55 protein-coding genes (2 of these 55 cut by a window edge) are annotated in these 57,671 nt (G+C 46.5%); 44 read left to right on the forward strand and 11 right to left on the reverse strand.

What is annotated here, in order from left to right; genetic code table 11:
* From recN to ACFBZI_RS04125, 12 genes are all read left to right on the forward strand, one after another.
* On the forward strand, nt 1-1,357 hold the 3' portion of the coding sequence (recN, locus tag ACFBZI_RS04070; RefSeq protein WP_375715155.1) for a DNA repair protein RecN. Its footprint begins 428 nt before the window's first position; 1,357 of the gene's 1,785 nt are visible here — the last part of the coding sequence; its start codon lies off the left edge, out of view; it ends in the stop codon at nt 1,355-1,357.
* Nucleotides 1,354-1,911 carry a YqgE/AlgH family protein gene (locus tag ACFBZI_RS04075; protein WP_375715156.1) on the forward strand — a complete coding sequence of 186 codons (558 nt, stop codon included), beginning with the start codon at nt 1,354-1,356 and terminating at the stop codon, nt 1,909-1,911. Before recN ends, ACFBZI_RS04075 begins: the two co-directional genes overlap by 4 nt.
* Nucleotides 1,912-2,370, forward strand: a complete 459-nt coding sequence (ruvX, locus tag ACFBZI_RS04080) for a Holliday junction resolvase RuvX (RefSeq protein ID WP_375715157.1) — start codon at nt 1,912-1,914, stop codon at nt 2,368-2,370.
* 154 nt (nt 2,371-2,524) lie between these two features.
* A complete protein-coding gene (locus ACFBZI_RS04085) occupies nt 2,525-3,043 on the forward strand; it encodes a hypothetical protein (protein ID WP_375715158.1) in 519 nt (172 codons plus the stop codon).
* A complete protein-coding gene (gene tusA / locus ACFBZI_RS04090) occupies nt 3,040-3,279 on the forward strand; it encodes a sulfurtransferase TusA (RefSeq protein WP_375715159.1) in 240 nt (79 codons plus the stop codon). Before ACFBZI_RS04085 ends, tusA begins: the two co-directional genes overlap by 4 nt.
* Nucleotides 3,280-3,288: 9 nt before the next feature.
* Complete coding sequence (gene xerD, locus ACFBZI_RS04095; RefSeq protein WP_375715160.1) at nt 3,289-4,212, forward strand: site-specific tyrosine recombinase XerD; 924 nt, start codon at nt 3,289-3,291, stop codon at nt 4,210-4,212.
* An 82-nt stretch (nt 4,213-4,294) separates the two neighbouring features.
* Nucleotides 4,295-5,626 carry a beta-ketoacyl-ACP synthase II gene (gene fabF / locus ACFBZI_RS04100; RefSeq protein ID WP_375715161.1) on the forward strand — a complete coding sequence of 444 codons (1,332 nt, stop codon included), beginning with the start codon at nt 4,295-4,297 and terminating at the stop codon, nt 5,624-5,626.
* Entirely contained in the window at nt 5,583-5,738 is a 156-nt protein-coding gene (locus ACFBZI_RS04105) for a hypothetical protein (RefSeq protein ID WP_375715162.1), read from the forward strand. The genes fabF and ACFBZI_RS04105 overlap by 44 nt, the downstream gene beginning before the upstream one ends.
* A 195-nt stretch (nt 5,739-5,933) precedes the next feature.
* Nucleotides 5,934-7,121, forward strand: coding sequence for an MFS transporter (locus ACFBZI_RS04110; protein ID WP_375715163.1), 1,188 nt, complete (start codon nt 5,934-5,936; stop codon nt 7,119-7,121).
* Between the two features lie 137 nt (nt 7,122-7,258).
* Nucleotides 7,259-7,966 carry a YidX family protein gene (locus tag ACFBZI_RS04115; RefSeq protein WP_375715164.1) on the forward strand — a complete coding sequence of 236 codons (708 nt, stop codon included), beginning with the start codon at nt 7,259-7,261 and terminating at the stop codon, nt 7,964-7,966.
* 72 nt (nt 7,967-8,038) lie between these two features.
* Nucleotides 8,039-8,488, forward strand: a complete 450-nt coding sequence (locus tag ACFBZI_RS04120) for an NfeD family protein (RefSeq protein ID WP_375715165.1) — start codon at nt 8,039-8,041, stop codon at nt 8,486-8,488.
* 108 nt (nt 8,489-8,596) lie between these two features.
* Complete coding sequence (locus ACFBZI_RS04125; RefSeq protein ID WP_375715166.1) at nt 8,597-9,454, forward strand: SPFH domain-containing protein; 858 nt, start codon at nt 8,597-8,599, stop codon at nt 9,452-9,454.
* Nucleotides 9,455-9,606: 152 nt separating this feature from the next.
* Here the strand turns inward: ACFBZI_RS04125 and ACFBZI_RS04130 are convergent, their stop codons facing one another.
* Nucleotides 9,607-11,037, reverse strand: coding sequence for a phosphohexomutase domain-containing protein (locus ACFBZI_RS04130; protein ID WP_375715167.1), 1,431 nt, complete (start codon nt 11,035-11,037; stop codon nt 9,607-9,609).
* Between the two features lie 233 nt (nt 11,038-11,270).
* On the opposite strand from ACFBZI_RS04130, the gene cysK reads away from it, so the two are divergent.
* The 9 genes from cysK to yjgA all read left to right on the forward strand — a co-directional run bounded on the left by cysK (nt 11,271) and on the right by yjgA (nt 19,711).
* The gene (gene cysK, locus ACFBZI_RS04135; protein ID WP_375715168.1) at nt 11,271-12,200 is read left to right on the forward strand and encodes a cysteine synthase A; all 930 of its coding nucleotides are present in this window, start codon (nt 11,271-11,273) and stop codon (nt 12,198-12,200) included.
* A gap of 361 nt (nt 12,201-12,561) precedes the next feature.
* Nucleotides 12,562-13,401: a nucleoside triphosphate pyrophosphohydrolase gene (gene mazG, locus ACFBZI_RS04140; protein ID WP_375715169.1), complete on the forward strand. Its 840-nt coding sequence runs from the start codon at nt 12,562-12,564 to the stop codon at nt 13,399-13,401.
* A complete protein-coding gene (locus ACFBZI_RS04145; protein WP_375715170.1) occupies nt 13,388-13,768 on the forward strand; it encodes a ComEA family DNA-binding protein in 381 nt (126 codons plus the stop codon). The genes mazG and ACFBZI_RS04145 overlap by 14 nt, the downstream gene beginning before the upstream one ends.
* 149 nt (nt 13,769-13,917) lie before the next feature.
* Nucleotides 13,918-15,747, forward strand: a complete 1,830-nt coding sequence (gene pcnB, locus ACFBZI_RS04150; RefSeq protein WP_375715171.1) for a polynucleotide adenylyltransferase PcnB — start codon at nt 13,918-13,920, stop codon at nt 15,745-15,747.
* Nucleotides 15,747-16,250 carry a 2-amino-4-hydroxy-6-hydroxymethyldihydropteridine diphosphokinase gene (folK, locus tag ACFBZI_RS04155; protein ID WP_375716307.1) on the forward strand — a complete coding sequence of 168 codons (504 nt, stop codon included), beginning with the start codon at nt 15,747-15,749 and terminating at the stop codon, nt 16,248-16,250. The genes pcnB and folK overlap by 1 nt, the downstream gene beginning before the upstream one ends.
* A gap of 143 nt (nt 16,251-16,393) precedes the next feature.
* Nucleotides 16,394-17,221, forward strand: a complete 828-nt coding sequence (panB, locus tag ACFBZI_RS04160) for a 3-methyl-2-oxobutanoate hydroxymethyltransferase (RefSeq protein ID WP_375715172.1) — start codon at nt 16,394-16,396, stop codon at nt 17,219-17,221.
* Nucleotides 17,222-17,286: 65 nt separating this feature from the next.
* Nucleotides 17,287-18,138, forward strand: a complete 852-nt coding sequence (gene panC / locus ACFBZI_RS04165; RefSeq protein WP_375715173.1) for a pantoate--beta-alanine ligase — start codon at nt 17,287-17,289, stop codon at nt 18,136-18,138.
* A gap of 94 nt (nt 18,139-18,232) precedes the next feature.
* Nucleotides 18,233-19,126, forward strand: a complete 894-nt coding sequence (rapZ, locus tag ACFBZI_RS04170; RefSeq protein WP_375715174.1) for an RNase adapter RapZ — start codon at nt 18,233-18,235, stop codon at nt 19,124-19,126.
* Between the two features lie 81 nt (nt 19,127-19,207).
* A complete protein-coding gene (yjgA, locus tag ACFBZI_RS04175; protein ID WP_375715175.1) occupies nt 19,208-19,711 on the forward strand; it encodes a ribosome biogenesis factor YjgA in 504 nt (167 codons plus the stop codon).
* Nucleotides 19,712-20,169: 458 nt separating this feature from the next.
* Here the strand turns inward: yjgA and ACFBZI_RS04180 are convergent, their stop codons facing one another.
* Nucleotides 20,170-20,793 carry a thiol:disulfide interchange protein DsbA/DsbL gene (locus ACFBZI_RS04180; protein WP_375715176.1) on the reverse strand — a complete coding sequence of 208 codons (624 nt, stop codon included), beginning with the start codon at nt 20,791-20,793 and terminating at the stop codon, nt 20,170-20,172.
* A gap of 474 nt (nt 20,794-21,267) precedes the next feature.
* Here ACFBZI_RS04180 and ubiG point away from each other — a divergent pair, with 474 nt between their 5' ends.
* From ubiG to ACFBZI_RS04195, 3 genes are all read left to right on the forward strand, one after another.
* Nucleotides 21,268-22,035 (forward strand): bifunctional 2-polyprenyl-6-hydroxyphenol methylase/3-demethylubiquinol 3-O-methyltransferase UbiG, encoded by a 768-nt coding sequence (gene ubiG, locus ACFBZI_RS04185; RefSeq protein ID WP_375715177.1) that lies wholly within the window; start codon nt 21,268-21,270, stop codon nt 22,033-22,035.
* 2 nt (nt 22,036-22,037) lie between these two features.
* Nucleotides 22,038-22,736: an HAD family hydrolase gene (locus ACFBZI_RS04190; RefSeq protein ID WP_375715178.1), complete on the forward strand. Its 699-nt coding sequence runs from the start codon at nt 22,038-22,040 to the stop codon at nt 22,734-22,736.
* 63 nt (nt 22,737-22,799) lie between these two features.
* Nucleotides 22,800-23,573, forward strand: coding sequence for a YciK family oxidoreductase (locus tag ACFBZI_RS04195; RefSeq protein WP_375716308.1), 774 nt, complete (start codon nt 22,800-22,802; stop codon nt 23,571-23,573).
* A gap of 69 nt (nt 23,574-23,642) precedes the next feature.
* On the opposite strand, the gene ACFBZI_RS04200 is transcribed toward ACFBZI_RS04195, so the two are convergent.
* Nucleotides 23,643-24,128: a hypothetical protein gene (locus tag ACFBZI_RS04200; RefSeq protein WP_375715179.1), complete on the reverse strand. Its 486-nt coding sequence runs from the start codon at nt 24,126-24,128 to the stop codon at nt 23,643-23,645.
* A gap of 167 nt (nt 24,129-24,295) precedes the next feature.
* Between ACFBZI_RS04200 and ACFBZI_RS04205 the strand changes: the two genes are divergently transcribed.
* The 6 genes from ACFBZI_RS04205 (at nt 24,296) to ACFBZI_RS04225 (ending at nt 29,806) form a co-directional block, all read left to right on the forward strand.
* Nucleotides 24,296-24,766 carry a hypothetical protein gene (locus ACFBZI_RS04205; protein ID WP_375715180.1) on the forward strand — a complete coding sequence of 157 codons (471 nt, stop codon included), beginning with the start codon at nt 24,296-24,298 and terminating at the stop codon, nt 24,764-24,766.
* 51 nt (nt 24,767-24,817) lie between these two features.
* Complete coding sequence (gene paeA / locus ACFBZI_RS04210; RefSeq protein ID WP_375715181.1) at nt 24,818-26,137, forward strand: polyamine export protein PaeA; 1,320 nt, start codon at nt 24,818-24,820, stop codon at nt 26,135-26,137.
* A gap of 88 nt (nt 26,138-26,225) precedes the next feature.
* Nucleotides 26,226-27,305, forward strand: a complete 1,080-nt coding sequence (locus ACFBZI_RS04215; RefSeq protein WP_375715182.1) for a calcium:cation antiporter — start codon at nt 26,226-26,228, stop codon at nt 27,303-27,305.
* A 141-nt stretch (nt 27,306-27,446) separates the two neighbouring features.
* Nucleotides 27,447-27,548, forward strand: coding sequence for a LysR family transcriptional regulator (locus tag ACFBZI_RS12095; protein ID WP_446221233.1), 102 nt, complete (start codon nt 27,447-27,449; stop codon nt 27,546-27,548).
* Entirely contained in the window at nt 27,527-28,378 is an 852-nt protein-coding gene (locus tag ACFBZI_RS04220) for a LysR family transcriptional regulator (protein ID WP_446221234.1), read from the forward strand. The genes ACFBZI_RS12095 and ACFBZI_RS04220 overlap by 22 nt, the downstream gene beginning before the upstream one ends.
* Nucleotides 28,379-28,609: 231 nt before the next feature.
* Complete coding sequence (locus ACFBZI_RS04225; RefSeq protein WP_375715183.1) at nt 28,610-29,806, forward strand: amino acid aminotransferase; 1,197 nt, start codon at nt 28,610-28,612, stop codon at nt 29,804-29,806.
* 309 nt (nt 29,807-30,115) lie between these two features.
* Here ACFBZI_RS04225 and ACFBZI_RS04230 read toward each other — a convergent pair whose 3' ends face one another.
* Nucleotides 30,116-31,633, reverse strand: a complete 1,518-nt coding sequence (locus ACFBZI_RS04230) for a leucyl aminopeptidase (RefSeq protein WP_375715184.1) — start codon at nt 31,631-31,633, stop codon at nt 30,116-30,118.
* Nucleotides 31,634-31,866: 233 nt separating this feature from the next.
* Between ACFBZI_RS04230 and lptF the strand changes: the two genes are divergently transcribed.
* Nucleotides 31,867-33,060: an LPS export ABC transporter permease LptF gene (gene lptF / locus ACFBZI_RS04235; protein ID WP_375715185.1), complete on the forward strand. Its 1,194-nt coding sequence runs from the start codon at nt 31,867-31,869 to the stop codon at nt 33,058-33,060.
* A complete protein-coding gene (gene lptG / locus ACFBZI_RS04240; protein ID WP_375715186.1) occupies nt 33,057-34,175 on the forward strand; it encodes an LPS export ABC transporter permease LptG in 1,119 nt (372 codons plus the stop codon). Before lptF ends, lptG begins: the two co-directional genes overlap by 4 nt.
* A gap of 144 nt (nt 34,176-34,319) precedes the next feature.
* On the opposite strand, the gene ACFBZI_RS04245 is transcribed toward lptG, so the two are convergent.
* Nucleotides 34,320-35,489, reverse strand: coding sequence for a DUF1615 domain-containing protein (locus ACFBZI_RS04245; protein WP_375715187.1), 1,170 nt, complete (start codon nt 35,487-35,489; stop codon nt 34,320-34,322).
* Nucleotides 35,490-35,786: 297 nt separating this feature from the next.
* Complete coding sequence (locus tag ACFBZI_RS04250) at nt 35,787-36,749, reverse strand: acyl-CoA thioesterase (protein WP_375715188.1); 963 nt, start codon at nt 36,747-36,749, stop codon at nt 35,787-35,789.
* A gap of 133 nt (nt 36,750-36,882) precedes the next feature.
* Between ACFBZI_RS04250 and plsB the strand changes: the two genes are divergently transcribed.
* The 9 genes from plsB to galE all read left to right on the forward strand — a co-directional run bounded on the left by plsB (nt 36,883) and on the right by galE (nt 49,658).
* The gene (plsB, locus tag ACFBZI_RS04255; RefSeq protein ID WP_375715189.1) at nt 36,883-39,459 is read left to right on the forward strand and encodes a glycerol-3-phosphate 1-O-acyltransferase PlsB; all 2,577 of its coding nucleotides are present in this window, start codon (nt 36,883-36,885) and stop codon (nt 39,457-39,459) included.
* 268 nt (nt 39,460-39,727) lie between these two features.
* On the forward strand, nt 39,728-40,351 hold the full coding sequence (locus tag ACFBZI_RS04260; protein ID WP_375715190.1) for a CatB-related O-acetyltransferase: 624 nt from the start codon (nt 39,728-39,730) through the stop codon (nt 40,349-40,351).
* Nucleotides 40,344-42,689 (forward strand): glycosyltransferase, encoded by a 2,346-nt coding sequence (locus ACFBZI_RS04265; protein ID WP_375715191.1) that lies wholly within the window; start codon nt 40,344-40,346, stop codon nt 42,687-42,689. The genes ACFBZI_RS04260 and ACFBZI_RS04265 overlap by 8 nt, the downstream gene beginning before the upstream one ends.
* 56 nt (nt 42,690-42,745) lie before the next feature.
* Nucleotides 42,746-43,600, forward strand: a complete 855-nt coding sequence (kdsA, locus tag ACFBZI_RS04270; RefSeq protein ID WP_375715192.1) for a 3-deoxy-8-phosphooctulonate synthase — start codon at nt 42,746-42,748, stop codon at nt 43,598-43,600.
* Nucleotides 43,601-43,661: 61 nt separating this feature from the next.
* Nucleotides 43,662-44,597: a KpsF/GutQ family sugar-phosphate isomerase gene (locus ACFBZI_RS04275; RefSeq protein WP_375715193.1), complete on the forward strand. Its 936-nt coding sequence runs from the start codon at nt 43,662-43,664 to the stop codon at nt 44,595-44,597.
* Between the two features lie 256 nt (nt 44,598-44,853).
* Entirely contained in the window at nt 44,854-45,723 is an 870-nt protein-coding gene (locus ACFBZI_RS04280; RefSeq protein ID WP_375715194.1) for a UTP--glucose-1-phosphate uridylyltransferase, read from the forward strand.
* 11 nt (nt 45,724-45,734) lie between these two features.
* The gene (gene pgi / locus ACFBZI_RS04285) at nt 45,735-47,351 is read left to right on the forward strand and encodes a glucose-6-phosphate isomerase (RefSeq protein ID WP_375715195.1); all 1,617 of its coding nucleotides are present in this window, start codon (nt 45,735-45,737) and stop codon (nt 47,349-47,351) included.
* Nucleotides 47,305-48,630 carry a UDP-glucose 6-dehydrogenase gene (locus tag ACFBZI_RS04290; RefSeq protein WP_375715196.1) on the forward strand — a complete coding sequence of 442 codons (1,326 nt, stop codon included), beginning with the start codon at nt 47,305-47,307 and terminating at the stop codon, nt 48,628-48,630. The genes pgi and ACFBZI_RS04290 overlap by 47 nt, the downstream gene beginning before the upstream one ends.
* Nucleotides 48,631-48,632: 2 nt before the next feature.
* On the forward strand, nt 48,633-49,658 hold the full coding sequence (gene galE, locus ACFBZI_RS04295) for a UDP-glucose 4-epimerase GalE (RefSeq protein ID WP_375715197.1): 1,026 nt from the start codon (nt 48,633-48,635) through the stop codon (nt 49,656-49,658).
* A 110-nt stretch (nt 49,659-49,768) separates the two neighbouring features.
* Here the strand turns inward: galE and glmS are convergent, their stop codons facing one another.
* A complete protein-coding gene (glmS, locus tag ACFBZI_RS04300; RefSeq protein WP_375715198.1) occupies nt 49,769-51,607 on the reverse strand; it encodes a glutamine--fructose-6-phosphate transaminase (isomerizing) in 1,839 nt (612 codons plus the stop codon).
* Nucleotides 51,608-51,966: 359 nt separating this feature from the next.
* Between glmS and ACFBZI_RS04305 the strand changes: the two genes are divergently transcribed.
* Nucleotides 51,967-52,425, forward strand: a complete 459-nt coding sequence (locus ACFBZI_RS04305) for a hypothetical protein (protein ID WP_375715199.1) — start codon at nt 51,967-51,969, stop codon at nt 52,423-52,425.
* A 96-nt stretch (nt 52,426-52,521) separates the two neighbouring features.
* On the opposite strand, the gene ACFBZI_RS04310 is transcribed toward ACFBZI_RS04305, so the two are convergent.
* Entirely contained in the window at nt 52,522-53,868 is a 1,347-nt protein-coding gene (locus ACFBZI_RS04310) for an FAD-dependent oxidoreductase (protein WP_375715200.1), read from the reverse strand.
* A gap of 366 nt (nt 53,869-54,234) precedes the next feature.
* Here ACFBZI_RS04310 and hslO point away from each other — a divergent pair, with 366 nt between their 5' ends.
* Nucleotides 54,235-55,188, forward strand: coding sequence for an Hsp33 family molecular chaperone HslO (gene hslO, locus ACFBZI_RS04315; protein WP_375715201.1), 954 nt, complete (start codon nt 54,235-54,237; stop codon nt 55,186-55,188).
* 99 nt (nt 55,189-55,287) lie between these two features.
* Here the strand turns inward: hslO and ACFBZI_RS04320 are convergent, their stop codons facing one another.
* On the reverse strand, nt 55,288-55,902 hold the full coding sequence (locus ACFBZI_RS04320) for a phosphatidylglycerophosphatase A family protein (protein WP_375715202.1): 615 nt from the start codon (nt 55,900-55,902) through the stop codon (nt 55,288-55,290).
* 4 nt (nt 55,903-55,906) lie between these two features.
* The gene (locus ACFBZI_RS04325) at nt 55,907-56,341 is read right to left on the reverse strand and encodes a hypothetical protein (protein ID WP_375715203.1); all 435 of its coding nucleotides are present in this window, start codon (nt 56,339-56,341) and stop codon (nt 55,907-55,909) included.
* 245 nt (nt 56,342-56,586) lie between these two features.
* Between ACFBZI_RS04325 and ACFBZI_RS04330 the strand changes: the two genes are divergently transcribed.
* The gene (locus ACFBZI_RS04330) at nt 56,587-57,219 is read left to right on the forward strand and encodes an Abi family protein (RefSeq protein ID WP_375715204.1); all 633 of its coding nucleotides are present in this window, start codon (nt 56,587-56,589) and stop codon (nt 57,217-57,219) included.
* A 297-nt stretch (nt 57,220-57,516) separates the two neighbouring features.
* Here ACFBZI_RS04330 and thiL read toward each other — a convergent pair whose 3' ends face one another.
* Nucleotides 57,517-57,671: the 3' end of a thiamine-phosphate kinase gene (thiL, locus tag ACFBZI_RS04335; RefSeq protein ID WP_375715205.1), read on the reverse strand. It continues 784 nt past the right edge of the window; only the last 155 of its 939 coding nucleotides appear in the window; its start codon lies off the right edge, out of view; its stop codon occupies nt 57,517-57,519.

The following is a 57,671-nucleotide window of genomic DNA, read 5'->3' on the forward strand; positions in this document are numbered from 1 at the left end:
GGTGGATTGGCTGGATCGCATCGGTGAGCTTGATGATGCCAAGCAAGCAACCAAGCAAGCCTTTGCTCATTATCAAACGCTCAAAAAACAAGCCGATGAAGCACGCAGCCAGTCTGCTCAGCGAGCCGATCGCATGGCGTTATTGTCCGCCAAATTGACCGACATTGAGCCGCTGCTTTTGGTGAATTTTGAGGAAATTGAGGCAGAATATGACGAGCTGTCCAATCTTGAGGCACTGATGCACGAGGCACAGTCGGCGGCGGTGCTACTGGATAATGACGAAGATGTGCCATCGGTCAGCAGTCTGCTTGGGCGAGCGATGAAAATTTGTGATAATCAAGCCAGTGCCAGTAAGACCTTTGGTGAGTGCAGTCAGCTATTGGCATTGGCACAAGAGCAAATCAGCGATGCTGCCGCCAAACTTGCCGATTATGCCGAGCAGCAGCTGCCTGATGAAGCACGGCTTGATGAGCTAAACACTTTGCTTGGCTTGGCACATCGCTTATCTGGCAAATATCACACACCGATTAATGAGCTGATCAATGATGCAGCGTCGTGGCAGGCAGAGCTTGACAAACTGGGCAGCTTGCCTGATAACGACACGATGGATGCTAAGGTGGCACAGGCTTATCAAGACTATCTGACCGCTGCCGACACACTGGACAATGCTCGCATGGCCATCGCCCCTGATATTTGTGAAAAATTGGAAGCGCGGCTTTTGCCACTGGCTTTGCCAAATGCTCGCTGCGAATTTGCCTTTACACCAAAAGATGGCGAACATTATAACGCTCACGGTAAATACGACATTGCGTTATTATTCAGTGCCAATGTCGGCATGCCGCTGCAGCCTTTGCACAAGGTGGCATCTGGCGGTGAGCTGTCTCGCATGGCATTGGTCATGCAGGTGATGGCAGCTGGCGATGGTGGTAATGCTCGTCCGACCTTGGTGTTTGATGAAGTCGATGTCGGTATCAGCGGTGGCACGGCACAGGTGGTCGGTGAGCTGTTACGCACGCTGGGCAAGCATCAGCAGCTACTTGCCATCACGCACCAAGCACAAGTGGCAGCGGCAGCCCATCGCCACATTTTGGTATATAAAGAGCATGGTGAGCAGACGACCAGCGATATACAGGTCATCACTGGTGAGTCGTTGATTGATGAGTTGGCACGCATGTCAGGCGGTGTCAATATCACCGATGCCACTCGCGCCCATGTCAAAAGTCTGCTTGATGATATTCGCCATGCCGATGAGCTGACCGCCAATGACACCTTTGCCAAAGACACACCAACCGATGTGCTGGCAGATACACCAACAGACGCACCGACCCAAGCGACAACTGACGGAGCGGCAGTATGAAGTCGCAGGCCAATTTTACCCATCATTTTTTGTTGCCCAGCACGCAGATGGCTGACGACCGATTTACCGATGCTTTGATTTATCTGTGCCGACATAATGCCGATGGTGCTTGGGGATTTGTGGTCAATCGGCCGCTATCAAGCAGCGTGGGCGGTCTGCTTGCTGAGCTGGATTTGCCTGTTACCGCCAAAGCGATGCAGACTTTGGCGATGGACGGTGGGCCTGTGCGACCAGATGCAGGCTTTGTGCTGCATACAGGTCAGCCAGATTATAAATCGTCTTTTGTGATTTCAGAAAATGTCTGCCTAACAACCAGTAAGGACATTTTACAGCAGCTTGCCTTTGATGGCTTGTCACATTATTTGTTGTGCATGGGCTATTGTAATTGGGGGCGTGGTCAGCTGGACGCCGAGATACGAGCAGGGGATTGGCATGTTTGCCCAGCGGATTTGCCGACCTTATTTATGACGCCATTTGATGAGCGGCTAAAAGCCTGCTATGATAAGCTGGGCATCGACCTTGATAGATTGACCGACAGTTTTGGATATGCATAAATGACAACGACACTGATTCTTGCCTTGGATTATGGCGTCAAAAAAATGGGCATGGCACTGGGCAATAGCCTAACTTGTGATGCTCGCCCATTTGACATTTTGGCGATGGATAATGGGCAGCCAGATTGGGACAATTTACTGGGCATCATTGAGCAGTGGGGTATTCATCAGGTCTTGGTGGGCTTGCCGCTGAACATGGACGGCAGCGAGTCGATGCTGTCCAAGCGAGCCCATAAATTCGCTCGTAGGCTAGCACATCGCCTAGCCGAGCGGCGGCAGGCGGTGGCGGTGATGATTTATGATGAACGCCTAAGCTCCAAGCAAGCACGAGCCACTGCCCTAGAAAACGGCTGGATTACATCGATTCATGAACCGATTGATGACATTGCGGCGTGTTTGCTGATCGATAGCTATTATGGTCAGCCTGAATTTGCCATAGCGATTAACGCCCAGTCTTAAGTCTGTCAAATTGATTAATATTGACAATAATTTTAAGTTATATTTTAATTAATATTTATTGATATTTTAAAGGTTGTTGTTTTAAAACTGTATTTTTCAGCCGTATTTAGCCGTATTTTAAACCTGTTTTTAAGCAAATTTCTCAAGGACAATCATGTCGCACCATGCATTCATCGCCCAGCAATTTCACCAAGCTATCCGCCAAGCCAACTTTAGCGTGCGATTGGGGCTGTTGGCGATGGCGTGTTTTTGTGTGTTTGGTACTTTGGCGAGTCTGTCCGCCTTGCATGATAACGCTTGGGTGTATTATGCGTTTCATTATCTGCCGTATGTGCTGATTGCGATGACGATGCCAGCCAGCTTGTATCACAGTTTTTTGTTGATGCGTTATAAGGTGGTGGATTTGTCCATTTTGGGCGTGATACTTGCCACAGGGCTTGGACTGCTTGGCTTTGTGCTGGTTCGTTGGTTGATTTTTGGTACGGATATGGCGTTTTTTATGGGTTTATTTTTGGCGATGATTGCTTGGTTTGGTATGCCGTTTTTATTTCGAGTCAATTTACAAAAATTCGCCAATTTTTTGGACGATAAAGCCAAGCACGATAAGTCAGCCACGACTGAAGCCGCCGACAATCCTACTTTATTAGCACAATCAGCAAAGGAAAAATCATGACCGACATTCACCACACATTAGACACCCAAGGACTGATTTGCCCAGAGCCTGTGATGCTCTTACATAAGACTATGCGTCAAGCTCATGGCGGCGATGTGATTGAGATTTTGGCGACCGACCCTGCGACCACTCGAGACATTCCCAATTTTTGCCGTCATTTGGGGCATGAACTGCTGAATCAGCAGACGCTGGACGATGGCAGTTATCGTTATCTTATCCAAAAAAAATCATCATAAATCAATCACATGGCAAAATCCACCACGCCAAGAACCGACGCCGCTGTCATCTATGACGATGACCCTGATTATCTGAGCCAATTTCGTGCCGCCATGCTGTCTCGGGGGCTGTCTGTCGCCACCAGAAATGCTTACAGCCAAGATTTGCGTTGGTGTATTCGCTTGGCTGATACACCTGTCAATCAATGGACGGACAACGATGTCCAAAATCATCTGCTAAAGCTACAACAAGCAGGCAAGTCTGAGCGTTCGATGGCACGCAGTTTGGCAAGTTTGCGGCAGTTTTTTTTGTGGCAAATTGAAATGGGGCAGCGTGATGATAACCCTTGCCACACCATAAAAACACCCAAAATTGGCAAATCTCTACCAAAAACACTGAGCGAATCGCAAGTTGCTGCCTTGTTGTCCGCCCCTGATGTCGGCACGCTGCTGGGACTTCGAGATAAGGCAATGCTAGAAGTGTTGTACGCTTGCGGCTTGCGAGTGAGTGAGCTGACTGGCTTATCGCTTGAAAATCTCAATCTCAACGCAGGCTGGCTGTCGGTTACAGGCAAAGGCAATAAGATGCGGCTGATTCCGCTGGGCGAGTATGCTTTGGCGGCACTGCAAGACTATCTGCCGCTGCGTTCTGGCTTGCTGGCTGGACAAAAAGACTGCCAAGCGGTATTTTTGACCGAGCAAGGCGGCTATATGACACGCCACAATTTTTGGCATTTGATAAAAAAATACGCATTGATTGCTGGCATTTCGTCCGACATTTCACCGCACACACTGCGGCATGCTTTTGCCACGCATTTGGTCAATCACGGTGCTGATTTACGCAGTGTGCAGCTGCTTTTGGGGCATAGTGATTTATCCACCACGCAGATTTATACGCATGTCGCCACCGAACGCTTGGCACGCTTACACGCCCAACATCACCCACGGGGATAAAAAAATACAACCGTAAACTGTAATTTCGACACAAATCGTGTTAATATACCAAAAGTTTTATAAAATTGGACATTTGTACACTATGACACAGCCAGCCAAACAAGCCAAGCGTGCTTATTTTGAAAAAAGCGATCACGAGCGAGTGGTCATCACCGGCATGGGGGCGATTACGCCTGTGGGCAACAGCCTTGATGAGATTTGGGCGAACCTGACCCAGGGGGTGAGCGGCATCACACGCTTGCAGGGCTTTGATGATCAAGCGGTGGACATTGGCGAATTTCGTTCGCAGATTGCAGGCTTGGTTAAGGATTTTGATGCCAAGGCGTTTTTGAACCCCAAAGAAGCTCGCCGTTTTGACACTTTTATGCACTATGCACAAGTGGCATCGGCGATGGCGTTGCACCATGCTGGCTTGATTGATGACATTAAGGGCGACAGCTTGCCGATTAATGTTGATGGTGAGCGTTTTGGCGTGGTGATGGGTTCGGGCATCGGTGGCATTCAGACCATCGAGACCAGCCGTGATACGCTCAAGCAGCATGGTGCCAAAAAAGTCTCACCGTTTATTATCCCCGGGGCGATTGTCAATATGCCAGCAGGCTTGATTGCGATTCGCCATGGTCTAAAAGGGGCAAATTTGGCGACATCGACCGCCTGCACGACATCGACTCACGCCATCGGCTTGGGGGCTAGGCTGATTGCCTATGGCGACTGTGATGCGGTGCTGGTCGGTGGCAGCGAAAAAGCATCGACACCGCTTGGCTTGTCAGGCTTTGGGGCGATGCACGCTTTATCCACACGCAACGATGAGCCGACTCGTGCCAGCCGCCCATTTGACAAAGACCGAGACGGCTTTGTGCTGGGCGATGGGGCAGGGGCATTGGTGCTGGAGAGTTTGGCACATGCCAAGGCACGGGGAGCGACCATCTTGGCTGAGCTGGTCGGCTTTGGCATGAGTGACGATGCCAACCACATCACCAGTCCGTCTGTGGGCGGTGATGGGGCGATGCGTGCGATGGCGGCGGCATTGGCTGATGCAGGCGTGGACGCATCGGCAGTGGGCTATATTAACGCTCACGGCACCAGTACGCCACAGGGCGATGTCGCCGAAAGCCAAGCGATACAGCGACTGTTTGGCGATGAGATTTTGGTCAGCTCTACCAAATCAATGACAGGGCATCTTTTGGGAGCGGCAGGTGCGGTGGAAGCGATTTTTACCGTGCTGGCATTAAATCACCAAGTGCTACCGCCAACCATCAATCTGGACAATCCTGATGAAGCCTGCACGCTCGACTACATCGCCCACACCGCACGCACGGTCAGCGGTGTGGATTTTGCGTTGTCTAACAGCTTTGGCTTTGGTGGCACCAATGGCTCGCTACTGTTTAAAAGATGGCAGCCAGCAGGCGAGTGATTTATCAAGCCCCAAAGCGTGTTTTTGGGGCTTATTTTTGGTATGGATTTTGTGGATTTTTGGTGCAGAATTTGGCACAGATTTGGATAAGTCAGCCAATCTTTTGGGCTGATTTTGAAATCAGTTGAAATAAGTTAGGATAAATTGAAATAAGTTGGGCGAATTTTGGATAAACTGGGATAAATTGGGCAAATAACAGGCAGCAGGCGAGTCGGTTTATTTGACCGTATCATCGCATTGATATAAAATAACTTTAACAAAATTGTTTTATAAAAATCCCCTTATTAATAATTAATTTGGAATCGCCATGCTAACAAAATCCACCGCCTTGAGAGTTTCGCTGCCTGTATTGGTGATTGGTTTGATATTTGCCGCCGCCAATATGCGTTCGCCTCTGGTGATGATTGGTTCGATTGTGCCGATGCTTGAGCAGGATTTTGGGCTGACGGCGGCACAGATTGGCTATCTGGGGGCGATACCGATGCCGCTGTTTGCCTTTGGTTCACTGGTGGCGGCGACTTTGGCACGGCGGTTTGGTCTGGAAGTGATGGTGATTTTGATGACCGTGCTTTTGACCTTTGGGGTGCTGATGCGTAGCTGGTTTGGGGTGTCGGCATTGTTTGTTGGTACGCTGATTTTGTCGTTTGCCATCGGCATGCTAAATGCTTTGACCGCACCGTTTATCAAGCAATACGCCCCCAACCACATCTCGGTTGCCACAGGCGTGTTTAGCTTGAGTATGTCGGCGTTGGCAGGCATTGGGGCGTGGGTGGTGATTCCGCTGTCTTCGGGCTTTGGCTGGCAGTTGGCGATGAGCGGCTGGGCGGTGTTTGGTGCTGTGGCGACGCTGATTTGGTGTTATATTTACCTAAAATATCGCACGCCATCGCAGGCGGTCGTGGGCAGTGTGCCAGTGGCACTAAACCCTTGGAAACAAAAGGCAGCATGGCAGATGGCGGTGCTGCTTGGCTTGCAGTCGTTTTTGTTTTATACGATTGCCAGTTTTTTGCCGTCCATCGGCATGGGCTTTGGGGCGACGCTGGATCAGGCGACCCAAGTGGCGTTGGTCTTTCAGCTGATGGCACCGCTGGCCATTATGCTACTGACTTGGCTGATGCGTCGTGGCGTGGCAACCAAAATGCTGGCACTGATTGGCTGCTTGATGAATGCCGCTGGGGCTGTCGGCATGCTGCTGATGCCCACGCAGCTGATGCTGTGGTCGGCATTGATGGGCTTTGGCTGTGCCATGATTTTTACGCTAAGCCTGATGATGTTTTCGCTACGCACCAGCAGTGCCGAAGCAGCTCGAGATTTGTCCAGTATGGTGCAGGCGGTCAGTTATAGCATTGCGTTGTTTGGGCCGCTTGCCATCGGTCGGCTGTATCAGTGGCAGGGCGATTGGCAGTTGCCGCTGATGGTCTTGGCGGCATTGATGTTGGTCAATATCCCTTTTGGTATCTGGGCGGCAAGCGATGACAAGATTGACACAAATTGACACTAAGGCAAGATTAAGCCAATCTATTTACCAGCTGCCACGCTGGGTGTGTGGTTGCATATTTAGCCATTTAATCGTTCAATCATTGAGCTGCTTGACTGCTTGACTGTTTAATGATTTGTAAGGAGTGATTTATAATGAAAGCATATCAATTTGGCAAAATGCTTATGTGTGCCGTTGCCGTGAGTGCCTTGGCAGGCTGTGCCACTTCGCAGCTGCTTGAATCCCCCAAAACCACCACCCACACCACCACCGAAAAAGTAACTTTGCTTGAAGACAAAGTGGTGGCGTTTGGGCGACCGACCGCCAACGCTGGTGTGTCAGAGTCATCGGTGGTGATTGTTGGCGAAACCAACAGCTATGTGCTGACCGATGGCGGCGTGCAGCTGATTGGGCTATTATCAACGCTTGACCCAAAAAATATCAAAGTCGATAATCAGCTGACATTTTATTCTGCCCAAAATGACGGCAAATTTACTGGCAAAATGAACCTATCATACGCCAAGCTACAAGACGAGTTCCAACGCAGCGATTTGCAATATTTTCTACAAAATGACGCCACAGAATGCACCAACGACTCAGACAAGCGTATCAATGCCCAGCGGTTTTGTTTTGAGATTGTCATCTCAGGAGCGGTCTATCCTAAGGTGAGTAATTATAACTTGGTGCGTTCGCAATTAACGCCGCTGTCTCGCCCATACAGCGTCAGCATTTATACCGAACAAAAGAACACCGAAGTGGTGCGTTCTGGCAAAAATAACGCCCAAAAACTGGTGCTGCTGCCACTGGCGTTGGCGTTTGATGTGATTACTTTGCCATTGCAGATTTTGAGCGGTTTTGACTGATTGGGCGTGGCTTGATTCAGCGTTTAATCCAGCGTTTAACCACAACACAACCACCAATAAAGGAGTAAAATCATGGGCTTACAACCGTGGCATTGGCTAATGATTGGTTTGCTTTTGGGCATTGTTGAGCTGTTATTGCCAAGTTTTGCCGCTTTGTGGTTTGGCGTGGCGGCATTATTGACCGCTGTTTTGGTGTGGCTAATGCCCATGGGGCTGACCGCACAGGTGGTGATTTGGCTGATTTTGTCGGTGCTGGCGTGTGCGTTGTGGTTTTTGTTGGTGCAGCCACGCATCAAAACTCGCACCAAGGCAGGCTTGGGCGGTGCAACGATTGTCGGCGAAGTGGGCATGCTTGTGCGTGCCATTGACGCCGATGGCTTGGGCGTGGTACGCTTTAGTGTGCCAAAACTCGGTGCTGCCGAATGGCAATGCCGCACCGCAGACGGTCAGCCGATTGCTGTCGGTGAGCGGGTGATGGTGTCGGCGGTGATGGGCAATGAGCTTATCGTCGCCAAAAAATAAACCCAAGCCATCAAGCGTGTCGTTTGGCAATTTTTTAACCACTTTTTTGATGAATTTTTAACAAACTTTTGATAAGTTTTTTATAACGATGATAAATTAGGAATAATTATGGAGCTGACAATGGTCATTTTTGTGTTAATTGCTTTGGTAGTATTTACCATCTATAAAGGCGTGCAAATGGTCTCTCAAGGGGAGAAATGGATTGTTCAGCGACTGGGCAAATACCATCAGACGCTAGAGCCGGGGCTGAATTTTATCATTCCGTATGTGGACAGCGTGGTGCATCGAGTCAGCACCAAGGACATTGTGCTGGACATTCCAAGCCAAGAAGTCATCACTCGAGACAATGTGGTGATTATCGCCAATGCGGTGGCGTATATTAACATCGTCCAGCCAGAACATGCCGTCTATGGTATCGAAAATTATGAGCAAGGCATTCGCAATCTGGTGCAGACTTCCCTGCGTTCAATCATCGGTGAGATGGATTTGGACGCTGCATTGTCCAGCCGTGATCAGATCAAAGCCCAGCTCAAGCACGCCATCAGCGACGACATCAGCGATTGGGGCATCACCCTAAAAACAGTCGAAATCCAAGACATCAAGCCATCAGCGACCATGCAGCTGGCGATGGAAGAGCAAGCCGCCGCCGAACGCCAACGCCGTGCGATGGTTACTCGTGCCGATGGTCAAAAACAAGCCGCCATCTTAGAAGCCGATGGCCGCCTAGAAGCATCTCGCCGTGATGCCGAAGCCCAAGTGGTGCTGGCTCGCGGCTCTGAAGAGTCGATTCGCTTGATTTCTCAGGCGATGGACGGCAAAGAAATGCCGGTGGTTTATCTGCTTGGTGAGCAGTATATCAAGGCGATGAACGAGATGGCACAGTCAAATAACGCCAAAACTGTGGTATTGCCTGCCGATATTTTAAACACCGTCAAAGGCTTGGTGGGTGATAAATTTAAGGTTTGATGGCGATTGTTTTGGCAGTTTCAGTAATTTGACTTTTTGTTTATGAGTGATTAAACAGCCCATAAACTGAATCAAAAGCCCTTGTTGGTGTACAATCAAGGGCTTTTATGATTATTTTATATATTAATTGAGATTTGATTAATCCACACCAATCAATGATCAGCAGCAACTGCCCCTTGTGCCATCAGATAATCCACGATGTCTTGGGTTTTTTGGGCAAGCAGTGCTGCATCGCCGCAAGTTTCGATATTTAGGCGAATCAGTGGCTCGGTGTTGCTCGAACGCAGATTAAACCGCCACGCCCCAAAGTCCAAACTCAGTCCATCTAAGGTGTTTTTTCTTGGGTTGTCTTTGGCAAATTTTTGTTCCAAACCTTGGCAAATGCCAGCAGCGTCCACTGCACCGAGTCTAAAATTTAACTCGCCTGAGCTTGGGAATTGGCGAATCGAATCGTCCACCAAATCCGCCAGCGATTTGCCAGTAACGGACAAAAGCTCAATGAGCAGCAGCCACGGAATCATACCGCTGTCGCAGTAGAAAAATTCTTTAAAATAATGGTGTGCCGACATCTCGCCGCCATAGATGGCTTGGGTTTCACGCATGACTTGCTTGATGAACGAATGCCCAGATTTGCTCAACGCCGCCTGCCCACCCATGCGTGCAATCACATTTTCGGTGTTATAAATCACTCGTGGGTCATAGACGATGGTTTGCTTGGGGTGTTTTTGTAAAAATGCCGCCGCCAGCATGCCCACCACATAGCTGCCATCAATAAATCGCCCATTGGCATCAAACAAAAAACAGCGGTCAAAGTCGCCATCAAACGCCACACCAAAATCCGCCTGATGTGCCAGCACTGCTTCACGAGTGGACGCTTGATTGGCGATAATCATCGGGTTGGGAATACCATTTGGGAAGTTGCCATCAGGCGTGTGATGCACTTTGATAAGCTCAATTGGAGCATTTGCCGCTTTTAGGCGAGCTTCGATGGCATCAACCACAGGGCCTGCCGAGCCATTGCCGCTGTTGATGATGATTTTTTTGGCTGTCAATTTATCCATATCGACAAAGCTCATCAGCTTATCGATGTAGGCAGTTTTGTCCGTTTTGTGGATAACGCTGGCTTTGGCTTTTTGGGTAAATGCACCGCTTTGTGCCAGCTCACGCACTTGCCCCAGTCCAGTATCGGCACTGATTGGGCGAGAATTTTCACGCACCATTTTTAGCCCATTATAATTGATGGGGTTGTGGCTGGCGGTAACTTCGATGCCGCCGATGGCTTGGTAATGACTGGTGGCAAAATACACTTCTTCGGTGCCAGTCATGCCAAGGTCAATCACGCTAACACCAGCGTCCGTGATGCCATCGATGGCGGCAAGTTTTAGGGCGTGGCTAGATGGGCGAATATCGGAGCCGATGACGATGGTTGGGCAATCGGTGGGGTTTTGTTCGGTGAGAATCTGGGCAAATGCTCGTCCGATGCGATAGGCGATGCTTTCGTCCAGATTAACCCCAAGCTCGCCACGCACATCATAAGCCTTAAAGCAAGTCAGCTGTATCGGTGCAAAAGTTGTCATGGTCATAAAGTTGTCCTAATTTTAACCGCTGGGCTTAAGATTGCCCCAATGTCGCTATTTTAGCACAGCCACCATAGGCGTGGCAGATTTTTCAGATTTTTTGAATTTTTCACAATTAGAATAACCATAGCCAATTTTTGACTAAGAATTGGCGGTCAAAACATACCCAAGATGGCGAAAATTTGTTATAGTAAATCCGTTAGACGCACTTAACCAAAAAACAAACATGGGAGTATCTGATGAAAATTGCAAAAAATATTACAGAATTGGTCGGTCGCACACCGCTGGTCGAGCTGGGTAAAATCACCGCAGGACTAAAAGCACGAGTGGTGGTTAAACTTGAGTATTTTAACCCAGCCAGCAGCGTCAAAGACCGCATCGCACTGGCGATGATTGACGATGCCGAAAAATCAGGCAAAATCACCAAAGACACCGTATTGGTCGAAGCCACCAGCGGCAACACTGGCATTGGGCTTGCGATGGTGGCGGCAGCTCGTGGTTATCGTTTGGTGATTACCATGCCTGAGAGCATGAGCCTTGAGCGTCGTGCTTTGTTGCGTGCTTATGGTGCCGAGCTTGTGCTGACGCCAGCGGCCGAAGGCATGGGCGGTGCGATTGCCAAAGCCAATGAGCTTGCTGCCCAAGACGGCTATTTTATGCCACGCCAATTTGACAATCTTGCCAATCCGCAGGTGCATCGTGATACCACGGCGGTGGAGATTTGGGAAGATACTGACGGTCAGGTGGATATTTTTGTGGCAGGCGTGGGTACTGGTGGCACAGTGACAGGTGTCGGTGAAGTGCTAAAAGCCAAAAAACCAAGCGTGCAAGTGGTCGCCATCGAGCCTGAAGCATCGCCTGTATTGTCTGGCGGCGAAAAAGGCCCGCACCCAATCCAAGGCATCGGTGCTGGCTTTGTGCCATCGGTGCTAAACACCGACATCTATGATGAAGTGCTGACCGTGGCAAACGATGACGCCATGCGTGTGGCACGCCAGCTGGCTGCCGAAGAAGGCCTACTGGTGGGCATCTCATCAGGGGCTGCCGTGTCAGCAGCATTAAAACTTGCCGAGCGTGAAGAAAATGCTGGCAAATTGATTGTTGTCATCATTCCATCATCAGGCGAGCGTTATTTGTCCACCGCTTTGTTTGCTGATTTGGCTCAATAATGCCGTGATGGTTTGACCGTCAAATTGCACAATTTTTGGGCAAATTTAAAACAAATCTGAGCTTGGCTTGGATTTGTTTTTTTATTTTGGGTTGGTGCAAGTTTTGCTTTGACATCTGATTAATTAAATGAATGAATAAATCAACAAATCAATGATTTTATCAACAATTAACACGATGGCTGGGCAGTTTACTTTTTTGTGAATTAAATTGTTATGATGCAGGTAGGTTTTGGTATAATGGGCAAATTGGCATTTTAAGAATTTTGCCAACGATGCCAATTTTGCCAAACCCATAATTAACTATGATTAATATGCCAAACAGCGATTAATCGCCCAATCACCCAATGAGCCAGATAAAATAATGACACCGACCGACCAATTTTCTGATTTGCTTAAGTTGATGGCACGCCTTCGCAGCGATTGCCCTTGGGACGCCAAGCAGACCAACGACAGCCTACAAAAATACGCCATCGAAGAAGTGTATGAACTCATCGAAGCAATCCAAAGCGACGACGGCTCGGCGTTTGCGACCGAAAATCTCAAAGGTGAGCTGGGTGATGTGCTGCTGCAGGTGGTTTTTCAGACGCAGTTGTATGCCGAAGCGGGGCGTTTTGGCATGAATGATGTGATTTTGGCACTGCAACAAAAACTCATTCGCCGCCACCCGCATGTGTTTGATGCCGAGAATTTACGCACCGATGCCGATGTCAAGCGTCGTTGGGACGAAATCAAAGCGGTAGAAAAAGCCCAATGGCAGGCGTTGGGTCAGCCTGACAGATTGCTGTCAGCGGTCAAGGCAGGCACGGCACTGCATCAAGCCCAGAGCTTACAGGATAAGGCGGCAAGCGTCGGCTTTGATTGGCATAATCTGCAAGGCGTGCTGGATAAATTGCACGAAGAAATCGGCGAGCTTGGCGAAGTTTTGCCAGACGGTCAATTCAACTATAAAACCGACAAAGTCAGCAGCGAGCAAAAGCAGCGTATCAGTGATGAGCTGGGCGATTGTTTGTTTGTGCTGACCAATTTGGCTCGCCATTTGGGCATTGATAGCGAAATGGCACTACAAAACGCCATTGGTAAGTTTCGCCGCCGCTTTGCCCATGTCGAGCAGTCGCTTGGCGATGCCAATAAGGATTTTGCCGACTGCGACTTGGCAGAACTGGACAAATATTGGGATTTGGCAAAAGATGCTGGCTTATGACGGCAGGCGACTTGGTACGGCGTGGCTGCTTTTGGGCATGAGTTTGATTACAACCAGTGCATTTGCCAATGCACAAGCGGCACCAGCAGCCAAGCTTTGCTACCCTGATGCCATCAGTGCCTACCAAGCACTGACCCAAAATCAAAAATCTGCCAAAACCGCTCGGCTAAACATCAACACCGCCACCGTCGCCGATTTTGTCAGCCTGACAGGCGTGGGGCATGCCACCGCTCAGGCGATTGTGGATTATCGCACGGCACACGGTCAATTTGTGAGTGTCGATGAACTTTTGGCAATCAAAGGCATCGGTCAGGCGACTTTGAACAAAAACCGCCACCGCTTATCGGTCATCGACAGCCGCCCATAATATCGGACAAAAATGGCGAATAAAGCCAATAAATCTTATTTTGCAGTACAAATTTTTGCTTTTTATTCGCTTTTTTGTTTGATAAGCGTTAGAATAAAGGGTTTTGAAGAACATTGATGGGCAAATGCCCAAAGAACCAAGGAGTCGGCATGGGCAAATCGCCTAAAAAGCCAAAACAGACCAAAAAAATCACCCGCACGACCTATTCGGCAAAGTCATTGCAATTACAAAAAGGCAATTTGCCAAACAGCATTCTTGATGTGGTTGGCACATTACAAAAAGCGGGTTTTGATGCCTACATCGTCGGCGGCGGTGTGCGAGACAGCTTGCTTGGACTTGCTCCCAAGGATTTTGATGCCGTTACCGATGCACGCCCACATGAGATTAAGGCGATTTTTGGCGGTCGTTGCCGCATCATCGGTCGCCGTTTTCAGCTGGCACATGTGTACTCTGGCCGTGAGATGATTGAAGTGGCGACTTTTCGCGCACCGCCAAAGGACGACACGCACACCACCGAAGACGGCATGATTACCCGTGATAATGTTTGGGGCGACATTGAGCAGGATTTTGCTCGCCGTGATTTTAGTATCAATGCCTTGTATTATCAGCCGATTAAGGGCGAAGTTTTGGATTTTTGTGGGGCGTTGGACGATGTTCAGAGCCGTACTTTACGCCTGCTTGGTGATGCTAAGGTGCGTATCGAAGAAGACCCTGTGCGTCTGCTGCGTGCCTTGCGTTTTAAGGCGAAATTGGGCTTTGAATTTGACAAGTCTTTGGCGTCACAGTTTCATTTGGACAATTGGTCGCTGCTTGAGCAAGTATCGGCACATCGACTGTATGACGAGACCCAAAAAATGTTTGGCGGCGGCTATTTGAGTGCGTTATTGCCGTTGTTGTTTGAATTTGGGGCGATGCCAAGTTTGATGCATTTTGCCCCTGATGCACCGACACCGTTGATGATGGCAGTGGCACAAAACACCGACCGTCGCACAGCGATGGGCAAAAGTGTCAATCCAGCGTTTTTTTATGCGGTGTTATTGTGGGAAAATTATCTGCATCAATTGGCAAAATTTAAAAAGCGTGGCTTACCATTTCATGAAGCACAGCTAAAAGCCGCCGAAAAAACCATCGACGCCCAGCGTGAAAAAACCGCCATTCCCAAGTTTGCTGAGCAATTTATCAGCGATATTTGGCTGTTGCAGCCTAAGCTGGTCAATCCACGAGTGCGAGAGATTGCCAATCTGGAGCGATTCCCAAAATTTCGTGCGGCGTTTGATTTTTTGGTGCTGCGTGAGCATTATGATACGCACCCATTATCCGAGCCGACCCAAAACATGGGCGTGTGGTGGCAGGCATACCAAGATGCCAGCATCGCCGATAAGGCGTTGATGATTGACGCATTTGGCACGCAAGCTGGCACGCCAAAACGCCGCCGCCGTGATCGCAATGCCAAAACAGACACGACAAGCCAAGAATTAGACCAGCTGCGTGAATTGTCATTACGCAGTGATGAGATTATCACCGAGCGACCCAAGCCGCTGTTTGTCGTGGCAGGGGCGGACGATTTGGTCAAAAAACCAGCCGCTGACAAGTCGCCCAAGATGAGCCAAGCGGTGGCTGTGCCTGTGTTTGATTTGGTAGAATTTAGCGAAGCGGATTTTGAAAAACTGCTCGCCCAAGATGAGCCGTATATCCCAGCATCACGCCATCGCAAGCGTAAGCCGTCATCACTACTGTCCATCAAAGAGCGTGAGCAGGGCCTAAGCGAACAAGATGTGCTGGATCTGATGGGGATAGATGATGACCCCAAGCCGTCACGCCGCCGCCCAAAAACTGACAAACCAAAAACTGGCAAGGATAAAACTGCCAAAGTACCAAAAGCTCAAGCGGATAATGTCGAGCCAGCGGACAAAGCTGTCAAGCCAAAACGCACACGCAGCCGCAAATCCAACGCCAAACCCAAGGCAGACGGCATATGATGACCACTTGCTATATCGGACTGGGCGGTAACATCAGTAACGAGCTTGGTACGCCTGATCAGCATATCCGCCAAGCGGCGGCGGCATTTGTGGCATCATCGGCTTTTGAGCAGGTGCAGCTGTCGTCATTGTACCGCTCAAAGGCGTACGGCGTTACCGATCAGCCTGATTTTTATAATGCGGTGCTGTCTGCCAACACCAGCCTTTTGCCGCTTGATTTGTTAGATTTTTGTCAAAGTCTTGAGCAAGCTGCTGGGCGTGTGCGGCTGCGGCATTGGGGCGAGCGTAGCTTAGATGTTGATGTGCTGCTGTATGGCGATGAGCAAATTTGCCACGACCGCCTGATTGTGCCGCATCGAGAGCTGATGCTTCGAAATTTTGTGCTGGTGCCACTGCTTGAGCTTGATGCCGATTTGTGCGTGCAGGGCGTGCGTCTGGACAGCTGTCCGCTTGCTCACGATATGACGGATTTGGAGAAGTTGGCAGCTGCTGGGATTGAATAATTTGCCAAAATGCCCCATATCTACCCTAATTTGGCAAATGATTGGACAAATGCCAATAAGACAAATCCATAGATAAACTTGATATTAACTAACTATTAATTAAAATGAATCAAGTTTATCATCAGACAATGATAGTGAGAAATATGACCTACCTAACCGACAAGCGTCAAGCACCGATTACCCTTGCCACGCTCAATAAATTCAAAGCCACTGGCGAGAAATTTTCTTGTTTGACTTGCTATGATGCCAGTTTTGCTCACGCCATGCAGAATGCTTGCGTGGATACCATTTTGGTGGGCGACAGCTTGGGCATGGTGGTGCAAGGGCAAAGCTCAACTCTGCCAGTTACGGTGGCGGATATGGCATATCACACCGCCAATGTCGCTCGTGCCAATCAGCATGCGTTGATTATTACCGATTTGCCATTTATGAGCTATGCCACGCTTGGTGATGCTATCGCCAGCAGTCGTGCGGTGATGCAGGCAGGGGCACAGATGGTCAAAATCGAAGGCGGCAGCGAACTTAGCCAAATCGTCTCAACCCTTGCCAAAAATGGCGTGCCAACTTGCGTGCATCTGGGGCTGACACCGCAGTCGGTGAATGTCTTTGGCGGCTATAAAGTACAAGGCAAAACCGACGCCGCCGCCCAAAAACTGCTTGACGACTGCCAAGCGGTCGTGGACGCAGGGGCAGCGATGCTACTGCTTGAGTGTGTGCCAGCTGCTCTTGCCAAGCGTGTAACCGAGCGTTTTGCTGTGCCTGTGATTGGTATCGGTGCAGGCAGCGACACGGACGGTCAAGTGCTGGTGATGCATGACATGTTGGGCATTTATACTCGCAAACCTGCCAAATTTGTTAAAGATTTTTTGACCGATGCAGCAAATACCGACAAAAGCGTGCAAGGTGCGTTTGCCCTGTATCACCGCCAAGTCAAAGACGGTACATTTCCCACACCCGAGCATAGCTTTTAAGTGCAGCTTTAAGCACAGTTTTGCTTGAGTGATTGATTAAATTTTATAAAAATAATTGGGTTAATATGAATATTTTTCACCGCATTGCCGATTTGCGTCAAGCACTAAAGAGCCATCGTGCCGATGACAAGCGTATTGCTTTGGTGCCGACCATGGGCAATTTACACGATGGGCATTTGGCATTAACCCAAATTGCCAAAGCCCATGCCGACATTGTCGTGGTCAGTATTTTTGTCAATCCGACCCAGTTCGGCGTTGGCGAAGATTTTGACAGCTACCCACGCACACTGGACGCCGATGTTGCCAAGCTCACCCAGGCAGGCGTGGATATGGTGTTTGCCCCCAGTGTTGATGAGATGTATCCTGTGTATCCGCCCAATGTACAAGTGCTGTCAGGCGAGATTACCAAAATTTTATGCGGCAAATCACGGCCGACGCATTTTGATGGCGTGGGTCTGGTGGTGGGCAAATTGTTCAATATCGTACAACCAGATGTGGCAGTTTTTGGCAAAAAAGACTACCAACAGCTTGCCATCATTCGCCAGCTTAACGATGAGCTAAACTTCGGTATCCAAATCATCGGTGCTGACATTGTCCGTGCTGATGACGGCTTGGCACTGTCATCACGCAACCAGTATCTGACGGACGACGAGCGAGCGGTTGCCCCTGTATTGTCGCAAACTTTGCAGGATTTGGCGGCGGCGGTGCAGTCGGCGACGCTGGCTGAGTATGACACGCTGATTGAGTCAGCGAAGGCGACTTTGAGCCGTGCAGGTTTTGTGGTGGATTATCTGCACATTTATAATCACAAATTACAAACGCCTGATGCCAGCGATACCGAGCTTGTGCTGCTTGTGGCGGCGTGGCTAGGCAAGGCTCGTTTGTTGGATAATTTGGAAATTTCTGTCAATCGCTAATTTGACATCGTCAGTCTTTTAGTCTTATTTCATTAATCTAAATAATAAAATTAGCCATTAATGAAATAAAACCATAGCCCAATCATGGATTATTATGCAAACACTTAGCAAGCCATCATCGATTGTCATCGTCTCTGGGCGGTCAGGCTCAGGCAAGACATCGGCACTAAATATCCTAGAAGATTTTGGTTATTATGTGATTGATAATTTGCCTTTGTCGCTACTGACCGATGCCGTCAGCCGCCTAACCGCCGAAAACAGCATCGCCAAAATCGCCCTTGGGGTCGATGCACGAGTGCCAGGGGCGGATTTGTCGCAGTTTCCGCAGGTGCATGAATCTTTGGTGCAGGCGTATGGTGAGCATGCCGTCAAGGTCTTGTATGTGACGGCAAATGAGTCGGTACTGGTAGCACGGTTTGGGGCGACACGCCGTGTACACCCCCTGATGATGACTGGCGTGGCGGGCAATTTGCCAAAAGCCATTCACAGTGAGATTGCACGGCTTGAGCCGATTGCTGAGCTGGCGGACATTAAGATTGACACCAGCACCATCAACACCCACGAACTCAAAGAAATAATCCGCACGCAGCTGGGCGTGGACACCATCGTTACGGTCAATCTGCTGTCGTTTGGCTTTAAATATGGCTCGCCGATTGATGCTGATTTTGTGTTTGATGTGCGTATTTTGCCAAATCCGCATTGGCATACCGATTTGCGTGTGCAGACAGGCGAAGATTTGGCGGTGCAGGCGTTTTTTGCTCAGTATCCAGAAGTCGATGCGATGGCAGATGATATTGCAGATTTTCTAAACAAATGGCTGCCGCAATTTATCAACAATAACCGCCATCATGTAACCATCGCCATCGGTTGTACAGGCGGTAAGCACCGTTCGGTCTATATCTCAAGGGCAGTGGCTGATAAATTGACATTGCCAGAGAGTTTCAAAATCAGCACCAAGCACCGAGAAAAGCGGTTTTGGCGTGATTGACGATGGCACGATGTTTTAATTTTATGTAGAAATTTTTAATTATTGTAGTATTGGTTAGCATTGGGTAGTTTAGAGAATATCATGATTGATTGGTCAAAAAAAGACATGCGAGTGTCTCGCACAGAAATCAAAAAATCGCACGAACGCTTGCAGGCGTTGGCGTTGCCGCTGGCGAATTTGTCCAAAAAACAACAAAAAAACTTGCCTGTGAGCGAGTATTTTTTGGACGAATTGTCGCAGCTTGCCAGCATCACTTCAGGCGGTGCCAAAAACCGCCAAATCAAGCGAGTGGGCAAGCTGATTATCGAAGAAGACCGCCACAGCTTGACCCAAGCGTTGTTTGCTTGCAAATTTACGCCAGAGCAAATCGCCAAAATCGAGACTTGGTACACTCGCCTAAACCTTGCTGACGAAAGCACAATCAAGCAGTTTGTGAAGCAGTTTAATGCCAGCGAATTTAACAGCGTTTATCAGCTGCTGTTGTGGATTGAGTACGCCAAGCATCTGGGCGATGATGAGCTACTTGACGAAAGTGTGGCGGATTTTGAAAGTTATGTCAAAGAAGTGGCGATTTTATCCACTTGATTGCATTGCATTGAGTTGTATTTTGTTGGGTTTTGGTTGCTAAATCAAAAGTTGATAAATCAAACAAATCAGCAAAAATCGCCAAAACCCATCAAAACTCACACAAAGCAATAAAGCCACATGAATAATCATGCGGCTTTATTACCATTCCCAAATAAGGCATCTGCCTTGTCCATGTTCCGTGTTACAGCGTTCGTCCTTGGTTGGCGTCCATCGCCAATTCCCTTGCTGTGTGCATAGTATCGCAAATTTACCGATTGCCGACCAGTGGCAAAAGTCGGCAATCGTTGTCAGATAATTCGTACAAAATCCACAATTCCACAAATTTTAAAACCCACAAATTAAAACCCAAAACCCAAGCCTTAAATAAAAGCAACGCCCAATCACAGCCAAAATTTGGATATGATAGGGCGTTACTTGGTCATTATTTTAAGACCTAAACTGTCTTGGGCAGTGGCTTATTTTTTGTTTTCTTCACGCACTTTGTTGATAAGAAAATCAACCACTTGCGGCACTTTGGCATCTTCGCCAGTAACGACATATTTGCCATGCACCACCACCGCAGGCACGCCAGTCAGCTGATAACGCATCGCCCCTGCTTTGGCACGCTCAATTTTGGTGCTGACGGCAAAAGAGTTGTACAGGTTGTTAAATTTACTCTTGTCGATGCCTTGGGCGGCGTACCAGTTGCCAATCTCATCTTGGGAGCTGATGACATTGCGTTTGCCGTCTTTGTGGACAGCGTCAAATAGGGCTTGGTGGGTTTTTTCTTGGACGCCCAGCTGCTGAGCGGTATAAAAACCACGCGCACCGACTTCCCACACAGGGTTCATGGCGGCAGGCGTCTGGAAAAATGCCACATCGCTTGCCTTTGTTTTTGCCCATTTTTTCATATGTGGCTCTAGGTTATAGCAGTGTGGGCAGCCATACCAAAAAAATTCACGCACCACGATGACATCGCCAGCGATATTTTCAGGGTTTGACAGCACTTTATAATCTTGACCTTCGACAAAATTGGCGTGGCTAAGATTTGCCAAACCGACAGCGGTGGCAAGCAAGGTGGCTTTTAGAGCAAATTTCATGGCAGTTTCCTTATTACACGGTTGCACAAAATATGTTCAGTAAAGACCGCTTGGCATGAGTGTCAGGGTCAAAACGAACTTGCCGTATAGTTTAGCGTATTTTTTGTCAAAAGTGGCAACAGTTTTCTTAATACTTCGTTGCAGAATGTGTAAATTTTATATTTATCATAAAAAACCACGATAAAACTGGCGACAAATTGCCAAAAATTAGCAAATTTTGCCCGCTGATATTTTTAAAAATAGATAAAAATGGATAAAAACAGGTGAAAACTGGCAAAAACTGACCCAAATTGATGAAAATTCGCCAAGATTCGCCACAATTTGCCATAAATTGCCACAAACTGACAATTGATCACTTTGTCATACGCCAAATGGGTGATTGGCTAGTAAAAGCCCCCCAAAAATGATAAGATAGTACCATTTAACTCATAATTTTAACCCATAAATTCAACCAACAAAACTAGGACAAACGCCATGACTCATCAAGCAACCGATACTGTAAATAATGCTGATTTTGATGAAATTGGTAAATTTACCAAACTTGCCGAAGAATGGTGGAATCGCACAGGGGCATTCAAATCCCTGCACGACATCAATCCGCTACGCCTAAACTGGATCGAAGACCGTGTCAATGAGCATTATGGCTCGTCATTGGTCGATAAATCGGTGGTGGACATCGGCTGCGGCGGTGGGATTTTGGCACATTCGCTGGCGGTGCGTGGGGCAGGCGTGCTGGGCGTGGATTTGGGTGATGAGAACTTAAAAGCCGCCGCCATTCATGCTGCCAAAACTGGCATGGATAAGCGGGCATCATTTCGCTGTGTGCCTGCAGAAGTTTTGGCAGCCGAGCAGCCAGCCGCCTATGATGTGGTCACTTGTATGGAGATGCTGGAGCATGTGCCAGACCCATCTGCCATCGTGCAGGCGTGCTATGATTTGCTAAAACCCGGTGGCGTCTGCGTGATGAGTACCATTAACCGCAATCCAAAATCTTATTTATTTGCCATTATCGGTGCTGAATATGTGCTGAATTTGGTGGATAAAGGCACGCATGATTATCACAAATTCATCACCCCTGCCGAGCTTGACCAAATGGCGGTGCGTGCTGGCTTTAATCGCATGGACATGACAGGCCTGCATTACAATCCCATCACCAAGCATTATTGGCTGTCTAATGCCAATGTCGATGTCAATTATATGATGGCGTTCACCAAGCCACTTAATAAGCCACTTAAGGGGTAATCATGGCTGGGCAAATCCAAGCGGTGCTGTTTGACTTAGATGGCACTTTGATTGACACCGCACCAGATTTTGTGCGTATCATCAGGCAGCTGTGCGATGAAGATGGGCGAGTTGCCCCCAGTGAAGCGGCTATCCGTGAGCAGGTGTCGGCAGGGGCAAGGGCGATGGTTCGGCTGATTTTTGGGGATAAATTTGCCGATGTCGCTGATGACGATGAGCAATTATTGAGCTATCGGCAGGCGTTTTTGGATCGTTATCAAGCGGATATTTGTGTGGATAGCCGTGTGTTTGATGGGCTGTACCCACTGCTTGAGCTGCTTGAAAATCAAGGGCTGCCGTGGGGAATTGTTACCAATAAGCCCAGATATTTGGCTCAAAGTCTGCTGGATAAACTAAACCTAGCATCACGCTGTGGCGTGCTGGTCTGTCCTGATGATGTTACCAATACCAAGCCTGACCCTGAGCCGATGTATCTGGCGTGCCAGACACTGGGCGTGGACGCTGATCGCTGCATCTATGTGGGCGATCACCGCCGTGATATACAAGCAGGGGCGGCAGCAGGCATGATGACGGTGATTGCCAAGTTTGGCTATCTGTCCGCCGATGACTTGGCACAGCTGGAGTCTTGGGGAGCGGATAGGATTGTCGATACACCGCAGCAGCTGACTCAGCGGCTAAAGGATCTGATTGCACAGCCCTAAGCTAAGTTTAGCGACACCAACTTGCCATCATAAATCAACAACGGATACGATATGGATAAGACAATGCAAGCGATGATTTCACATGATGCGATGCGTCAATTTCAATACAACCAAGACAGCCTAAAAGATAAGATAATTTTGGTGACTGGTGCAGGCGATGGCATCGGCAAAGTGGCGGCACTGACCTATGCCAAATGCGGTGCAACCGTGCTGCTGCTTGGTAAAACCCAAAGCAAACTTGAAGCGGTCTATGACGAGATCGAAGCCTTGGGCGGCGTGCAGCCAGCGATTTTACCGATGGATTTACAAACCGCCACTTTTGCCCAAATGCAAGAGCTGGCAGGCCTTATCGAAAAAGAATTTGGGCATTTGGACGGTGTGCTGCACAATGCGGCACTGCTTGGGGCATTGACACCGCTTGAGATGTACGATCCGATTACCTTTGAGCAGGTGATGCGTGTCAATTCGACAGCGGTATTTATGCTCACCCAAAGCCTGATACCGCTACTACGATCGGCAACGAGTGGCTCGATTGTCTTTACCAGCAGCAGTGTCGGTGCCAAGCCAAGGGCGTTTTGGGGGGCATATGCACTGTCCAAGCAGTCGCTTGAAGGCATGACGACCATTTTTACCCAAGAGACGCAGAACATGACGGCGTTGCGGTTTAACTGCATCAATCCTGGGGCGACACGCACCAATATGCGCGCCCATGCATTCCCCGGCGAAGACCCTTATACCCTAAAAACGCCCGAAGAAATCATGTCGGTGTATGTGTATCTGATGACCGATGCCGCCAGCGGTGTCAAAGGGCAAGTGGTTGATTGTCAGCCAAAGTAATCTTTTGCCCTGCTCTGCTTTGTGATTTTGGATAGTCGGATTGCTTGGTTGGGCAATATAAGGTTATGATTAAGGGCAAGTTGTGTATCTGCTTTGTATGTCTTTTTGTAGCCGCTCCAAGATTTTGGTGTTGCTGCTGAATGGCGATTGACGAGCGTTAAATACTTTAATCACAGTTTGGTGGTCGCCGTTTGAGATAAATTGTACAATAGATATGGGTCTGGTGTCAGCATAGACATTTAGTATGCCGATTTGGGCTTGTCTATCCAAGCTGCTTTTAACAAAAATGCTGGGCGTAGTTCCAGTAACGGTAACTGGTGTACCCATCGTGCTGACGGTTATTGGGTATTTGACACCTTCTCTAGCGACACATTTATCATAATTATATTTGGCGTTGGCAAAGGCATCAATATAATCCATTGAAACCTTATGTTCAAAGGGTGTTTTGGTAAGTAATTTTTGATAGCGAATAGCACTTTTGTCCGTGGATAGGCAGCCGCTCATCAAAAGTGATGCTAAAATAACAATTGGCACATAAACCATGCAGGTTTTCACTTCAATATCCTTTAGTTGTGGTTAATGATAGAATGTTAAGATTATAGCGTATTTACTGCTAGGATAACAATCGTGTCGTAGATAAAAGGTGTATTATGATAAAATGTGTACAAAAAATCATCATGCTAATGGTAGCGGCGGGTTTGTCAGCGTGTGCAGCCAATCCCATGACAGCTTATCTTGCTTATAAAGATAGCCAAATGCAAAAACAACTTGAAGATTTGCACGCATACACCAATCGCTTGGTTGATGAACATCAGCCGCATGCGACATTAAGATTTTACCCATTTGTACCGCATTTTGGTTATGGCACATTAGAGCCTTCGCCAGTTCACATTCTTCAGGTTGATGATGTAGAGATTTTTAAACCACATGATTTTTTGCCAAAAAAATATGAATTGATTTTGCCCTTTGTGGATTTGAATATTCCTGTGGGTGAGCATACGGTAACGGTAGCTTTTTTACATAAACAACCCAGCCAAATTACAATGAATTTTGAAGATGGTAAACAGTATGTGATAAAGCCTGGGTACAAAAAAGGGTGGTATGTTTATGAATATGAATATGACGCACGCTTTGCCGTTAATGCTGAAGAAAGTGTGATTTTAAAGAAAATGGTATGTTGTTCGGCTGATTGATATAAAAATGAGCAAATTGCTACCTAAATTTATGACAACTATGGAAATATCGTGAGTTTATTTCAAAACCTTTTTATTATTCTTTTACTGATTTTGACTTCGAGCTTTTTTTCGATTTCTGAAATCGCCTTGGCAGGTGCCAGAAAAATCAAGCTCAAATTACTAGCCGAGTCTGGCGATGAGCGTGCCAATAAGGTGCTAAAGCTGCAAGAAAATTCAGCGGATTTTTTTGCAGCTTCGCAGATTGGCCTAAATGCCGTGGCGATTTTGGGCGGTTCGGTTGGTGAAAGTGCCTTGCGTCCTTATTTTGCCGAGTGGTTTGGGGTGTTTTATCAAGGGCCGTGGCTAGACAGCATTGCGTTTTTTGCGTCTTTTACGATCATCACTTTGGCGTTTATTTTGTACGCTGATTTGATCCCTAAGCGGATTGCGATGATTAACCCTGAGCGAGTGGCGTTGTCGATTATCAATCCTGTGCTGTGGCTGATTCGCTTGGTCAAGCCGTTGGCGTGGGTGATTAATACCATTGCCAATCTGACTTTTCGCCTGTTTAAGGTCAATACCGCACGAGATGACAGCATCACCTTTGATGACATTTCTGCCATCGTGGACGCTGGGGCAGAAGCGGGCGTGTTGATGGAGCAAGAGCAGCATTTTATCGAAAATGTCTTTGAGCTAGAAGAGCGTACCGTGCCATCATCGATGACCAACCGTGATGATGTGGTGTTTTTTACGCTAAAAGAGAGCGAAGAGAGCATTCGCCAAAAGATTGCCGATTATCCGTATTCGAAGTTTTTGGTGTGTAATGAGCATATTGACCAAGTGATTGGCTATGTCGATACCAAGGACATTTTGGTGCGTTTGTTGAACAAACAGTCGTTTTTTCAGTTGAACGAATCCACCATTCGCAATATTTTAATCATTCCAGATACGCTGACCTTGTCGGAGCTTTTGGATAAATTCCGTGCCAGCAAGGACAAAATGGCGGTGGTGATTAACGAATACGCCTTGGTTGTCGGCATCATCACGCTGTCGGATATTATGATGACGGTGATGGGCGACTGGGCATCTGCCGAGCCTGAAGATCAGCAGATTATCCGCCGTGATGACAATTCATGGTTTATTGATGGTATCACGCCGATTGATGATGTCAAGCATGCCTTGGATATCGATGAATTTCCTGACTGGGATCATTATGAGACGCTGGCGGGTTTTGTGATGTATCGTTTGCGAAAAGTGCCACGCCCTGCTGACTGGGTGGAGCATGCTGGCTATAAATTTGAAGTGGTGGACATTGACCATTATAAGATTGACCAGCTACTGGTAACTCGTCTGGAAGTACCGACAGACGATACCCAAGCCAATGACTAGGTGGTTTGCCAAGTCAATAAAATTGTGCGATTTGTTTTTATTGTGTTATTTGTATAAAAAGATAAATAAACTTAATTAAGGAGTGTGTATGGCGTCAAATGCCCGTTTTGGGTTGCCGATATGGTCGATGGCGTTGCCGTTGGTGGCGTGGGGCTTGTTTTTTGTGGGCATCAAAGGCAGTATTTGGCTGCAGGTTTTGGGCGGTGTCTTTTTGATTGGCAGTGTGCTGTCTGCCGTTTATCATGCCGAAGTGGTGGCACACAAGGTGGGTGAGCCATTTGGTACGATTATTTTGGCACTGTCAATCACCATCATCGAAGTGGCTTTGATTGTCTCTTTGATGGTGGCAGGCGGCGACAATTCGGCTTTTTTGGCACGAGATACGGTCTTTGCGGCGATTATGCTGATTTTGAACGGCATTTTGGGCTTGTCGCTATTGATTGGTGGCTTTAAGCACCGTGAGCAGTTTTTTGGTCAAAAATCCGCCAGCACTGCCTTGATTACGCTGGTATCCATTTTGGTGATGACGCTGATTTTGCCAAATTTCACCACATCAACCGCCGAAGGGACTTATTCGCCCATGCAGCTGATGTTTGTGGCGGTAGCATCTTTGGTGCTGTATGGCTCTTTTATCATGGTGCAGACGGTGCGTCATCGAGATTATTTTTTGGCGGCTGATGACGATTTGGATCACCATGCCGAACCGCCCACTGCCAAAGTGACGGCGACAAGTTTTGGCTTTTTGTTGGTGTGCCTTGGCATCGTGGTGATGCTCGCCAAAAGCCTTAGCCCAAGCATCGAAGCGGCCGTGGCAGCCATCGGTGCACCAGCGACTTTGGTCGGTGTGATTATCGCTGCGGTGGTGCTACTGCCTGAAGGTCTGGCAGCCCTAAACGCCGCTCGCCGTAACCGCTTTCAGACCAGTCTGAACCTAGCCTTAGGTTCGGCACTTGCCAGTATCGGTCTGACCATTCCAGCAGTGACCATCGTCTGCTTGTTATACGGCATTCCTTTGGTGTTGGGATTGGACGGCAAATCAATGGTGCTGCTGGGTTTATCTACCTTTATCGTTGTGTTATCATTAAATCAGGGACGCACCAATGTTTTGTACGGCATTGTTTTACTTGTGAATTTGGCGGCATATATTTTTACAATTATTGCACCATAATGGATTGATGCCATCAATTTGCTGTAAGTATTGAGTTGTGAGTATTGATGGCAATTTTGCCAAAATTTGGGAATAATTTGCTATCTTGTTGATGATTTGCCAAGTTGCCATCATCATTTTATTATCATCTAAGGGGTGAATGTGAGTACGACACTTCGACAACTGAGAGCCTTTGTGCTGGTCGCCGAACAAAACAGCTTTACCAAGGCGGCCGAAACGCTATGTTTGACACAGTATGTTTGACACAGTCGGCACTGTCTGGGCTGATTAAGGAGTTGGAACAAAATCTGGGGGTGAAGCTGTTTGACCGCACGACACGCAAGCTGCACCTATCAGACGCAGGCGTGCGACTGCTGCCACAGGCACGGCGAGTGCTAAATGAGATGTCGGTGCTTAACGAAAAGGTCAGCAACCTAAAATCACTGCACCAAGGGCATGTGCGTCTGGCGGTATCGCAGCAGCTGTCTGCCAGTGCGATGCCGAAGTTTGTCGCCAAGTTTTGTGAGATTCACCCAAATATCCAAGTGACGCTGACCGACTGCTCGGTGGATAATGTGGTTGAGCATATCGAAAACCTAGAAGCAGACCTAGGTGTCGCACCAGAGCGTGCGTATTCGGACGATTTGCAAGCCAAGGTGCTGTTTTCGTCGCCATTTTATCTGGTGCTGCCTGCCACGCACCCATTTGCCAAAAAAGATGTGGTGCGATGGTCGGATCTGCTCAATGAACGCCTAATCACGCTCAATGGGCCTTTTATCAAAAGCCTACAAAATGAGCTGCCAGCACAAATCTCCAGCCGTATCTTTAACCCAGATTTTGAAATCAATTTCTTATCCACAGCACTGGGCATGACACGCATGGGACTGGGCGTAACCTTGTGCTTGCTCTACGCTGCCGAATGGGTGGAACAAAACGGACTGGTGATGCGTCCGATTGCCGACCCTGTGGTCGAACGCAAGTTTTTGTTATACACGCACAAAAACCGCTCACTGTCGCCAGCGGCATCGGCATTTAAGGAGTTTTTGGAACAAAATGCTCATGAGTTTTTGGCAAGTAAGCCAACAACAATTTAAGCGATGATTATAGTGGTGATTTGAGTGATAAAAAACACCGTCAGCTGGCGGTGTTTTTTGGTGCTGATTTTGATAAATTGTGGTTTTATTGATAAAAATTGTATTTTTGCTAAAAAAGTCCGAATTGGGGCTAAAATATGTACAAAAATCACAATTTCCCCACACATTGACACAATTTTAGGCTATACTTATAGATGGTTTTTTGACACCACCAAATAAAAGGACAACACCATGTTTGAACATGTTACCCCCTATGCAGGCGACCCGATTTTGGGTTTGATGGATAAATTTGCCAATGACCCACGCACCGACATTAAGGTGAATTTGGGCGTCGGCGTGTATTATACTGAAGATGGCAAATTGCCAGTGCTTGAGTGCGTCAAGACCGCCGAAGGTCAGATCGCCAATCCACCACGACCACGGGGCTATCTGCCGATGGACGGTTTGCCGGGTTATCGCAAGGCGTGCCAAGATTTGCTGTTTGGTAAAAATCACCCTGCGGTTGCCGAAGGCCGAGTGGCGACCATTGCCACTTTGGGCGGCTCTGGTGCTCTAAAAGTCGGTGCTGACTTTATCCATCAATGGTTCCCAAATTCTAAATGCTATGTTTCAAACCCAACTTGGGGCAACCACATCAGCATCTTTGAAGGGGCAGGCATCGAAGTGGGCAAATATCCCTACTACGACCCAGCGACCATCGGCGTAAAGTTTGATGAGCTGTGCGAGTTTTTCAAAACCCTAAATCCTAACGATGTCGTGCTACTGCACCCATGCTGCCACAACCCAACAGGTGTGGATCTAAGCCGTGAGCAGTGGGATATTTTGCTTGAGATTGTTAAAGAGCAACAACTGATTCCGTTTATGGACATCGCTTATCAAGGCTTTGGCGATGATATGGACGGTGATGCTTATGCCATTCGCCGTGCCGTTGAGCTGGGTTTGAGCGTGTTTGTGTCAAATTCATTCTCAAAAAATCTGTCGCTATATGGCGAGCGTGTCGGTGGTCTGTCTGTGGTTTCACCAACCAAAGAAGAGTCAGAGCGAGTCCATGGCCAGCTCAAATTTACCGTCCGACGCATCTACTCTAGCCCACCATCACACGGCAACCATGTGGTCGATATCGTGATGAATGATGAAACATTGTTTGACCAATGGGTTGGCGAAGTGTATCAGATGCGTGATCGTATCCGCAAAATGCGTCAAAAGCTGCAAGACACCCTAACCGCCAAGCTGCCAGAGCGTGATTTTAGCTACTTCACCAAGCAGCGTGGTATGTTTAGCTTTACTGGGCTAAACCCCGAGCAAGTGGTGCGTCTGCGTGATGAATTTGCCGTTTATATGGTTGAAAATGGCCGTATGTGCATCGCTGGCCTAAACAGCCAAAATGTCGAATATGTCGCCAATGCGATGGCAGAAGTGATAAAATAAGCCAATCTTGCTTGTCGGATTTGACAAGTCCAATAAAAACCTGCAGCCGATTTGGTTGCAGGTTTTTGCTTTATTTTTGGGGCTGGCTTGGTCTGGTTTGGTTTTTTGCTGATAATTTGATGAGATTAATAAATTTTCAAATTGCAGCTTAAAATGTTCCACATGAAACACTTTTAAACTAAATCAAGCCAATCAAACCAAGTGCAGTTAAATTAAAATCACCATAAATTAAATATAACTGTTTGATTTAAAACAAAATAAAATAAAAACAGGCATCAACCGACGCCTGTTTTTATTTGCCTAAGAATATCAGCCTTGAGTTTGTTGGCGGATATATTGAGCCAGTAGGGCAACAGGGCGACCTGTGGCAGCGTTTGTGCTGCCGCTCTTCCATGCTGTGCCTGCGATGTCAAGATGCGCCCATGCTTGACCTTCTTTGATGAATCGCTGCAAGAAACACGCTGCGGTAACTGAGCCTGCTTCACGGCCGCCGATGTTTTGAATGTCGGCGACTTTTGAGTTGATTTGCTCATCGTAGCTGTCGTCCAGTGGCATATGCCATACCAAGTCGTTGGTGTATTCGCTGGCAGACTCTAGGGCAAATAGCGTGTCTTCATCGTTACTGTACAGTCCAGAACGCACGCTGCCCAAGGCGATGACGCAAGCACCAGTCAGTGTGGCGGTGTCAATGATGACCTTGGCGTCATAATGCTCTTGGACATAGCACAGCGTATCGCACAGCACCAAGCGGCCTTCGGCATCGGTGTTTAGAATCTCGACGCTGGTGCCGTTCATGGCGGTAACGACATCACCGGGGCGAGCGGCACGAGCAGACGGCATATTTTCGGCACACGCCAGCACAGCGACGATGTCAATTTTTAGTCCTGCTTCGGCAACAGCACGCATCGTACCTAGGATTGACGCTGCTCCGCCCATGTCAAATTTCATCTCTTCCATGCCAGCAGCATGTTTTAGCGAGATACCGCCTGTATCAAAGGTTAGGCCTTTGCCGACTAGGGCGATGGGGTGGTGTAGCTTGGGTTTTTTGGCGTTTTTGCCTGATTTGCCGTAGTATTCGATGACAGCCAGCTTGCCTTCTTGGTCTGAGCCTTGCGATACCGCCAAAAAGCAGCCCATGCCCAGTTTTTGCATTTCTTTTTCGCCCAGTATGTGGATACGCATGGTATCTTCATAATCTTTGGCAAGCTGTTTGGCTTTTTTTGCCAGCTCGCTTGGGGTCAGCAGGTTCGGTGCTTCGTTAGCGACATCTTTGGCACAGGCGATACCGCTGGCGGTCGCTTGGGCAAATTGTAGTGCTGCTTGATAATCTTTTTCGCCATCTTTGGTGCAGACGATATTGACCTGACGCAGTTTGTCGGCATCTTTTGGCTTGGATTTGTGATGCTCAAAGCGATAGCCAGCACCGATTAAGGCGGTAACAAATTGGGTGAAGTGGATTTGGCAAATGACATCACCCCACAAAATCGCAGCGTTTGGCACGCTTTTGATGGCAGCATAAGTGGCAGTGGCGATTTTGGCAATGTTATTGGCGATTTTGTTGGCTTTGCCCACGCCGATCACGCTGATGGCAGGCAGCTCTTTGGCGTGCAAGGCATAATCGCTGACGCTCTCGCCTAGGCTTGCCCCAAAGCCGCTTTGTTTGATGAGCTGCTCGGCTCGTGCCAGATATTCAGCATCGCCCAAATTGCCCAAAATCTGACCATCATCGCTGGCATACAGCACGATGATTGGCAATGGGTGATTGGCGGTGGGTTTTTTTAGGCTCAGTTTATTATTGACTTTGATTGTCAATGCACAAGATGGCATATCCATTCCTTATTGGTTAAATTTGTGAAATTTGTATAAAATTTGCCGTCTGCACCAGCATGAGCGTGCCAAGGGGTGCAAACTGTGAAATCATAAAATCAGCAAGTCAAACGACTCCCAATTAGTGTAGCACAAATGCAGGGCAAGCCAAAATAATTTTATCAAAATGCCTTGCAAAAACTCGCAACAAAATAAACTGTCAAAATCGCTTAAAACTTAGGCGGTTTTTTGATATGATAAATCTTTTTATCTACTTTTTAAAAGCTGATTCTGTGATTTTACGCCGATACATGACCACGCAAGTTGCCACGACCACCGCCTTAGTTTTGGGCTTTTTGGTGGTGATGCTTTTGGGTGGGCGATTGATTCGTTATTTTGGCATGGCAGCAGAAGGCGGATTGAATGTAAGCGTGCTGTTTAGCCTGATTGGTTATAATTTGCCTTATTTTCTTGAGCTGATTTTGCCGTTGTCGTTTTTTATTGGTTTGATGCTGGTTTTTGGTCGGCTGTATGCCGATCATGAGATGGCGGTGATAAACAGCAGTGGTATCAGTCGCAGCCAGCTGGGTCGCTTGCTGTGGCCGTTGGTGCTGATTTTGATGCTTATCGAAGGTGGCATTTCGTTGGTTGCCAAGCCTTGGGGCATGGAGCGTGCGACCAATATTTTTAAAGAGCAGTCGCTTACGCAGGCGTTTGATTTGATTCGCCCAAACGAGTTTATCAGCAGTGGCGATTATCACCTGTATGTCGGTCAGATGGGCGAAAATCGTGAATCGCTTGAAGATGTGATTATTATCCAAATGGGACAAACGGACAAAGCAGCTGCCAAAAACTCCCAAAATCCAGACCGCCAAAGCAAAGACACGCTGATTTTTGCCAAATCCGCCACGCAGGTACAGCACGATGATGGGCAAATTCAGCTGGATTTGCACCAAGGGCGGCGTTATGAAGTCGATCCCAAAAGTCGCCAATACAGCCAAATCGGCTTTGAGCGTTATCGTATGACGCTGTCGGCGGATAAGGTGGACAATCAAGCGGCGATGCGAATCGAAGGGGTCAGCACGCCAGATTTGCTTGCCATCATGCACGGCACATTACCCAGAGATAACCAAAACGAAGCGGTTGCCGAGTTCGGCTATCGCTTATCAATGCCGTGGCTGATGTTTCTTGCGGCAATGATGGCAGTGCCGCTGTCTTATGTGCGTCCACGCCAAGGCAGGTGGCTTAAGCTGATTCCTGCGATTTTTATCTATGTGGCGAGCGTGCTGGTGGTGATTTCGCTAAAAGATAGCATCACCAAGGGCAAAATGAGCGTGGCGATGTATCTGGCGGCATTGGTGCTATTGACAGCATTTGCCCTATATCTGAATTATCATCAGCGGTGGGTGGCACGCCTACGCTTACGCCAAAGTGAGAATGTGTCATGAAATCACAGATTTTACCAAAATATGTCATGTCATCGGCACTTTTGGCGATGATGGGTGCGGTCGTTGGGCTGTGGCTGCTGCAGATGATTTTTGCTTATCTGGGCGAGCTTGAAAACATCAATGATGCTTATACTCTAAAAGATGCACTGCTGTTTATCCTGTACCGTTCGCCGTATTTTTTGGTGCAGTTTATCCCTACAGGGGCATTATTGGGGGCGGTGATTGGGCTGGGACTGCTTGCCAATCACAGTGAGCTTATCATCATGCGAGCGGCGGGCATTAGCCTGTATCGCATCATCGGCTGGGTGATGTTGCCGGCGTTTATTTTTGTGGCGATATCGCTGGGGGTCAATCAATTTGTCCTGCCCATTGCCAATCAGCACGCCGCTGCCATCAAAAACGACACCATTTATGATAAGCTCATCACCATCGATGGCTATTGGTCGGTACAAAACACCGACGAGCGTCAAGATGTGGTCTATATCAGCTATGCCGACAGCGATGGCAAGCTGGGCGAAGTCAGACGCTATCAGTTAGACCATGGCAGCCTAAGTGCCGCCTTGCACGCCGATGCAGGCAATTACCAAGGCAGCGAACAGTCTGCCAGTGCCGATGCTAATGGTGCAGACAGTCGCTATACATGGCAGCTGTCAGGGATTGACCAAGTCGCCATTGATAGTCATCAAGTCAGGCAGTCGCACAGCGATTTACAAAGCCTAAGCTTGCCGATTGCCCCAACCGATGTGCATCTGCTCACACGAGAGCCTGAAGATTTGTCCGTAAGCGATTTGTACGCCCACAAGCAGCTGATGAAACACCAGGGCAGACATTCGCTACGCCATGAGCTGGCGTTTTGGCAAAAGCTGCTCTCGCCTTTTGCGGTGCTGTCTTTGGTGCTGGTGGCGTCGTCTTTTGTGTTCGGTTCGCTGCGTTCGCAGGGCTTGGGTTTGCGTATCGTTTTGGCGTTATTGACAGGGCTGTTGTTTAGCTATTTGACCGATTTGACAGGTTTTATTGCCCTAGCCACTGGCGTATCGCCTTTGTTGATGGCATTTTTGCCGATTATCATCTCATCGGCGGTGGGCATGTATTTACTCAATCAAAAAGCCAAATAATTTCATCAAATTTGCCAAATTTTAGCCAATGATTTGCCAAAATAAAAGCGAAATCCGCCGACGATTTCGCTTTTTTTGTGCAATTTTTTAATGAACAAATCAGTAAAATAAACCAAATCAACCCAAGTCATTTAAAACCAATCATCAGCCCAAACGCAGCCGTTTGGCGGTCGTCATGCAAGTTTGATAGCGTCTGTCCACATGGGTGGCGAACCAGTTGGTGTCCAAATCTCGGCTTAATTTTGGCCCGCTAATCACCACTTTGGGCATGATGGCATAGGCAGGTTTTCGGGCGAATTTATCGCTAAACATCGCATTCACCGCTTGATAAGTGGCGGTTTGTTCAAAGTCTTGGGTTTTTTCTTTTTTAAAGTCGGCTCGGATTTGCCGCTCGCTGATGGGCGTTTTGGCGGCTGCCAAAAGTTTGATGGCGGCTGTTTCGGTGGCAGACTTTTTGCTCAAGGGGCTGCCGTCTTTATAAAGCAGCAAATCGCCATCAATCGCCAGCGTCTCACCGCTTAAGGTGGCGATACGCTGCTGAAAGGCGGCGTTGCGACTTGAATACATGCCAGAATTATAATCGGCAAAGCGATACAGCGGCTGATCATAATCGGCTGGGTACATCAGCAGGCGGTGAATGCCATAGTACAGACCGCCGTACTGCGTGTACAGATCGGCACGCAGCTGGCGATCGCTCATGCTGGCACGGCGGTGGGATCTGGCATAGTCAATATGCACCTGCATCGAGCCGAGCGTGGTGATGGGATTGATCCGCTCATCGATGCCTTGCCCTGATAGCTTGGTGATGTTGGTGAGCGGTGAGACCTTGTAAGTGGTGGTAAAATAATCAAAAATCTCACGATACAGCTCATCAAGCTGCTTTTCGGTTTTGACGGCTTTGATTTGTTTGATAAAGCTGTTTTGTTTGCTGGGGCGAGTCTCTAGCATGGTGCGAAATACCACCGCCAAGTTTTTGCCAAGCTTATCTTCGAGCTTATCATCGATGGCTTTTAGGGCGGCATGACCCAGATTTGGCACGGCAGGATCGGCGTGAAAATTGGACTCTTGGTCAATGATGGCGATGGCAGTGCAGGCATTTTTGGCATCTTTTGGGATAGATAAAGTGTCAAAAATATCGGCAATGTCATTTGCCCAGCTTTTGGGATTTTTGGTGTGCTTGGGGATAAGTTTGGCAATTTGTGCAGCACTGAGCGTGGGCTTGTCGCTGGTGGCAGGCGGATTGGGAATATCACAGCCAGCCAGTATGCTAACGCCCAGCGATAAGACAACAAGAGACAATTTTTGCATGGCCATTTTATCTCATTTTAATTTATCAAAAATCACAAACCAAAGTGTGCCAAATCCGATTATATTAAGCCGACAAGCAATCTGCGTCAATATCTTGATAAAATCTTGTACAAAAATACACCAAAACGCAAGCATTCTGTGGTTTTGTTGCTTTTGCGACTTTTGGCATTTTACAACTTTTGGTAAATTGCCCAGCGATTAGATTAACCTTGCTAAGGATAAATTTGTCGATGGTTTAGAATTGTGAACCTAAACCATCAACCATAAGCCGTAAACCGCAACCCATGAGCCACAAACCACAAATCAATGATTTTCTGGAATTTGCTGATTGTCCAGCAGTCGCATCAAGCCTTCTTGTTGGGTGGTGGCGATGAGCTTGCCTGCTTGCCAAAATTGCCCATGATTTAACCCCTTGGCGTGGCTGGTGGTGTCGCTCCACATATCATAAAGCAAATATTCACGAATATCAAAAGGACGATGAAAGTGAATCGAATGGTCAATGCTCGCCAGTTGTAGCCCACGAGTAATCAGGCTCAATCCATGGCTCATCAGTCCTGTGCCGACCAGATAATAATCGGACACAAACGCCAGCAGTGCTTGATGAATGGCGACAGGCTGCTCACCGATGTCGGCGATGCGTAGCCAGTTGGCTTGGCGTGGGCGTGTGGGCGTTGGGCTGACAGGGTCTTGTGGCTTGATAGGGCGTATCTCCACATGGCGTGGACGCAGATAGCGTGCCTTGAGCGGCTCTGGGATTTTGTGCAAGTATTGCGGTTTTAGCTCTTGCTCGGTTTGTAGGGCTTCTGGTGGCGGATAATCAGGCATCGCTTCTTGATAATCCAAACCGCCTTCCATCGGCGAAAATGACGCAATCATCGAAAAAATCACCTGCTCTTTGGTCGCTGTGTTGCCTTGCTCGTCAGTGGTCGGCACATATTGCACTGCGATGACTTCACGAGCTGACAGGCTTTTGCCATCACGCAGGCGGCGGACTTGATAGATGACTGGCAGGCGAATATCACCGCCACGCAAAAAATACCCATGCAAGCTGTGGCAAGGCTTATCGGCACTTAGGGTCTTGGCAGCTGCCATCAGTGCTTGAGCCAGCACTTGTCCGCCAAACACTCTGGGGCCGACATAGTCAAAACTCGGTGCTTGAAAAACATCGGCGGCGATTTCGGTCAAGTTTAGGGTGTTTAATAAATCTTCGACATTGGCAGCGATGCCATCAGGTGCGATGGCATATCGATCAAAGGCGGTTTGCATGAAATTTCCTACCACTTAAGTGAATATGTGTGCATAAAAATGGCGAAATTATAACATTTTTGGTAAATTTTTCGTCAAAAAAAATCAAAGAATGGTAGAATAAGTAGTCACATTTGTTATGATAGCCAAACTTATGCTAAAACTTCCAAATTGGTTTCAAAAAAACAAAACTCGCCCAAGCCAACTAGCTGCCGACAGTGCCGCAACAGATACAGGCAACCGCACACCAAGCCCATATCGCCGAGCGTCCGCCAAGGGCTTATCGCTGGCGGTTAAGCCAACCGTGCTTGGTGATGTGCCGCAGCTGGATACCAGCGTGCCGACTTTTTATGTGATTCGTGCTTATTCTCGCTCAAACAGCTTACTGCTGGGCATGCAGACTGACGAGCTGGATTTGCCGTCGGCACTGGCAGAAGTCAAGGCAGATGGCATTCATGAGACATCGGCGATGATTTTTTTAAAAGATCATCGTTCTGATGCCGCAAGTCCCACCACCGTGCCACGCCTTGAGCGGCTGATTGACGCTTGCCAAAAAAACCCCACGCTAAAAGTGCAACTGGTGCCAGTAACTATCCTGTGGGGGCGAGCACCAGACAAGGAAGAGTCGCTATTTCGCCTGCTGATGGCGGACGAATGGGAATCACCGTCCAAAATCAAGCAGCTGTTTAACATCGGCGTGATGGGGCGTGATACTTTTATCCGATTTTCAGAGCCAAAGGACTTACAGACGCTGATCAGTGATGCCCAATCAGGCGTTGGCGATGATTTGACCGCCATCATTGCCATGCGACTAAAAGGCTATTTGGATAAGCAGCGTACCAGCATTGTCGGCCCTGATTTGTCCGACAAACGCAATGTCGCAGGGGTGATTTTATCATCGCCAACGGTAATCGCCGCCATCGAAAAACACGCCAACGAAACTGGCAAAACCATCGCCCAAGCACGCAGCGAAGCCCAAGGTTATCTGGGTGAGATTACCAGCAGTTATTCGCATTCGGTGGTGCGGTTTTTTGATCATTTTTTGACTTGGCTGTGGACGCAGCTGTATGATGGCGTGGAAGTGCGGCATTTTGAGCGAGTACGAGCATTAGCCCCTGATTATCAGATTGTCTATGTGCCGTGCCACCGCAGTCACATTGATTATCTGCTGCTGTCTTATGTGATTTATAAGCGTGGCTTGCGTATTCCGCACATCGCTGCAGGCGAGAACCTAAATATCCCTGTGCTGGGTGATTTGCTCAGAAGTGGTGGGGCGTTTTTTATGCGTCGCAGCTTTAAGGGCAATGCCTTGTACAGCACGGTGTTCAAAGAATATGTCCACAGCCTAATGCAGCGTCAAGCACCGATGGAGTACTTTATCGAAGGTGGCCGCTCTCGCTCAGGTCGCCTGCTACCACCAAAGCTTGGCATGCTGGCGATGACGGTCAACAGCTACCTGCGTGAGCCTGCCAAGCCAGTGGCATTTATCCCAACTTATATCAGCTATGAACGCATCATGGAAGGGGCGACTTATGTCGGCGAATTGAAGGGCAAGCCCAAAGAAAGCGAAAACTGGCTGGGACTGCTAAAAACCGCCCGCAAGATTGAGCGTATCTTTGGCACGGTGCATTTGGCATTTGGTGAGCCTTTGTATTTGACTGATTTTATGGATAAATTTGGCGTATCTGCCCAAGATAGCAGCGAGAGTAACACCAAAAACACCCACGCTATGGTACAAAACCTAGGCGTCAAAGTGATGCAAAACATCAACAAAGCGGTGGTGGTCAATCCTGTGTCGCTGTTGGCGTTGGCGTTATTATCCACACCAAATGCCGCCCTTGACGAAGCCCAATGCCTTGAGCAGATTCGCCTGTATCAGCACATCGCACAGGCACTGCCGTATGATGCCGATACGCACATCACCGACATGACGCCGCAGCAGATTTTGGATTATGGTATTAAGCTTAAGCTCATCGAGCGGACGCCGCACATCTTGGGCGATATGATTCGTGTTGCCGACAAGCAAGCACCGCTGCTCAGTTATTTTAGAAATAATATCCTGCATGTGTTTATCATCGCCAGCTTTTTGGCGGCATTGGTGCAGCGAAATGGACGCATTCACCGTGATCGATTGGACGGCATTACCCAGCTGTTGTATCCGTTTTTACAAAGTGAATTATTCCTAAAAACTGCCCTGCGTAACATCACTCAAAAAGTCCATCAAGTGCTTGATGTGCTGATCGAGCAAGGGGTCATTGTCAATCTGGGCGATGGCGTGGTCGGCAGTCCAGAAGGCAACTCACAAGCCAGCCAAAAACTCATCGTCCTAGCCAGCCCAGCCCAGCAGAGCCTTGAGCGGTACTTTATGGCATTGACCTTACTTGCCAAACAAGGCTCAAACCGCCTAAGCACCGAGCAGGTGGTCAATCTGTGCTATGTGGTGGGGCAGCGTGTCTCAGTACTGCACGCCGATGATTTGCCAGATATGTTTGACAAGGCGTTATTTACCAGCTTTATTGATACGCTGGTGCGTGTGGGCTATGTCAGCATTGACGATAAGACAGGGCTACTTGCCTTTGACGAGCGTATCGATCGCATTGCCCAGTTTGCCAAATTTGTCCTGCACCCAGATATGATGCAGCTACTTAGCCACACCGCTAGCTTAAGCCATGATGAGATAAAACTGGCAATGGCAAGCATGGACAAAAAACGCAAATTCAAACGTAGCTAAACCCAAATCGCCAGCTGGCAAATTGACAAGTCCCACCCCAGCTCATCGGCTGATGCGGTGGGATTTTTTTTGGATTTGGGAGAACAAAATCAGCTTGATATCATCAGCCTATCCAATTGTTTTGTAAAGAGTTTTATGGATTTGTAATAATTCTTAGCAATGTGGTTGTTATTGATGAGATATTATGTGGTATGTGCTATAATCTAGGCTGTATATTGTTATATATTTTCAATTTCTGTACCACATTATTTTATTAACATCTACAATTATGTATATATCTAAATCTGCCTACATCCATCCACGGGCTACTGTAGAACAACCAATTACGATCGGCAAAGATGCAGAAGTTCATGATGGTTGCATTGTTGATAAATACACTCTTATCAACAATAATTCTATTCTTTATTCCAACGTTGAAATGGGTAGATACTGCTCAATAGCTCGATTCTGTGAGATCGGCGCAGCGGAACATCCATCAAATTTCTTGTCATCATCTAGTTTCCAATATAGTACAGCCCTATTTAAAAGGCATCCTGATTTTGCTTTTAAAAGAAAAATTCTCTTTCAAGGTAACAAAAATACTAAAATTGGTAATGATGTTTGGATAGGTGCAAAAGCAGTTATCAAAACGGGGGTTACTATTGGAGATGGAGCAATTGTTGCTGGATTATCTTTTGTGAATAAAGATGTGCCACCTTATGCAATTGTGGGCGGTATTCCAGCCAAAATTATTCGCTATCGATTCGATGAAAAGATTATTTCCCAGCTATTATCACTAAAATGGTGGGAACTTAGTCCTAAAGAAATGGCAAATGTTTCTTTCGACAATATTGAATTAGCTATTCTTCAAATAAAACAAATTAAAGGAAAATCTGGGGATATTCATGATTAAATTATCCGTTATCATTCCATTTCGCTGTGAAAATGAATCTACTAACTACTTGCTTGATCGCTTAGAAGATTTACTCAACACGTATCCAAAGGACCTTCCTTTGGAATTCATCGTTGTAGATTCAGGCTCAACTCTACACTATCAAGAACAATGCCAAAGTATTTGTGAAAAACACAATACTCGATATGTTTATCACGACACGCTAGGCAAGCCATTCTCTATTGGTGCTTGTCGGGATTTTGGTGTGCAAATCGCTCAAGGGAAAGCTGTTAGTTTCTTAGATGTAGATCTTCGTGTAGCCCCTGATTTTTGGCAACGTTTACTTGTTTTAATGGAAGCGTGGGGCATTTCTAAATATAAAAAGAGCTTTTTAGCTATCCCTTGTTTATATTTAACGCAAGAAGGCACTGTTGAATTTTTACAGGCAAATCCTAATTTAAAATTTATGGATTTTTATCTTCGTTATTTACAAGGAGATAAAATTGCGATTGAAAATATGGCTCTTTGCTCTTCCGTGATGATTGTTGATAGAAATCATTATTTATCAGTTGGTGGGCATGACCCTGAGTTTAGAGGCCATGGCTACGAAGACTTTGAGTTATATCATCGCTTATTATGCGAAGAAAATATTATTCCCAAAACAGAAGATTATTATTTAGATCAGAAAACTTGGGATACATATTCATATAATGGATTTAGAAGCCATTTAGCAATGGCTGCTAGACCAGCAATGATGGCCAATTTATTTGTTGTTCATCTTTGGCATCCACGGCCTAAAAACGTAAGTTTTTATTCAAATTTAATGGTTCAAAATAGAACAATGTGGAGCGACAAATTTAAAAAATTTGTAGAAACATCAATTCATCCAGAAGCATTACCTATTAACAATAATAATGTATTATTCTTCGGAAAACCAAATACAAATGCTGCATTTTGCTTACGAGATGTATTTCCATTCTTAGGCAAAGTAACTTATATAAGCGAATATGATTTTATAAATAAAGCAGGAGAATTTCTCAGAGATGATTTTGAGTATATGCTTAAAACAAGCAATATATCAAAAATTATTTTCCCTAATCCTTATGGTAATCCAGCTCGTTTAGAAATATACAAATGGTGTCAGGAATCAGGTTTTCCTTTTTACTGTTATGAGCGTGGAGCATTACCAGATAGCTGGTTCTTCGATCCTAATGGATTTAATGCTGATTCTTATAGCTATGCTGAAGAACATTGGAATAAGCCATTATCAGAAGGACAAACCCAAAGAATTCAAGAATATATTAATAATTGTATATTTGGTAGCAATTTTCTTGAAAAACAATCGAATAGAATTGGATCGGAAGCTTTAGCCAATAAATTACAAATTGGCTCTAAAAAAGTGTTGTTTGTACCTTTGCAAAGACCATCTGATACGGTTATTAAATATATGGTCGGAAATATTCAAACGTTTCTGAAATTCATTGAAACAGTGGATAGTTTGGCACAAAAATTAACCTCTAAAGGTTGGATTGTTTTATGCAAAAAACATCCACTTGAAACAGAAACACCACCATTGAAATATGCGAAGTATGTTCCTGATGATACGCATTTTATTGATTTACTGGAATTGGCTGACCGAGTAGTACTCATTAACTCTGGTGTAGGTATTTACAGCATGATGCTAAATAAACCTACCTATATTTTTGGCGATGCGTTTTATGCACATCAAGAACTCAATAAAACTGTACCATATTTGATTGGTGAAGATGAAGAAATAGAAAATCTTGCAAAAGACATTATTCAGGGTTTTGATGTGAATAATGAAAAAATGTTACGCTTTTTAGATTATTTGGTTTACTCATTCTATTCTTTTGGTATTCCAAAAACAGTTTCTCGAAAAGAAGCTGATGGAAGCTTAAGAACAATTACTACGGGTATTGATTTTTATAATTTAAAATTAGATGGTAATCTCATATTCGAATATGAATCTACCCCACGCCCTAAAATTGCATCAAGTGCCCCAATGTTTGAACGGTATGCACTAGATATTCATTTGAAAAAGAAAGCAGCTTCCAAACCAGCTTCTAAACCAACGCCTAAACCTGCAGCGGTTAAACCAGCGGAGATTAAAAAACCTTCTCAGCCTCAGCTGCCCCAAAAAGCAGATGAGCCAAAAATAAATATCTCTCAGAGTGCTGCCAAGATATTAGACGATGTTTCTTCATACCAAAAACCACCGAAAAATGTCAGAAAAGCAAAATGGGCGAAATTTAAAAGAGACCCCTATGCATTTTTTGCAGACTCAAAAAATAATGTCGTTCGTTTAGGGCGAGTTTTCTTTGACAAAAAACAAAAATAAATATTTTAAAGCCCTTTAAAGCATTTTAAGGGCTCTTTTTAAAGACAGGTAATATTATGTTTGATAAAATTATTAAACTCGACCACATCGAAATCGCCAACAACAAACCCTTTGTGCTATTTGGTGGAATGAATGTTCTTGAAAGCCGTGATATGGCAATGCAAGTATGTGAAAAATATGTAGAAGTTACACAAAAACTGGGCGTGCCTTATGTTTTTAAAGCTTCATTTGATAAAGCAAACCGCTCTTCGATTCATTCTTATCGTGGGCCTGGTTTAGAAGAAGGATTGAAAATTTTTCAAGAATTAAAACAGACTTTCGGCGTAAAAGTGATTACTGATGTGCATGAAATTTATCAATGTAAACCAGTTGCCGAAATCGCTGACATTATTCAATTACCTGCTTTCCTTGCTCGTCAAACTGACTTGGTAGAGGCTATGGCTCGCACTGGAGCAGTAATTAATGTGAAAAAACCACAATTTCTCAGCCCAGGCCAAATGGGAAATATTGTGGAAAAAATTGAAGAATGTGGAAATGATAAAGTAATTTTATGCGATCGTGGTTCTAATTTTGGTTATGATAATCTGGTTGTCGATATGCTTGGTTTTAGCACAATGAAAAAAGTATCCAAAGGTGCACCAGTTATTTTTGATGTGACTCATTCATTGCAATGTCGTGACCCTTTCGGCTCCGCATCTGGTGGTCGCCGTTCTCAAGTGACAGAACTCGCTAGGTCTGGGTTAGCTATTGGTTTGGCAGGACTTTTTTTAGAGGCTCATCCAAATCCGAGCCAAGCTAAATGTGATGGTCCGTCAGCATTACCATTATCTAAATTAGAAGAGTTTGTATATCAAATGAAAGCAATAGATGATTTGATCAAATCATTTGATGAAATTGATACTGCAAACTAAAGCAGTTTGGGAAAAGTGATTATATTTTATAGTTACTTTTTATCCTTAAAAGGAGAAATGAATGAATCATGTAAGCAATGCTCAAGATGCACTCAATTTGTATCAACAAGCTATTTCTAGACTTAATAACAACCTATCAGATTCTTTTAATCAAGCCGTTGATTTAGTTCTATCTTGTGAAGGTAGATTGGTTGTATCAGGTATTGGAAAGTCTGGATTAGTAGGTAAAAAGATGGTAGCAACCTTTGCATCAACAGGTACACCAAGTTTCTTTTTACACCCCACAGAAGCCTTTCACGGCGATTTAGGTATGTTAAAGCCAATTGATATTGTCATTCTTATATCATATAGCGGTGAAACAGACGATATCAATAAACTTATCCCAAGCCTGAAAAATTTCGGTAATAAAATTATTGCCATCACAGGTAAATCCAAATCTACATTGGCACAACATGCTGATATTGTTTTAGATATTAGCATTGAAAGAGAAGCCTGCCCCAATAATCTTGCTCCAACAACTTCCAGTTTAATCACAATGGCTCTAGGTGATGCGTTAGCAATTGCATTAATTAAAGCTCGTGATTTCAAAGCTGAAGATTTTGCTTTATATCATCCTGGTGGTAGCTTAGGTAGAAAATTATTATGTCGGGTGAAAGATGTAATGATTAAAAAACTACCATTAGTCGCTCCAAATGCGTCCTTTGAACAATGCCTAACTACAATGAATGAAGGACGAATTGGTGTAGCTATTGTGGTAGAAAATCATCAACTTAAAGGTATTATTACTGATGGCGATATACGTAGATTATTAGCTAATCAGGGGGCAAATAGTCTAAATTATATTGCTGAAAACATAATGAGTAAAAATCCTAAGACAATTTCTGAAGATGAATATATCGGTAAAGCTGAAGAAAAAATGAAAGAACTGCATATTCATTCCCTTGTTGTGTTAGATAAACAAGGTCAAATTTCAGGTGTTGTTGAGTTTACGAGTTGATAATTGCTTGTTGCAAACAAAGCATATCCATTTTCTTGGCTTGGTTTACGATAAATGATATCTGTGGTTGCAGGATGGTATAAACACCGAGCCATCACAGTTTTGTGACTTAAATGGCAGATGGCATTATGCATGTTTTTTTTAAATACACTAGGGTGTTAAATTAGGGATTTTTTGACTTTTGCCCAGCATACTGCTAAAGTTGGCATTATTTTGTTTAATTTGTATAAAAATTCCAACCAAAAGAGCCAAACCCATGAAAACCCCAACTTATGCCATCATTCCCACCGCAGGCTTTGGTACTCGTATGTTGCCGTTATCAAAGGCAGTGCCGAAAGAGCTTTTGCCACTGGGTGATAAGCCTGCCATTCATTATGTGGTGCTGGAAGCCGTTAAGGCAGGCATCAAAAATATCGTTTTGGTTAATCATGCCCAAAAAAGTGCCATCGAAAACTATTTTGATATCAATAGCGAGCTGGACACGCAGCTTAGAGCCAAAGGCAAAGACGCCTTGGCAGATGGGTTAAATTTTTTGCCTGACGATGTCAAAGTGGTGAGCGTGCGTCAAGGCAAGCCTTTGGGGTTGGGGCATGCGGTGCTACAAGGGCGTGCAGTCGTGGGCGATAATCCGTTTGCGGTGCTGCTGCCAGATGTGGTGCTAGATCCTTTTTGCACCGACTTTGGCAGTGATAATCTGGCGGCGATGCTCAAGCGTTTTGTGGCGACAGGACGCAGTCAGATTTTGGTTGATGCGGTGGCAGACAGCGATGTGCATAAATACGGCATCGCCCGCCTAAGCGACAGACAGATTATCCAAAAAACTGACAGCAATCAGTTTTTTGATGTTACAGGATTTGTTGAAAAACCTGCCCTAGAAGTCGCACCGTCAAATTTGGCAGTGGTGGGGCGGTATGTGTTTAGCCCGGAGATTTTTGATTATCTTGCCAAGACAGCCCCAAGCGTGGGCGGTGAGATTCAGTTGACCGATGCCATCGATGCACTGATTGGCACACAGGGCATGGAAGTGGCAACCCTAAAAGGCGACAGCTTTGATGCTGGCGATATGACCACTTATCTGCAAGCGTTTGCGTATTTTGCCAAGCACATCGGCACGCCCATCAAATAAGGACAACCGCCATGACCCACACTTGGCAGACGCTGACTGACTTGGCACAGTCCCAACCTTGCCTAAAATCACTGTTTGACGACAATCCCAATCGTGGCACGGCACTGACGGCGAGTGCTTGCGATATTTATATGGATTATAGCAAGCAGGCGATAGATCAGACGGTGCTGGATAATTTATTAAAACTTGCCAAAGAATTTAATTTATCTGATAAAATTCACGCACTGCTGGCAGGCGAAAAAGTCAATGATACCGAGAACCGCCCAGCACTGCATACCGCCTTACGCCTACCACAGGGCGAGTCTTTGATGGTGGACGGCGTCGATGTCGGTAAACAAGTGCATGACAGCCTAAAAAAATGCGAAAATCTGGTCAATCGTATCCGCAGCGGCGTCTGGCGTGGCTATTCGGGCAAGGCGATAACCGATGTGGTCAATATCGGCGTTGGCGGTTCGGATTTGGGGCCATTGATGGCGACGACAGCACTGTCTGAATGGGTGGATACTGATATTCGGGTGCATTTTGTGTCAAATATGGACGGCACGCAGCTGGAGAATTTATTAAAAATTCTCAATCCGCAAAGCACTTTGTTTATCATCTCGTCCAAATCCTTTGGCACGATTGACACTTTGTCCAATGCCAAAACGGCATTGGGCTGGCTGCTGGCAGCTTATGACAATCAATTGACCATCTTGCGTCGCCACTTTATCGGCGTCTCCACACGCCCAGATAGGATGAGCGATTGGGGCATTCATCAGGACAATCAGCTGCTGCTGTGGGATTGGGTTGGTGGCAGATTTAGTATGTGGTCTGCCATTGGTTTGGCGATTGCCATTAAGATTGGTATGAATGGCTTTCGTGAGCTGTTAGCTGGTGCCAATGCGATGGATCGGCATTTTGCGGCGGCGGATTTTTGCCAAAATTTGCCCGTGCTGCTGGGGCTGATTGGCGTATGGAATGCGACTTTTTTGGGGATTCATGGGCATACGGTGCTGCCTTATGATGGGCGGTTGTCGTTTTTTCCCAATTATTTGACGCAGCTTGAGATGGAGTCAAATGGCAAATCGGTCAGACGCTCAGGCGATGCGGTGGCGTATAATACTTGTCCGATTTTGTGGGGCGATATTGGCTCAAATGCCCAGCACGCCTTTTATCAGCTGCTGCACCAAGGCACGCAGCGAGTGTCGTGCGATTTTATCACACCGATTCGCCGCTATAATGATGCACAGGTGGCGAACCATCATTTGGTTGATCAGCACAAATTATCACTGGCTAACTGCTTGGCACAGTCGCAGGTGCTTGCCTTTGGCAATGATGCCTTGCCACCGTCCCTGCAAAGCACGCAGGACAATCTTGCCAAGTTCAAGCAATACCGTGGCAATCAGCCATCAACCACGCTACTGCTGGGCGACCTAAACCCCAAGACACTGGGTTCTCTGATTGCTTTGTATGAGCATAAAGTCTATGTGATGAGCGTGATTTGGCAAATTAATCCGTTTGACCAGTGGGGCGTGGAAGTCGGCAAAGTGATGGCAAATCGTGTCTATGACGAGCTGTCAGGTGAGCAGGCGAGCGGACAGTTTGACTCATCGACCAATGCGTTATTGGCAAAAATTCAGCGGGGGTAGCATGCACATTCATCAGCATATCTATGTGATGGGGCATCATCACGAAGCACTCAATGCTTGCTTGTGGCTGGCAAGTCTGGGCAAGCAGGTTCATCTGTGGGCAAAGCCTGACGACATTCAGCAGACGCTTGAGCATTATCAATTTGACACCCAAATGGCGATGCTGTGGTCGCTGTATTGCTCCGAAAATAAAATTGTGCTTGCCGATGGTGAGCTGCAGCCATTTTTACAACACAGTCGTGGGCGGCTGTTGTGGCTGTTTTTGGAAGATATTGGCGAGACAATCGGTGAAATTAAAAAATTTTTGCACCAAAATGCCAATCCGCACAGTCAAATTATCCTAAGTGGTACAGGACATATCGGCACGATGGCAGCGATTGCCGAGCAAATCAAATCGGCATGGGTGTATTATTTACCGATAAGCTTTATGAAAGATGGGGCAAATTTTAATGCCTTTTATCGTGCCAATTTATTGATGATTGGCGAAAAAAGCACCGGCAGCGTACAGATGTGCGATGTACTGATGCTGCTAAAGGGCAACGCCGCCCAATGTGAGATTACCGATATTAAGACGGTGGAATTTGCCAGAAGTAGCATGATTGCGATGCTGGCGACACGCCTATCTTTTATGAATGAGATGGCACGCCTAGCGGACAAGCAGTCGGTGAATATCAAAGCGGTCGAACGCATCATGGGCAAGGATCATCGCATCGGCTCGGCGTATCTGTCAGCAGGCTGGGGCTTTGGTGGTAAGACTTTGCCAAAAGAGCTGGCACTGCTGTCTGACGATTTTGCCGCCAATCGTGTGCAGACCACGCTGATCAGTGCCACAAGTGCGATTAACGAAGACCAAAAAGAGCTGATTTTTCGCAAGTTTTGGCGGTATTTTGACGGCTTTATTGAACAAAAAACCGTCGTTATCTGGGGAACTGGCTATCGGCGTGGGGCATCACGCACGACCAATTCTGCCATTCACCCACTGCTAAAACTGCTGTGGTCGTATGGCATCGCCACACGAGTTTATACGCATCACACGGCGTTTGAAATTCAGTCGCTGTATGGCGATGAGCCGCTTTTGACTTTGGTTGATGATGCTTACACGCCACTGATGGACGCTGATGCGTTATTTATTGTCAATTGGTCGCTGCTGGTGCCGCCAGATATTCACAAACTAAACCAGATTAATTTACCGATTTTTGATGCCAAAAATGTGCTTGATGATGACAGCATCGCACAGCTGTCTGCACCGTATTTTGGTATCGGCTACCATAGGGAGTGATGATGAAACAAATTTTGGTTACAGGTGGGGCAGGTTATATCGGCTCGCATACCTTGATTGAGCTGATTGCTGCAGGTTTTGAGCCAGTGGTTTATGACAATTTATCCAACTCAAGCCCTGTGGCACTTGAGCGAGTGGCACAGATTACAGGGCGGCAGATTGAGTTTGTCGAAGCAGATATTTTGGATAAAGCAGCTCTTGCCCAAGTGTTTGATAGCCATCAGTTTTTTGCGGTGATTCATTTTGCTGGGCTAAAAGCGGTGGGTGAGTCGGTCGCCAAACCTGTCAAATATTACCAAAATAATGTGACAGGCACGCTCAATCTGATCGAAGCAATGCAGCATGCTGGCGTCAAAAACATCATTTTTTCATCATCGGCGACTGTCTATGGCGACCCTGAAGTGCTGCCAGTTACCGAGACCGCACCACGCTTTTGTACCAATCCGTATGGACAAAGCAAGTTGATGGTGGAATATATTTTACAAGATGCCGCTCATGCAGATAAGCAGTACAATGCCATTTCGCTGCGGTATTTTAACCCCATTGGGGCTCACGAAAGCGGCTTGATTGGTGAAGACCCAAGCGACATTCCCAACAATCTGATGCCGTACATCAGCCAAGTGGCGGTGGGCAAATTGCCACAGTTGTCGGTGTTTGGTGATGATTATGACACCGTCGATGGTACAGGCGTGCGTGATTATATCCATGTGGTGGACTTGGCAAAAGGCCATGTGGCGGCGTTGCAGTATTTGCTTGAGTATAGCGAAGTGGGCTTTTTACCAGTCAATCTGGGTACAGGTAATGGCACATCGGTGCTTGAGCTGGTCAAGGCATTTGAACAAAACACTGCCCAAAAAGTCCCTTATGTGATTACCAGCAGACGAGCAGGCGATGTGGCGGCGTGCTATGCCAGTGCTGACAAAGCCAAGCAGCTGTTTGGCTGGACGGCAAAGTTTGACATTGGGCGTATGTGTGCCGACACTTGGCGATGGCAAAGCGGCAACCCCAACGGCTATCGTGGCGATTGATGCGGTGATTGGGTTTTGATTTTATCAACCCAATAAAAAGCGATGTTCGTGTGAGCATCGCTTTTTGGTTTGGTCAAGTGATTTGGCTTATTCGACCTGGTTTATTCGGTTTATTCAACAGTAACCGATTTTGCCAAATTGCGTGGCTTATCGACATCAGTACCACGCACCAACGCCACATGATAGCTCAATAGCTGAACGGCGATGGTATGGACAATGGGCGATAAAATGCCGATATGTCGTGGCGTGCGAATCACATGAATGCCATCATCGGCAGTGTAATCACTGTCAAGATCGGACAATACAAACAGCTCACCGCCACGAGCGCTGACTTCTTGCATATTGGCTTTGACTTTGTCAAGCAGTCCATCGTTTGGTGAGATGACCACCACAGGCATATCTTCGTCCACCAGTGCCAAAGGGCCGTGCTTAAGCTCACCAGCTGGGTAGGCTTCGGCGTGGATATAGGTCAGCTCTTTTAATTTTAATGCACCTTCAAGGGCGATGGGGTAATGGATACCACGGCCTAGGAACAAGGCACTGGGTTTGTTGGCAAAACTTTGGGCCCATACAGCCAGCTGCGGCTCTAGATTTAGGGCGTGCTGAATGCTACCGGGCAGTTGGCGTAAATCTTCGGCAAAGGCTTCGGCTTGCTCGTCATTGACCACGCCACGCACAAGACCTAAAGTTACCGCCAAGCCAAACAGTACCACCAGCTGCGTGGTGAAGGCTTTGGTCGATGCCACGCCAATCTCCGCCCCTGCTCGAGTAAAGATGGCAAGCGTGCTGCTGCGTGGCAGGGCAGATTCCATGACATTACAGATAGACAAGCTGTGCTGATGCCCTTGAGCCATGGCGTATTTGAGTGCTTCCATGGTGTCCAGCGTCTCGCCAGATTGACTGATGGTAACAACCAGCTCATCGGGGTCTGCGATGACATCACGGTAGCGGTATTCGCTGGCAATCTCAACATCGCAGCGGATTTTGGCGATGCTCTCTAGCCAGTATTTGCCAGTCAAAGCGGCATAATACGAAGTGCCGCAGGCTAGGATTTTGATACTGTTAATTTTGGCAAAAATCTCTGGTGCTTGTTCGCCAAAGTTTTGGGGAATAAAACCACCGTCCAAAAAAATCTCAGCGGTATCAGACACGGCTCTGGGCTGCTCGTTGATTTCTTTTTGCATAAAATGGCTGTATGGGCCAAGCTCCAAAGACGCCAAGGACAGCTCGGAAGTCTTGATGATGCGTTGGGTTTCGTTGCCGTCTTTGTCCAGCAGTTTTTGGATACCGTCAGCGTGCAGCAGGGCAATGTCGCCATCTTCTAGGTAGGTAACACGACGAGTAAAGGCAATCACCGCCGACACATCAGATGCGATAAACACTTCATCATCACCAAAGGCAACCAACAGCGGACAGCCCATGCGTGCCACCACCATTTGGTTGGGTTTGTCATTGGCGATGACGGCGATGGCATACGCCCCATGAAAACGCTGGCAAGCAGCTTGCACGGCTTGGTACAGATCGCCTTGGTTGCTTAAATATTCGTGGTGTACGCTGTGGGCGATGACTTCGGTGTCCGTTTGTGATTCAAAGACATAGCCAAGTGCCTGCAAGCGGCTACGCTCTGCTTCAAAATTCTCAATAATGCCATTATGCACCACCGAAATCAGCCCAGCAGAGATGTGTGGGTGAGCGTTAGGCTCGGTAACACCGCCGTGCGTCGCCCAGCGAGTATGACCGATGCCAGTCAGACCATAAATCTCTTTGTTTTTGGCAGCTTCTTCCATCAACGCCACTCGCCCAACACGGCGAACACGGCGAATCCCTGTCTCGGTCTGCACAGCGATGCCTGACGAATCATAGCCACGATATTCTAGGCGTTTTAGCCCATCTGTCAAAAAATCCACCACATTGTGATGGGTGCGAATTGCACCAACGATACCGCACATAATCAGTTCCTTAGTATCTTTAAAGTGTATATGTATAAATATTAAAATTTCTTGGGCAAATTTGCCTTTACCAAAGCCTTTACCAAAGAAAGCCAGCTCGCCCCAAATCGTTAGGCAGCGGACTTTTGATATTATAACATGACGGCTGGCATCAAATTGTTGATTTTGTGCATCTGGCAATGGGGATTTTTAAGGTTTTATCAATCAAATTGACAGTTGTGAAATAAATGTTGGCAGGTTATAAAATTAAAACCAATAAAATAAATCACTTATCAACTTTTTATATTTATAGATTGACTTGGATATTTTCTCACCCTAGAATTTGGAAATTATTTAACCCCAATCCTGTCAGTATTATTATGAACAACCCAGCTCTTAAAAAACCAATTACAGTATCTTTTGTATTATGGTTAATATACAAACTCATCTTTATTATAGTTACATGGGTTACTGTTATAACTTTGGCTGTGTCTTGGTTTGCCACAAAACAATACCCCCAGACCAATGTAAACGTGTATCTTATACTGCTTGGAATACTGGCAGTACTGAACTTCTTCATCGTATTTCTTGGCGATTATCGTTTATATAGAACAAATTTTATCCGTTATAAAGATAAACAATGGGCATGGTTTGCTTTAACATTAATGATTGCTTTTGCACTACCACTAGGGTGGATAGGCTTAGTGATAGGCTTTTCGGTATCTTTACTTACTGTGAAATGGTTTGGTTCATACTCTGCTAAAAGTGCCACTGGGTATATGCCGACTATTATGCTATTGGGCATATACCTAATACATCTACTAGATTGGATAAGATAAAAACATGGTTTGATCAAGTAACCATTAGAATAAAACACCATATTCAAAATAGATAATGGTGTTTTATTTTATCAACTCAAAGCATTTTGCAATTTGTTATTCGCTGGGCGTTTTTAATAAGGCTTTGGCGATAACCGCTTGCCCATCATCGCCAAGCATTTCAAGTGACAGCTCATGCTCGCTGTCGCCCACGACACGCCAGTTGCCTTGGGCGGTCGGCAGGCCATTGGCGGTGATGGTGATGCTTTTGTTTTTTAGGCGAATCATCGGCGGTTTGTGCTGATAATTGCCCACGCCAGCTAGAATATGGCTGGCAATCACCGCTGCCTGCGGTCGGTGCGGTGCGACATAGCGACACGGCACGCCACCGATGGCGATACAGTCGCCAATGGCATAAATATCAGGCTGGCTGGTTTGGAGCGTTTGGTCGTCCACGCTGATGCCACGGCGTGGGTCAAAGTCTAGATTTGCCGTCATGGGCAGTGTATCATCAACGATAAGTCCTGTGCTGACGATTAGCATATCAAAATCAAGCGTCTGACTGCTACCATCTGGCAGGCGTAGGGTGAGCTGTGCTGTGTTGTCGTGGCTTATGTGGCTGATGATTTGACAGCGAGTCAAAAGATGCACGCCAAGCTCGGTTATGGCATGGCTGATACGAGCGGTGGCAACAGGTGGCAGCATCGATGCCAAAGGTGCATTGGCGACATCAATCAGGCTGACCTGATGCCCTGCTTGGCACAAATCTTCGGCAAGCTCAAGCCCAATCATGCCAGCACCGATGATGCCCACACGAGATGCACCTTGCGACAGTCGTGCTTGTAGCTTGGCGAAGTCTTGCAAATGATTGACATGATAAGTGGTGGCAGCGTCCACGCTGGTGGGATAATTGGGCTTGGCACCGATGGCCAGCACCAGTTTGTCATAGCTGATGTTGCCTTGGGTGGTGGTCAGGGTTTTGGCTTGGTGGTCGATGCCTTTGACGGTGGTATTTGCCAAAAGTGTGATGTTGGCTGTCAAGGCGGCATCACTGCCTGCACTGCGAATCAGCTGCTCTGGGGTTTTGTTTTGGCTGATGGCGACAGACAGCATGGGCTTGTGGTAGCGGTCGGCATGGTCGGCACTGATGAGCGTGATGGGCAAATCACCATCACTGGCACGAATGGCATCAACCACGCTCCAGCCTGCCAAGCCAGCACCGATGATGACCACACCTGCTCGCTGTCCGCCAGTCGCCAGCTTATCGCAGGCAGAGTCATTGACCTTTTCAAAAGCATCTTTACCGACATGGCACAGCGGACACGACCAATCATCGGGCAAATCATCAAAATCGCCACCATCGGCAGCGTCATACACATAACCACAAGAACGACAAAGATACGCAGACGACACCGCCATGACGATTTCCCCTTGATAAATGCTTCCGATAAATAACTTGACCAAACTTTTCTTTAAGTATAACAAACTTGTCCAAAAAGTAAACCAATGTTTACTCAAATTGGTTAAATTGCCAAAAATTTACCCATCTTTACCAACTTATCTTTGTCCAAATTGGCATTTTGGTTGATGGCAGCGATTGAGTATAAAAATAAATTTAGCTTGGTAATTTGATGATTTGATAACTTGATGATTTGTAAATTGGCAATCCGTCCCCATATATCGACAAGTTTTGATTTTAATTTTGATGCATTTTGATTTAATGCGATTTATTTTAAGGCCATTTTGATTTTGGCAAAGTGATGGGCAAATGATTATTCATCGCCCAATCAATTTGCCCAATTGCTCAATTGCCCAATCATTGGAAAATTTATGACGACACAAAATTTCTCTTTAGATGCCGACACCGCCCATGATGATTGCCCAGATTATCGCCAACGGTTTTTTATTGAAGGTTCGGCGGTGCGTGGCGATGTCGTGCAGCTTAGCGATGCTTATCAGACCGTTATCGCCCAAAAGGCTTACCCAGCCGCCATCAAAGCATTGCTTGGCGAGATGCTGGTTGCTGCCAGTTTGCTCATCGGCACACTAAAAATTGACGGCAAATTGTCCGTGCAACTGCAGACATCTGATCCAGACGCCAGCCTAAATTGGGCGATGGCAGAATGCGACCACACAGGTGCGGTGCGTGCGTTGGCAGGCTTTGATGCTCAAGGCGATAAGGCAGCACTGTGGCAGTCGCTAGGCAGTAGCGATGAAGCATTTGCCCAGCTGGGGGCAGGCGTGCTGTTTATCAGCATTCACCCAGACAAGGGCGAAGCGTACCAAGGTATTGTCGAGCGTGTCAGCGATAATTTGGGTGAATGTTTGGCACATTACCAAAAGCAATCCGCCCAAATCCCAACGATTATCAAGCTGGCAACCAACGACGCCACTGCAGGCGGGGTCTTGGTGCAGCTGCTACCACAGAGCGAAGCGGACAAAGAAGCCGACCCTGATTTGTGGGACAGATTGAGCATTTTGACCGACACGCTAAAGCCAGCGGAAATCACCGATTTGCCAGCAGCACAGATTTTGTACCGCTTATACCACGAAGAAGAAGTGGTATTGCCAGCATTGACGCCACTGCGTTTTGCTTGCACTTGCTCAGTAGCCAAAAGCGAAGGGGCGATATTACAGCTTGGATTTGACGAAGCCAAGCAAGCGGTGGCGACTCATGGCGGCGTGCTGACGCTGGATTGTGGCTTTTGTGGTACCGAATACCGCTTTGATGATAAGGCGGTTGAGCTACTTTTTGCCGAAACCAAAACTTCGCTTCAGTCATAAATAACCGCAATTATAGCAATCAGACACACAAAACCCCACAGTGATTGGCTTATCTGTGGGGTTTATTGTTCCAATTTGTGTTTTTATGCTTTTACGCTGTTATGCAAAAGCCACAGCCACCATCAACAAGATGATGATTGCTGCCATGATGCCTGCCAAAATATCATCAAGCATGATGCCAAAACCGCCAGAGACTTTTTTGTCCGCCCATGAGATCGGAAAGGGTTTGATAATATCAAAAAAACGAAACAGCAAAAATGGCAAAATAAGCATCATAGACAGTGCGACAAGCCCAAACTCACCGTCCAACACCAAAAATACCAGCCCCCAATTTTGCCCATCTTTATCTGTGGTAAATAGCGACGACAGCACAAATGCAGTGGGCAATAACGCAATCCACATGCCGACCCATTCGTCCCAAACGATGTGCGGATCGTCGTGGACATTCATCAGTCGAGAAGTTGTGCCGCAGATATAGCCGCCAACCAAGCAGCCGATGACCGTAATCGCCAAAAATCCCCAAAATCCCAAACAAAACATTGGCAAAGCGACCACAAGCCCGCCTAAAGTTCCCCAAGTGCCGGGGGCTTTTTTGGTACGCCCAGAGCCAAGTCCGATGCCCAGCCAATAAATCAGCTTTTGCCAGCCGCTGGCAGATGGCGGACAAGGCGGACAGGTGTTTGCCTTAAAAATGTCAGGTTTTTGGTTGTTCATTTGCTTACCAGTTGATAGTGTCAATTTTTATGCGATGCGTATCGTGAAAAAAGGTGATTTGTAATATTTGATCGGTTTGTTCGGCGGTTTTTCGCTCAAAAATGTCCTGCTGCGTGCCGTCATTAGCTGACTGATAAAACCTATTATCATGACTGATGTCTTGCCATAATTGATCAAAATCTTGTGCCGACAGCTCAATCACGGCACTTGATGTATAATCGCCGTGCATGTCAGGAAAAGTTGCCTGTTTGTGGATAATCTTGGCAGAGTTTGCGATTTTTTGCAAGGTGATGGTTTCAAATTCATCAAAATAAAACGCATCATCAGGATAAACTGCCCGAAAAGACACATAGCCTGCCGTACAAATCGTGATGATACAAAGCCCAAGCGGTAGGTGTTTGAATTTAAGTTTGTTGTTGATTTGGCTGATGAGATTCATTTAAAAATCCCTTATTTTGCTATTATATCATGATTGGAAGCAACAAACGCCAGCTGTTAAAAGGTAAAATAATGAAAAATTATTTTTAATTTTTTATTGACAATATATTTAATTCAATATAAAATATTTGCAAAAGATAAAGAAAAACCCACCAAAAGGCGGGTTTTTCGCTTAATACTAGGGGGTAGGCTTAAAAAGCCCTCAATAGACCCTAGCGAACATAGATATTATAAGGTTTTTTCTTGATGAAAGCAAGTAATAATTATAAAAGCATTCAAAATTCACTTTCGCAGGCACGATTGGCTACTTACGAAAAATTTACCAAAGATTATAATCAAGCGTTGGATTTATACAGGTGGAATTTGCAAATTTCTTCTGCTTTATTTGAATGCTTGGCGATTTGTGAAGTTTCTATCAGAAATGGTGTAAGCACTGCAATACAAGCTGAACATGGCGATGAGTGGGCTTTTAATGCCAGATTTTTAAAAACTTTAAAAGGCAACCGCAGAGATGATGTGATCAGATCTCAAAGAAATCACAGCACAACAGAAAAAATTTTGGCAGATTTACCTTTTGTTTTTTGGCAAAGTATGTTTACGGTAAGATTTGATGATTTTTGGTGCAAGTATTTAATTGGGGTGTTGCCAAATGCTGATTCAAAAGATTTAAAAAAGCTGCGAGAAGAGATGTTTATCGATTTGAATCGGCTGCGTAAACTTCGCAATAGAATTGCTCACCATGAGCCAATTTTTAATCGAAATTTGCAATCAGATTTTAATACAATTATGAAAGTAATCAAGTACTGTAATTGGGACTTGTGCGACTGGATAAGCTTGTGGCAGAGAGTTGAAGAATTGCTAAAAAACAAACCGTGTTAAATCATATTGGGTATTATTTAAATATTTTAAAATTAAGTTTTATTCAAATGCTCTTTTGTGCGGATTTAATTTTGTGGATTGCAATCTTGGGCAGCTTAGAACACCAACGCTCTCATAGCCATTGCTTAATGTATTTATTTGGGCATTGATTCATGCGATAATTTTGATTATTGCCAATATTTATTGGTTTGATTAATAAATAAACCAAACCAATAACCGACCCAATGACCACAAGGCACAGCACAAACAACCAGCCAAAAGTCACAAGATTGTCGATAAAAAACGATGAAACCATGCTCAAAAATGCTGCCAACCACCGATGTCAAAATCTATCGGACGATTTTGAGCAGTCAGCATCAAAGTTGGCTCTTTGGTGATATGCCCAATCGGATAAATGATGTTATCTGAATGATTTTGTTGGAATTTTTGTAGATTTTGGGGGCTGATGGTTA

The sequence above is a fragment of the Moraxella marmotae genome, assembly GCF_042219885.1.
Taxonomy (GTDB): domain Bacteria; phylum Pseudomonadota; class Gammaproteobacteria; order Pseudomonadales; family Moraxellaceae; genus Moraxella; species Moraxella marmotae.

Excerpts from the sequence above, each read along its gene's own strand:
- ACFBZI_RS04275 (WP_375715193.1), top strand. The coding sequence starts at position 43,662 with ATGAATCATGTAAGCAATGCTCAAGATGCACTCAATTTGTATCAACAA.
- ACFBZI_RS04330 (WP_375715204.1), top strand. The coding sequence starts at position 56,587 with ATGAAAGCAAGTAATAATTATAAAAGCATTCAAAATTCACTTTCGCAG.
- yjgA (WP_375715175.1), top strand. The coding sequence starts at position 19,208 with ATGATTGATTGGTCAAAAAAAGACATGCGAGTGTCTCGCACAGAAATC.
- lptF (WP_375715185.1), top strand. The coding sequence starts at position 31,867 with ATGATAAATCTTTTTATCTACTTTTTAAAAGCTGATTCTGTGATTTTA.
- ACFBZI_RS04325 (WP_375715203.1), bottom strand. The coding sequence starts at position 56,341 with ATGAATCTCATCAGCCAAATCAACAACAAACTTAAATTCAAACACCTA.
- ACFBZI_RS04105 (WP_375715162.1), top strand. The coding sequence starts at position 5,583 with ATGGCTCGCTACTGTTTAAAAGATGGCAGCCAGCAGGCGAGTGATTTA.
- ACFBZI_RS04205 (WP_375715180.1), top strand. The coding sequence starts at position 24,296 with ATGACAGCTTATCTTGCTTATAAAGATAGCCAAATGCAAAAACAACTT.
- ACFBZI_RS04260 (WP_375715190.1), top strand. The coding sequence starts at position 39,728 with ATGTATATATCTAAATCTGCCTACATCCATCCACGGGCTACTGTAGAA.
- plsB (WP_375715189.1), top strand. The coding sequence starts at position 36,883 with ATGCTAAAACTTCCAAATTGGTTTCAAAAAAACAAAACTCGCCCAAGC.
- ACFBZI_RS04115 (WP_375715164.1), top strand. The coding sequence starts at position 7,259 with ATGAAAGCATATCAATTTGGCAAAATGCTTATGTGTGCCGTTGCCGTG.
- ACFBZI_RS04265 (WP_375715191.1), top strand. The coding sequence starts at position 40,344 with ATGATTAAATTATCCGTTATCATTCCATTTCGCTGTGAAAATGAATCT.
- ACFBZI_RS04195 (WP_375716308.1), top strand. The coding sequence starts at position 22,800 with ATGCAAGCGATGATTTCACATGATGCGATGCGTCAATTTCAATACAAC.
- ACFBZI_RS04305 (WP_375715199.1), top strand. The coding sequence starts at position 51,967 with ATGAACAACCCAGCTCTTAAAAAACCAATTACAGTATCTTTTGTATTA.
- kdsA (WP_375715192.1), top strand. The coding sequence starts at position 42,746 with ATGTTTGATAAAATTATTAAACTCGACCACATCGAAATCGCCAACAAC.
- ruvX (WP_375715157.1), top strand. The coding sequence starts at position 1,912 with ATGACAACGACACTGATTCTTGCCTTGGATTATGGCGTCAAAAAAATG.
- ACFBZI_RS04245 (WP_375715187.1), bottom strand. The coding sequence starts at position 35,489 with ATGGCCATGCAAAAATTGTCTCTTGTTGTCTTATCGCTGGGCGTTAGC.
- xerD (WP_375715160.1), top strand. The coding sequence starts at position 3,289 with ATGGCAAAATCCACCACGCCAAGAACCGACGCCGCTGTCATCTATGAC.
- lptG (WP_375715186.1), top strand. The coding sequence starts at position 33,057 with ATGAAATCACAGATTTTACCAAAATATGTCATGTCATCGGCACTTTTG.
- ACFBZI_RS04125 (WP_375715166.1), top strand. The coding sequence starts at position 8,597 with ATGGAGCTGACAATGGTCATTTTTGTGTTAATTGCTTTGGTAGTATTT.
- ACFBZI_RS04120 (WP_375715165.1), top strand. The coding sequence starts at position 8,039 with ATGGGCTTACAACCGTGGCATTGGCTAATGATTGGTTTGCTTTTGGGC.
- glmS (WP_375715198.1), bottom strand. The coding sequence starts at position 51,607 with ATGTGCGGTATCGTTGGTGCAATTCGCACCCATCACAATGTGGTGGAT.
- ACFBZI_RS04145 (WP_375715170.1), top strand. The coding sequence starts at position 13,388 with ATGCTGGCTTATGACGGCAGGCGACTTGGTACGGCGTGGCTGCTTTTG.
- hslO (WP_375715201.1), top strand. The coding sequence starts at position 54,235 with ATGACGACACAAAATTTCTCTTTAGATGCCGACACCGCCCATGATGAT.
- ACFBZI_RS04075 (WP_375715156.1), top strand. The coding sequence starts at position 1,354 with ATGAAGTCGCAGGCCAATTTTACCCATCATTTTTTGTTGCCCAGCACG.
- ACFBZI_RS04280 (WP_375715194.1), top strand. The coding sequence starts at position 44,854 with ATGAAAACCCCAACTTATGCCATCATTCCCACCGCAGGCTTTGGTACT.
- ACFBZI_RS04225 (WP_375715183.1), top strand. The coding sequence starts at position 28,610 with ATGTTTGAACATGTTACCCCCTATGCAGGCGACCCGATTTTGGGTTTG.
- ACFBZI_RS04220 (WP_446221234.1), top strand. The coding sequence starts at position 27,527 with ATGTTTGACACAGTATGTTTGACACAGTCGGCACTGTCTGGGCTGATT.
- galE (WP_375715197.1), top strand. The coding sequence starts at position 48,633 with ATGAAACAAATTTTGGTTACAGGTGGGGCAGGTTATATCGGCTCGCAT.
- mazG (WP_375715169.1), top strand. The coding sequence starts at position 12,562 with ATGACACCGACCGACCAATTTTCTGATTTGCTTAAGTTGATGGCACGC.
- pcnB (WP_375715171.1), top strand. The coding sequence starts at position 13,918 with ATGGGCAAATCGCCTAAAAAGCCAAAACAGACCAAAAAAATCACCCGC.
- panC (WP_375715173.1), top strand. The coding sequence starts at position 17,287 with ATGAATATTTTTCACCGCATTGCCGATTTGCGTCAAGCACTAAAGAGC.
- folK (WP_375716307.1), top strand. The coding sequence starts at position 15,747 with ATGACCACTTGCTATATCGGACTGGGCGGTAACATCAGTAACGAGCTT.
- panB (WP_375715172.1), top strand. The coding sequence starts at position 16,394 with ATGACCTACCTAACCGACAAGCGTCAAGCACCGATTACCCTTGCCACG.
- rapZ (WP_375715174.1), top strand. The coding sequence starts at position 18,233 with ATGCAAACACTTAGCAAGCCATCATCGATTGTCATCGTCTCTGGGCGG.
- cysK (WP_375715168.1), top strand. The coding sequence starts at position 11,271 with ATGAAAATTGCAAAAAATATTACAGAATTGGTCGGTCGCACACCGCTG.
- ACFBZI_RS04230 (WP_375715184.1), bottom strand. The coding sequence starts at position 31,633 with ATGCCATCTTGTGCATTGACAATCAAAGTCAATAATAAACTGAGCCTA.
- ACFBZI_RS04190 (WP_375715178.1), top strand. The coding sequence starts at position 22,038 with ATGGCTGGGCAAATCCAAGCGGTGCTGTTTGACTTAGATGGCACTTTG.
- ACFBZI_RS04130 (WP_375715167.1), bottom strand. The coding sequence starts at position 11,037 with ATGACCATGACAACTTTTGCACCGATACAGCTGACTTGCTTTAAGGCT.
- ACFBZI_RS04180 (WP_375715176.1), bottom strand. The coding sequence starts at position 20,793 with ATGAAATTTGCTCTAAAAGCCACCTTGCTTGCCACCGCTGTCGGTTTG.
- ACFBZI_RS04215 (WP_375715182.1), top strand. The coding sequence starts at position 26,226 with ATGGCGTCAAATGCCCGTTTTGGGTTGCCGATATGGTCGATGGCGTTG.
- ubiG (WP_375715177.1), top strand. The coding sequence starts at position 21,268 with ATGACTCATCAAGCAACCGATACTGTAAATAATGCTGATTTTGATGAA.
- tusA (WP_375715159.1), top strand. The coding sequence starts at position 3,040 with ATGACCGACATTCACCACACATTAGACACCCAAGGACTGATTTGCCCA.
- fabF (WP_375715161.1), top strand. The coding sequence starts at position 4,295 with ATGACACAGCCAGCCAAACAAGCCAAGCGTGCTTATTTTGAAAAAAGC.
- ACFBZI_RS04110 (WP_375715163.1), top strand. The coding sequence starts at position 5,934 with ATGCTAACAAAATCCACCGCCTTGAGAGTTTCGCTGCCTGTATTGGTG.
- pgi (WP_375715195.1), top strand. The coding sequence starts at position 45,735 with ATGACCCACACTTGGCAGACGCTGACTGACTTGGCACAGTCCCAACCT.
- ACFBZI_RS04320 (WP_375715202.1), bottom strand. The coding sequence starts at position 55,902 with ATGAACAACCAAAAACCTGACATTTTTAAGGCAAACACCTGTCCGCCT.
- ACFBZI_RS04085 (WP_375715158.1), top strand. The coding sequence starts at position 2,525 with ATGTCGCACCATGCATTCATCGCCCAGCAATTTCACCAAGCTATCCGC.
- ACFBZI_RS04250 (WP_375715188.1), bottom strand. The coding sequence starts at position 36,749 with ATGCAAACCGCCTTTGATCGATATGCCATCGCACCTGATGGCATCGCT.